Below are 57,671 nucleotides of genomic sequence, written 5' to 3'. Positions count from 1 at the left end.
GAACTCCAATCCCATAGAATTAAAAGTAAAGAGGAGAGCAACATTAATCCAGTAATTACTGGCGTATAATTAAAATCGTATGAAATAGTAACTACAAAAATGTTAGCTATGATAGTGAAAAATAAAACAGCTCCTAATTTGGAATAACGTTGTGTCATTAATAAAAAACCAGCTAAAAATTGCCCAATACCTATAAATCTCCAATAAATTCCAGATTGGTACATGGTTTCAAAATAATGCCAAGCTGAATTTATAGGGTTTTCAGCACCGCTTTCTGAAGTAAAACGTAATCCTTGGATTTTAACAATGGCAGCAAAAATAAAGGCAAAACCAAGTATATACCTAAGATAGATGATAAAAAGCTGAGGTAAAATCTTATTTTTCATTAAAGTACATTTACTAAAACATTATAATGACGATTATAAGTATTATTTGTTACCAATGGTGTACAAAACACAACTTTCAATACTAGGGAAATTAGTTAATAAAGGGTGTTTAAACTCTGTTTTTTTTTGCATTCCAATTCTTTCCATAACAGTAATAGAAGGAATATTTATGGTAGGAGCAACGGATACTATTTCAGACATATTTAGAGTTTTAAAAGCGTATTTTAAACAAGCTTTAGCTCCTTCTGTAGCATAACCTTTGTTCCAAAAATTAGGATGTAATCGCCAACCAATATCAATTGAGGGGTTAAAATCGGCTTCATAAGTTTGTTTTGAAAGTCCTATAAAACCAATTAGTTGTTGGGTTTCAATAATTTCTACAGGAAAATAACAGTACCCAATATTCTCATATTGTTTTTGCATTCGTTTAATGAATTCTAAACATTGTTCTTTGGTTTGTGTGTTAGGAAAATAGCGCATGACTTCTTCATTAGAGTTCATTTCAGATAAAAATTCAAGATCCGTTGTTTTCCAGTTTCTAAATCCCAAACGTTCAGAAGTAAAAATATAATTACTCATGGTAATATGCAGTAGTTTTTGGTAAGTAAAATTTTAGATTAGTTTTTAGTACGTGAATTTTGAAGAAACTGATTTTTAATGAACTCTTTAGATTTTCCTTTAGCAATTGAGGCAGTTTGCCATTTGCTATTTAAAATCATTTTACCAACATAGGTTATTTGTCCTATATGATATGGATAATGTGCTATTTGCCTAGTTATACTTTCTATAAGTTTATGTTCTTTATTCCTAATATAAATAGGTTGGTTAAAATTGGTTTCATTAATACTATTTAAAGCATCAAATAAACAGTTCCAGCCCTTTTCCCATTTTTCTATTAGTTGATGTTTAGAGAGTGTTTGTGGTTCAAATTCAGCATCTCTATCTCTCCATTCTTTTTCTCCATCTGAAGTAAAAAAATCAGTCCATCTTGATAGCATATTTTCAGAAAGGTGAATAATAATAGAAGCAATACTATTACTTTCTTCATTAAAGCACCAATGAAAATCATCTTCTTGTAGTTGTGAGAATGTTTTGTCAGCTACTTCTTTATATGATTTAAATTGTTTGGTAATATTATGTAAGTATTCATTAATCATAACGAAGTTATTATAGGCTAAAAAAAGGAGCTCTTAGAGCTCCTTTAAATAAATTATCTTAAAATTGTTTGTTTTCTATCTGGACCTACCGATACAATAGTAATTGGAACTTCAGTTTCTTTTTCAATAAAAGCAATGTAGTTCAATAAACTTTGTGGCATTTCGTCTTTATCAGTCATTTTAGTTAAGTCAGATTCCCAACCACTAAACTCCGTATAAATAGGTGTTACATTTTCAGGTTCAATGTTAAAAGGTAAGTGAGAAATCTCTTCTCCTTTATACTTATAACCAGTACATACTTTTAACGTATCAAACCCAGAAAGTACATCACCTTTCATCATCATTAATTGTGTAACTCCATTTACTTGCACAGCATATTTAAGTGCAACTAAGTCTAACCATCCGCAACGTCTAGGTCTTCCTGTAGTTGCCCCAAACTCATGACCAACACGTGCCATAGTAGCACCATCTTCATCAAATAATTCAGTTGGGAAAGGTCCAGAACCTACACGAGTTGTATATGCTTTGAAAATACCAAATACATCCCCAATTTTATTAGGAGCAATTCCTAAACCTGTACAAGCACCAGCAGCTGTAGTGTTCGATGAAGTAACAAATGGATAAGTTCCAAAGTCAATATCTAATAATGATCCTTGAGCTCCTTCAGCTAAAATAGTTTTACCTTCTTTAACAGCTTTATTTAAATACTCTTCAGAATCAATAAACTGCAATGTTTTTAATTTATCAATACCAGCACAAAACTCCGCTTCTAATTCCTTTAAGTCATATTGAATGTCAACATCAAAGAAGTTTAACATTTTAATATGCTTTTCAGTTAAAGCGTCGTATTTTTCTTTCCAGTTATCAAGCTCTAGATCACCAACACGCATACCGTTTCTACCAGTTTTGTCCATATATGTTGGACCAATTCCTTTTAAGGTAGAACCAATTTTAGCCTTTCCTTTTGAAGTTTCAGAAGCAGCATCTAATAAGCGATGCGTAGGTAAAATTAAATGTGCTTTTCTAGAAATTAATAATTTAGAAGTATAATCAATGTTATGAACATCTAAATTTTCTAATTCTTTTTTAAATATAACAGGATCAATAACTACCCCATTACCAACTACATTTAAAGCAGTTTTATGAAAGATTCCAGAAGGAATAGTATGTAAAACATGCTTATTTCCATCAAAAATTAGTGTATGTCCAGCATTTGGACCTCCTTGAAAGCGTGCAATTATATCGTAGTTTTTTGTAAGTACGTCTACAATCTTACCTTTTCCCTCGTCTCCCCATTGTAGTCCGAGTAATAAATCTACAGCCATTTAGTTGTGTATTGTTAAGTGTTTTGTTTATGTTGTTGTTTAATCTTGTTTTTTTGTAGTTCCGTAGAAGTATAAAGAATGGTTATGAATATCTATATCAAAAACCTCTTCAATTGTTTTTTTGATAATTTGAATTCTAGGATCACAAAACTCTTTTACTTCACCTGTATCAGTTAAAATTACGTGGTCATGATTCTTATCAAAATAACTTTTTTCATACCTAGCCATAGCTTGTCCATCAAATTGGTGTTTTCTAACCAAACCACAATCCAATAGTAAATCAATGGTATTATACAAAGTAGCTCTACTAACTCGGTAGTTTTTATTTTTCATTTTGATATATAATGACTCTATATCAAAATGCTCTTGAGCCTCATATATTTCTTGTAAAATAGCGTAACGTTCAGGCGTTTTACGATGTTTGTTTTCTTCTAAATAAGAAGTAAATACTTTTTTTACAATTTCTTGATTTTCGGCAGCGTTATTCATGCTAATAGAATTAATACTAAAAGGCAAATTTACGGTTATTTATTTATAAAAAAAGAGTGTTATAAAAATGATATTTACAAAGTATTAACACGTTCTACTTTTTGTACACCATCTACCTTTTTTAAGTTATTGATTAGTTTATTAAGTTGTGCTCTATTTTTTATACCAAGAATTAAACTTCCTTCAAAAACACCATCATCACCATTAATATTTATACCATAAATATAAACATCCATGTTATTAGATATTATTTTAGTAATATGATTGGCTATTCCTTTTTTGTCAATACCTGATAATTCTAAAGTAGCTTTAAACTCTTGTTGTGTAGAGTCTATCCACTTAGCTGGCATTATTCGGTATGCATAATTGGATTGTAAAGAAATAGCATTCGGGCAATCATTCTTATGTACTTTTATACCTTCATTAATAGTAACAAAACCAAAAACTTTATCACCAGGAATTGGAGTACAGCATTTAGCTAAGGTATAATCAAGTACTTGTTCATCTTTCCCAAATACTAAAACATCATAATTAGTAGTAATTTCTTCTTTATCGGTTACATTTTTACCAGGAGTTCTTTTAAATGTACTTTTAATAAAGTTCATTAAAGGGCCACTTCTTTGGGCAACAAATTCTTTTAATTTGGTATTGTCAATAGCGCCATTACCAACTCTAAAAAATAAATCGAAGCTAGTTTTTAAGCCAAAATAACTTGCTATTTCATGGATTGTTTTTTCATTAGTATTGATTTTTAAATGGCGTAGTTTACGCATTAAAATAGCTTTCCCTTCCTCTGCAATTTTCTTTTCTTCAGCTTTTAAAGCAGATTTTATTTTAGTTCTTGCTCTGGCAGTAAGTACAAAGTCAAGCCACCTAACATTAGGTTTATTATTTGCAGCTGTAAGAACCTCAACTTGATCTCCACTTTTTAACGGATGACTTAAAGGAACTAATTTACCGTTTACTTTTGCACCACGACATTTTAAACCTACATCTGTATGTACAGAGAAGGCAAAGTCCAAAGCAGAAGCTCCTTTAGGTAATGATTTTAAATCTCCTCTAGGAGTAAATACATATATCTCTTTAGCATATAGGTTTAACTTAAAATCTTCAACAAAATCAACCGCATTGATGCTCTGATTTTCTAAGGTTTCCTTAAGTCTATTTAACCAACCTTCTAAACCATTTTCTGTAACATTTCCTTGTTTATATTTAAAGTGAGCAGCGTAACCTTTCTCAGCTATTTCATCCATTCTTTCTGAACGAATTTGTACTTCTACCCATTTGGCTTCAGGGCCAATAACAGTTATATGTAAGGCTTCATAACCTGTTGATTTAGGTTGAGAAATCCAATCACGAAGACGAGAAGGGTTAGGTTTAAAAAAGTCAGTTACAATAGAATATATTTTCCAAGCATCAAACTTTTCATCATCTGTTTTTGGTTTGTAAACTATACGAATAGCAAACTTGTCATAAACCTCATCAAACGTAACATTTTGCTTACGCATTTTACGTCTAATAGAAAAAATAGATTTAAAACGTCCTTTAATATCGTATTGAAAAGCTTCTTTATCTAAGGCTTCTTTTAGAACGCCTGTAAAACTATCAATATATTTTTGTTGCTCTTCTTTGTTCTCTGTTATTTTGTGTAAAATATCATTGTAAACATCAGGTTCAGTGTACTTAAGTCCTAAGTCTTCAAGTTCAGTTTTTATATTATAAAGTCCTAGTCTATGAGCTAAAGGGGCATAAATATATAAGGTTTCAGAAGCAATTTTTACCTGCTTATGTGGTGGCATAGCATCCATAGTTTGCATGTTATGCAATCTATCTGCTATTTTAATTAGTATTACACGAACATCATCATGTAATGTTAAGAGCATTTTTCTAAAATTTTCTGCCTGAATAGAGTAGTCTTGCTCTTTTCTTAAATTAGATATTTTAGTTAAACCACTAACAATTCTAGCAATACTCTCGCCAAATAGGCGTTCCATATCTTCAACAGTGTAATGTGTGTCTTCTACAACATCATGTAGTAACGCTGCAGCAATTGATGTAGCCCCTAATCCAATTTCATAAGCAACTATTTTGGCTACTGCTATTGGGTGAAAAATATAAGGCTCTCCAGTTTTTCTGCGTTGCTCTGAATGAGCTTCAACAGCTATTTCAAAAGCTTTTCTAATTAATTTTTTATCATCCTCAGAAAGCGTTTGATAAGTTCCTTTTAGTAAATCCTTATATCTATTGGCTATCTCCTTATTTTCCTCTTCTATCGTTGCATTATAACTCATATCACTCAACTTTATCATTTGGGGTTTCAACATGAAAAGTAGTATAAAGAATTTTATTGAGCAAGGATTAATTGAAAATGTTATATTAAATTAAAGGCTACTAAAAGATTATCTATAACAATCTGTATTTGAGTATCGTATTTTTCTTAGAAATTATGATTAAGTAAGAAATTTCAAAAAATACCTTTGCTAAAAAATATTTAATATGAAACTATCAGGAGTAATATGGGGGATTATAGGGATTGTTATGTTTTCTTCAAAAGCAGTAATGGTAAAAATGGCGTATCAATATAATGTAAGTTCAATACATTTATTAATGTTTAGAATGTTGTTTTCTTTACCTTTTTACATTCTCATTTTGTTGTTAAGTAAAAAAAATGAAACTAAAGTCAATGTTAAAGATTATTGGTGGTTGTTGTTTTTTGGTTTTATAGGGTATTATTTGGCAAGTTATTTTGATTTTTTAGGATTACAATATATAAAAGCTAGTTTGGAACGTATTATATTATTTATCTATCCTACGTTGGTACTTTTAATAAACAGGGTGTTTTTTAAAGAGAAAATAACTAAATATCAGGTGTTAGCAATATTATTGACTTACGCAGGTGTGATATTAGCATTTGGAGGAGAGCAACAGGCGTTAGATTCTAAATTATTATTAGGTGGTTTTTTGGTGTTTTTAAGTGCGTTAACATACGCGTCTTATTTAGTTGGAAGTGGATGGTTAATCCCTAAGTTTGGTGTAAAAACATTTACATCTTACGCTATGATTATAGCTACGGTTTGTGTGGTAATTCATTATTTAATTGTAGATAGAACTTCCTTTTTAGTGTATCCTAAAGAAGTATATATACTAGGCTTTTTAATGGCAATTATAGCTACATTGATTCCTTCTTTTTTAGTTTCATATGCAATTCAGAAATTAGGAGCTTCTAATTTTTCAATTTTAGGAAGTATTGGGCCTTTTTCTACCATTGTATTGGCATTTATTTTATTAGGTGAGCGTATGAATGTATGGCAATGTATAGGGGCAATTATAGTGGTAGTTGGAGTCAGGGTAGTGGCTAAACAGAAAGAGAAAATTTAAAACATAAAAAAAGCGATACTTTATATTTAGTATCGCTTTTAAGTTATTCTTTACCAATTAAGTCAATGGCTGTATCGTTACCTATTCCTTTTGGGTTATCACCCCATTTGTTTTTTCCAGGGTGGCTGTCAGTACACATCCATACTAAAAGAATAATAGCACCAACTATTGGAATTAATGCCCAAAGTAAATTCCATCCGCTTTTATTCACATCGTGTAGTCTTCTAACAGCAACAGCTACTCCAGGTAGAAGAACAGCAATAGAATATAAGTTAGCTAGAATACTAAGCGTACCAGATTCTGTTGCAAAAGAAATACCTAAAATACTCCATGATATTACTAAATTAACAAGAGTGAACATCCAATATTCTGTTCTTCTTGCTCTTCCATTAAAATCTGCGTATTGTTTCAATACTTTTACATACCAATTCATAATTTATTATTTAATAGTTAAAGTGAGCAAATATAATTAATTAAAACAAACCTCTCGATTTTAGTTCTAAGTATTTATTGATGGTATCTCCAGTTAAATTTTCGGGTTTAGTGAGTACTGATTGGATACCGTACTTTTTTAATTCATTAGCAATTTGTTTCTTTTCATACATAAACTTTTCAGCAATTATTTTATCGTAAACATCTTCTACAGAAGTTGCTTTTTGATTTACAACGCTATTTAGCTCTGTATTCTTAAAGAAAACCACTAGAAGTAAATGATTCTTAGCAATAGCACGTAAATAGGGGAGTTGTCTATGAAGTGCATCTAATGTTTCAAAATTTGTATAAAGGATTAATAAACTTCTACTTGTTATTTTTCTTTTAACAGTAGCGTATAGTAAACTATAATCCGCTTCAAGAAAATCAGTAGAAACATTGTATAGAGCTTCGGAGATTAAGTTCATTTGCGAACTTCGTTGTTCTGCAACAACAATACTCTCAATTTTTTTAGCAAAGGTTAGCATACCAGCTTTATCATGTTTTCGTAAAATAGTATTACTAACCGCTAAGGTTGCATTAATAGCATAATCTAATAAAGAAAGATTGTTAAAATGCATTTGCATAGCTCGTCCTTTATCAATGATAGAATAAACAGGTTGTGATTTTTCTTCTACATACTGATTAATCATTAACTGATTTCGTTTAGCGGTAGCTTTCCAGTTTAAAGTTCTTATATCATCACCAGAAACATATTCTTTTATCTGCTCAAACTCTAAAGAATGTCCTATTCTTCTAATTTTTTTACTACCATAGGTATTTAAATTATTAGAAACTGCTTTTATATCAAAATCTCTTAAGCGTAAAAAAGAAGGGTAGCATTTAAGCTGTTTTTCTTTCCCTAAGATGTACTTTTTGGTAGCTAGTTGTATAGGTGAACTTACATATACATTAACATGACCAAAGTCATAAACACCTCTTTTTACAGGGTGTAAATCATAATGTATTCCTTTTTCTTGGTTGGGTTTCAAAATTTGTTTAAAGGTAAAATTATGTTTTTGAAATTGGTAGGGGAGTTCTTCTATTAAAATAGAATGCGTGTTAAATTTATAATTACTTTTTAAAACAAGAGATATTTTATTGTCGTCACCATTTGATAATCTTTCAGGTAAAAATCGTTCTATTTCAAATCCATTTTTTGTACCATATAGTAAAGTAATATCTACTAAAGTTAAGATAGCTATAATAAACAATACTATTTTAGCAATTGAAAAAAGCATAGGAATAAAGAACCCAGCTACAAATAACATAGCAATAAGTGCTAGCCCATAAAAAAGCCGATTGTTTAAGAATAATGAATTATAAAATTTATTCATTGTACTACCTTGGAATTTCTACTGATTCTATAATCTGTTCAATAATTTGCTTACTCGTTAAGCCTTCCATTTCTCTTTCTGGAGTTACAATAACCCTATGTTGAAGCACAGGAATAGCCGCATTTTTAATATCTTCAGGAGTTACAAAGTCACGTCCATTTATACCTGCAAAAGCTTTTGAAGCTTTTAAAATAGCAATACTTGCTCTTGGCGAAGCTCCTAAAAATAAAAATGAATTACTTCTTGTATTTACTACAATGTTTGATATGTATTTTAGTAAATGTTCTTCTACTTTAATTTGTGTAACTAGATTTCTATATTTTGAAATATTCTCAGAAGATATAACCGTTTCTATTTTATCTATTTTATTTCCATTTATTAAAGCTTGTTCTCTAGTAACTATTTCAAATTCTTCTTCCGGTGTAGGATAATCTACATTTATTTTAAATAAAAAACGATCTAATTGTGCCTCAGGTAACCTATAAGTTCCTTCTTGTTCAACTGGGTTTTGAGTAGCTAACACAATAAAAGGCTCGCTCATTTTATAAGTACTACCGTCTATGGTAATTTGCTTTTCTTCCATAACTTCAAATAGAGCGGCTTGTGTTTTAGCAGGAGCTCTATTAATTTCATCAATCAAAATCATATTGGAAAAAATAGGGCCTTTTTTAAATTCAAATTCAGAAGTCTTTACATTAAAAACAGAAGTTCCTAATATATCAGAAGGCATTAAGTCTGGCGTAAATTGAATTCTACTAAAATCTACAGACATGGTTCTAGATAATAGTTTGGCGGTGATAGTTTTAGCAACGCCAGGAACTCCTTCAATTAAGGCATGGCCATCAGAAAGAATAGCAACAACAAGTAGGTCAATCATGTTTTTCTGACCAACAATTATTTTTCCTAATTGTGATTTAATTTGATAAACACTTTCTTGTAATTCAGATAAGTCAATTCTGTTTTCAAATTCTAAATTATCAGTATTGTTAGTTGTATCTTCCATAATTATTTATTTTCAAAAAAGTTTTCAATAAGAGTATTTAAACGCATTAATTCATCTTGAGTACATTCAGATTTTTTGTCAATCGCAATAATGGTATTGATTAAGTATTTTGTTGTACTTAACTTATTTCCAGATTTAGAAGCAAGCTTTTCAATAAAGTCTGAATTCAATTGTTGCGTATTTAATAAATATTTAGTTCTAATGCGTTCTAAAAAATACATTATTTTTTTAGTAGCTAGGTTTTTATGATTATCTTCTTTTAGGTAGAGGTTAGCAATAGTATGTGTAAAATCTACTGTAGAGTTTTTTAGTTTTTCAATAGGAGGAATGGTTCTTTGTTTTCTTTTTGCGTTAAAAATTAGGAATAAAAGTAATCCTAAAAAGGCAACATATAAAGACCATTTTAGTGAGTTATGTTTCCAAAAGAATTTAAAAACAGATTTATTTTCCTTTTGATTTGAGTTTTTTCTTTTTCGTATTTGAGGATCCCAAATAATGGTATTGTCAGGTAAAAAAGAAAATACGTTTTCTGTATAGGTCTTATTATTTTTTAATAAAAAATAGTTTGTAAAAGTTATGGGTTGTGTATGTAAGTATACAGTACCATTACCATGTTTTATTTTTATAAAATTAGGATATTTAATACCATTTACATTTTGAGAACCTAAAACGGTGGTGTTTTTTGAATTGAATTTTGAAAAATAGTTTTTTCTAATATTTCTATCAAAAGAGTATTCTTGTGATTTAAATTTGTTATTCTTTTGGTATAAGAATAAATCTCCTTTTAAAGCTTTTAAACTTTTAATAGAAAGCGAATCAGTATCTAGGTTTTCTGTTTCAAAATCCAAAATACTTCTTAAATCATCATTAAAATAATTTAAAGATAAAAAGGCTTGGTTACCTGCATCAACAAATTCTAATAAACGATTAATAGATACTTTATCAAGTTTATTTGCGTATGCTTTAATACATATATAATTAGCATAGTCAGCTTCATTATCATAGTATGTATCGTCAAAATAGTCAAAAATATTTTTCTTTAAATATATAACCTCATTGTTATTAAATAAACCTGAGACTTCATTACGTATTATATAAGTTCCAAAAGGTTCTTTTGAACTTTCACGATAGTTTTCATACCAATTTGTTTTTTTACATCCAGTAAGTAAAAAGGAAGTAAGTATATAAGTTATTAGTAATATGTGATTAAAAGTCTTCAATTATATTTTTTTGATAAAATCTTTATAGCTATTTTCAATAGTATTAAACTGTAATTCATTAATAGGGAACTCTCCATACCAAACATAATCATAGATGTATAGTAAATATGAAAACTGTTTTCTTATTTCACTATCTTTCAATTCAAAAAGGTATTGAGAATTAGTTTTATCTTTGTGAAAATCAATAAGTTCTTTGTGATTCATTTTTTTCAAAACTGAAAGATAGTAATACCGTGTAGCCAATCTATACTCTTTGTTTTTAATAGCTCTTAGTAATAATTTTTCGTAATCATTTTCATCAATATTATCTTCTTCCTCACTATAAATAATCTTTTTAGAAACTTTCTTTTTTAGTTTAGAAAACTTCCAGAAGTCTTTATCGTTATAAACAAACGTTTTTACAAGAATAAAAATGACAATTAATGCTAACAAGTATGGAAAGATAGTTCCCATAAAACTTGCTAATCCTTTAAGAAACCCAAGGCTATTATTATTTATTTTTGGAGTATTTCTCTTTTTTACCTTTTCTTCTTTATAAATAAAATCCCTAGAATTGTATTTAGTTTTTAAATCTTCTTTAAACTCCCGTTGTTTTGAAAAATCACTACTCTTAGCATAAGATAAACTGTCTTGTTCTATTTGAGCTAAGAATTTATGAGTACTTTCTAGTGGAAATAGATTAAAACTATTGATTAACAGTATAAGTACAAGTATCTTTTTCATTAACGTAATTGGTGTTTAGAAGCTACTTTGTATGGTAGGATTAAGTAATAATAAGATATAGATACCAAGCAAAGGAGTATAATGAAAAAACAAAAAATAGTAGGCATTTCATTATAATAGCGCGTAACGTACCCTTCTAAAAATGCAGCAATAAAAGTAAAAGGAATAGTGCTTAAAAAAATCAAAAAAGCTTCACGTAATCCTTTTTTAAAAGATTCTAATCTACTTAAAGAGCCTGGAAATAAAATACTAGCACCAATAATATAACCAGCAGCAGCTTCAATAATCATAGCAAAAATCTCATAAGTTCCATGTATCCAAATACCTTTTAAGCTATCTAAAAAAGTATTGTTTTGAAAAAAGAAAGCTTGGAAAACAGCCACCATAATACCATTATAAACAATATAATAACCAGTACCTAAGCCAATAAATAAACCAGATAAAAACATATTAAGCCCAACTCGTAGGTTGTTATCAAAAATACCAATAAAACTTCCCCAATTACTTCCATTTTTATAAATAGCTAAAGCATCTCCACTTTCAATATTTTCTAACGTTTCATCAATATAAGAATCACCTAATATTTCTCTAGCAAATCCGTTATCATTAAAAGTTGATAATAGACCAATAAAGAAACAAATAAAGAAGAAAATAAAAGAAATGTATATATACTTTCTATGTTTATAGGCTAATAGAGGTATCTTTTCAAAAAAGAACTGTAAAATTGTGTTCTTATCTTGTTTTTTAGTGTGGTAAATTTTTTCATAACTTTTTTTAGCTAATTTGTTCAAATATAAAACCACATTACTTTTTGGGTAAAACGACTGTGCGTAAGACAAATCGTTCATGATTTTAATATGTAAATCAGCAATTTCGTCTGGGCTTTTTTTGTAATTATTTGAAATTACTTGTTCAAATTCAAGCCATTTTTCTTTATTTTGCTTAATAAAAGCTACCTCTCTCATTAGAGCAAAAATAAATAATGTATGAAAAGACTGCAAGTAAATACCACACAAAATGTTAAAATAAATTTTGAATTAGCTAATATAGGTTTAAGAATACTAGCTTTTTTTATAGATAACATAGTAAAGTTTGCGTATTTGTACTTGATTATATCACTATTTAATTTTACGTTAATTAAAGCGGCTGTAGATGGAGATGCATGGTCTGTTAAAGCTATTGATATCATGTTGTTTTTACCTATAACTTTTTATTCTTTATACACAGAAATTCTTTTAAACGGACAAACCATAGGTAAAAAATTATTAAAGCTAAGGGTTGTTAATATTGAAGGATTTAAACCTTCTGTAACGGATTATATGATGAGATGGTTTATGAGGGTAGTTGACTTTAATTTTTTTATTTTAATACTGATTTATGTTTTTTCTTTAGGGTTAGATCGATATTTAGGACTTATTTGGGTGATATTTTTAATAGGTAAAATGATAGGTTTTATAGCTATCATAATCACAAAAAACAATCAAAGAGTAGGAGATATCTCGGCCAATACAGTAGTTGTAAATTTAAAAGATGACGCAGCTTTTTCGCAAACTATTCTTGAAGAGATTACAGAAAAGTACAAGCCAAAGTATGCAGCAGTAATAAAGTTGTCAGATAATGATGCACGTATTATAAAAGACACTTTTTCTGGGGCAAAAGAATCAAGAGATTATAAAACAATTAAAAAATTAAGAAAAAAAATAGAAGAGGTTACTCAAATAAAATCACAAGAAAATGATATGGAGTTTATAGAAACTGTTTTAAAGGATTATAATTACTACACACAAAATATGTAGAGTATTTATTGTAAGATTTTGTAATTATCAATAAGGAGTTAGTATTTTTAATTTTATCAATTGTAAATATATTTTATATCTATTAAGCTATTAATAAAAAAGTTTTAATCACTTCATAATATAAAAGTGTTTTATACTTAAAAAGCGGTTGCCTATATTTAGACAACCGCTTTTTGATTCTTAATAAAGGAAAGTTATTGGTTAATTGATTTTTGGTAAGCATCTTTATTAGAAATGAATGCTATAAATTTAAGTCAGAAAAATAGTATTATACTGATGGATTGTTATTGGGTTGAATAAGTCTAAAAAACTCATTTCGGTAAACTTCATTATTAAACACGCCACCATATTCTAAAGTAGTAGTGTAACTACTTTTATCTTTAATCCCTCTAGAAGAAACACAAAGATGTTTTGCTTGTATCATAATAATAATATCCTCAGTAGCCAGCGCCTCTTTAAGGTCTTTATGAATTTGTTGACATAATCGTTCCTGCACTTGAGGCCTATGCGCATAATAATCAACAAGTCTATTAATTTTAGAAAGCCCTACAACTCTTTTGCTAGGAATATACCCAATATGAGCTTGTCCTATAATAGGTAAAAAATGATGCTCACAAGAAGAATCAATAGTAATATTCTGCTCTATAAGTATTTTTTGATACCCATATTTATTTTCAAAAGTGGTAAGCTTAGGTTTATATTTAGGATTTAAACCATAAAACAACTCTTTTACATACATTTTAGCTACTCTATAAGGAGTTCCAGACAAACTATCGTCGGATAAATCCAAACCTAATTCTTCCATTATTTTCGAAAAATAACCTTGTATAGAAGCTATTTTCTCATCCTCACTTTTAGCAAAAGCATCCGTTCTAAGAGGCGTATCAGTATTTGTTGAAATATGGTTGTCACCAATAAAATCTTTAGTATCGTTAGGCATTTCTTGTGTTTTAATAATAAAGGTTTAACATTCACTTTCTTTACAACTAAAATGCTTTCTATTATATAAATGCAAGAAAGCTAAAAGTAAAGAAGGAAAATAAATAGTAATTTCAGGTAATGAAAGCAGCTGTGTTTTCTCCATGAAAATAACCGTAGCACAAAGTATCCAGCTAACCCATAGCAAATATTTAATCCAATTTGAAGAAGTAGACTTAGAAGAAGCATATACAGCCAATAAGGAAACACCTATAAAAATATAATCAATAAAACCCCACCAACTAGGAGTAGAAGAACCATGACTACATGCTGCAGAGCAAGTTTGTACAGCAAAAAGTATAGGAGTAACAAAACAGTGAAAAGCACACAAGCTACTAGCAACAGCACCTAAGGCATCCGATTGTCGTGTAAGTATCATTTAATTTATTTAATTGCGACTAGGTTGCAAATATAGATAAATATTTGTTATTGCAACTAGGTAGTTTTATATTTGACATATGAAATTACATGTTTAAAACAATTATTTTTAAACAAAGAAGGCTACATGTAATCGTAAAGGAATAAAAATGAGGGTATGAGTGTTATTAGAAAAACCAAATCAGTAAATACAATAGTAAACTACTTTGATAAAAGTAAACAAGCAATTTCTGTAGTTGATTTAGTAGATATGCTAAAAAAAGAAATGAACAAATCAACAGTATATAGAATTTTAGATAGATTAGAGCATGATGGAATCATCCATAGTTTTTTAGGAAAATCAGGAATCAAGTGGTATGCAAAATGTACAGGCTGTTCCTCAGAAAAACATATAGATGTACATCCACATTTTCAATGTCAAGAGTGTGGAGCTGTAGAATGTATTTCTATTGATGTAACAATACCAACCATAGCCAATTATCAAATAAACTCAGCGCAGTTGTTATTGTTAGGGAGCTGTAGAAATTGTATTTAGTTTTTTAAGAAGTAGAACTAAATAACTATTCATATAAACAGTTAATTATTTCATTAACAAAAATAGGTTTACGAATAAGTTTTTTGAACATGTCAGTTCGAGTGTTTTTTATGAAGTGTTAACGTAGTAAAAAAATTATCGAGAACAGTTTAGTTTACGTGAAGTAGAAACCTTTAAAAAGTATTAGTAGCTTTTCATTTGGTATTCATAACAATCAAAAGCATCTTCTCTTACATATTCGTTATAATTGGTGTTGTTAGATATAGACTTTAGTAATTTTAAACACTTCTCCCGATTATTTCCCTTTTCTAAAGAGTTTATATATCTGTTCAGTAAATGAACTGAAGTAATTGTTCCATTTTCAGAATTGAACTTTAACAACATTTCATCATAAATATTAAACTCAGGGTTATCAATACTTTCAATTAAATGAATAAAAGAAAAGTTAACCTCCATTTCAGGACTTTGTACTTTTAAAAAATCAAAAAGCCCATTTATTAGTTGCTCTTTTTGTGACTCTTTCAAAAGGGTAGGATCAGTTATTTCTTCTCCAATTTTGTCGAAAAAAAGATTAATTTCATAATCTTCTGTTTCATCAGTAACCTTGAAACTTTTTATTGATAGAAGTATTTTTTCTAATGAATAGGAGTTTTAAACTATAGTAAAGAGTTAAAAACTAAAAATTAACTAATTGAATAGCCAATTTCTAAGAGCCAAAATAAACTAAAAATTAATAAAATACGGTAATTGCTAGGATTCGAAGCAACCTTTTCACATACAGTTAGCCAATGGCCCAAAGCTCAAAGCTAAAGGCTAAGAGCTAATAGCCTTTAACCCCGAACCCCATACCTCAAACCGGCTCACAGCCAACAACTCAAAACAATTGTTAAAAAGAAGCTAAAAATTTGTAAATCAACAAAGGAAAAAGTAAGTTTACAGAGTAAGAAAAAGAATTGCTATAAACAATTCACCAAATACATAACAAATTTAACAGTCTAGCCAGTAAAATGGCGGTAAGCAACGCAAAAAGGACGTTAAGCAATGGCAAAAGGACGTTAAGCAATGCTAAAAAGAATCTAAGCAGTACAAAAAGGACATTAGATAATACAATAAAGACATTAAATAACGTAAAAAGTATAATAAGCAAAGTAAAAAGAGGAGGGAAGTAGAGAAAAGAAACTAGCAATACCAGTTATTTTATAAACAGAAGAAGAATTAATAATTAAAATCATAATAATCATGGCGAAAAGACCTGTGAAATCAGAAACAGCATTATTAGAAAAGTGGAGAATAGCACTACAAAATGCACAAGAACAACAAGAAATAGCACAACAAATAGCCAAATACGGCTTTGATGCAGCTAAAATAGAAGAAGGTATAAACCTTTACAGTTAAACCAAACAAATATGGGATGCAAAACAACAAGAAGACATAGAAACCTTAGAAGCATCTGTAAACTTTCAAGAAAAGAAAGACCAACTCATGCAATTATATGCAGCACACCGTCGTAGAGCAAAAGCAGAAAGTCAAGACGCAACTAAATTAAAAAATGCTGCACTAGAAAAAATGGCAGACTGGATGCAAGCTTTCTATGCCATGGCAAATGATGCTTTAACAGAAAACCCACAACTCTTAGAAGCCATAGGAATCCGTAGAAAATCTTAAATCAATTTACTAAAAACAAAACTCGGAGTCATTAAAACTTCGAGTTTTATTTTAATAGCTGTGTCATCAGACTAAAAACTAATAAAAGCCGTAATTGCGAGGCATCGAAGCAATCTTTTCATATACAACCAGCCAACAGCGAAAAGTTATGATTTATGAGTTCAGAGAGTGAACTAAAAACTAAGCACTAAACATTAAAAATTAGAAAAAGCCAACAGCTAACCGCCAAAAGCCAATGGCTCAAAGCTAACCAAAACAATATAAAACGAGAAATCATCAACAATATGATTAGTATTGTTGATGACTTCCTGATAGCCTACTAACGTAATAACTTACGTTTTATACCAATTGAATTTTAGAATGTCGTATAAATAAATTGAATTATTTTTAGAATTGTTTTAGGCTAAAAAAGCAAGCATAGCCATAGTTACGGTTGTCTTTTTAAACGACAAACAAACTAAAAAGAAAGAATTTATATGCGTCATTTTAACGTTTAATTAGTATTATACAGTTTCTAACTGTTTAGATTTAATATAATTCTCCACTTCATCGTGAGGAATTTCTTTCACAGGAACTGTAAAATTCCCGTTAGATCCAGAAATAATAATTTCATTAGAAAAAGCCCCTTGAAAAGTCCCATGAACTTTATAAGGAGATTTCCCTGGCCCTAAAGGTCCAGTCCATCCCATAACATCAACTTTTAAGCCACCAACAAAATGTGGGTCTCTTACTAAGTCAAATCCATACGAGTAATTCGGAGCATCTCCTTCAACGTAAACACTAAAAAAACCAGGAGTACCCAATCCTGTCCATACATAAACAACAGTACATTGATCAGCATTAACTGGTTCTTTACCATAAAATCCCATAATAGTTAAGTTTTTGTTTTCCTACTCTCTTAAATAAAGGCTTTTCGGATTTTCGCCTTGATAAGAAAATAATTAATAGCGCTAGTAATTATTACATCTCTATCAAAGTTCTATAAATCAATAACTAAAAAGAAATAAAAAGTTGTAAGTGTCTTGTTTTTAGTTCTTAAAGGAAATATTTAAGGTATAAGAGTATAAAGTTTAGAAAGAAGAGTTGTAGAAATAGAAGTTAATAGAAGTTAATAGAAGTTAAGTAGTAGAAGTAGTTAAGATTTTTAAATAGAACAATTCGTAATTCCTAATTCAACTATCCCGTACCTCAAACCAGCTAAGAGCTAACATGCTAAAAGCTAATCAAGTTCAGAGTGAAACTAAGAACTAAAAACTAAACATTAAAAATTAGAAATAGCCAACAGCCGAAGGCTAACAGTCAATAGCTAATTACTTCCACCTCGAACCCCGTACCTCAAACCAGCTAATAGCTAACAGCCAAAAACTAATTGCCAACTGCCACTTTTTTAACACGCTTTAAATGCAATAAATCAATAGGATTAATACCCAAACCATGAACATTTTTTTGAGAAAAACGAATTACTTCATCATAATACAAAGGAACAACAGGTGCTTCATCAATAATAATACGATCCATTTGTTGATACAGTAGTTGCCTTTTAACCAAATCCACCTCTTTAATAGACTGTTCATACAAACTATCAAACAAACTATTTTTAAAATGTGTGTAGTTAGGGCCATTAGGCGTAAAATTTTTACTATAAAATAACGACAGATAATTTTCAGCATCCGGATAATCCGCAATCCAACTAGCTCTAAAAATAGGAAGTTTACCGCTAGCTTTACCTTGTCTAAGAGCAGAAGGCGGAATAACATCTACTTTAGTATCTAAACCAATCTTTTGAAGTTCACGCTGAATAAACTCACATAAATCCAAATAATTACTATTGGTGGTAATACGAATAGTAACGGAAGTTTTACCCGTTGTTTTTTTATATGCTTCAACCAAAGCCTTCGCTTTTTCAGGTTGATACGTATATCCTTTCTGATAATTAAAAGAAGGAAGCCCTTTAGGAATAAAACCATGAATAGCAGGCGTACCAATACCATTACGTAAAAAAGTAATCATTTTCTCTCTATCAAAACCGTAATTAATAGCCTGTCTAATTAATTTTGATAGGGTAGGAGTTTCAGTTTCACCTTCTAAATAAATACCCAAATATTCAGTATTTAAATACGCACCAGTTTGCATTTGAATTCTATTCGCATACTTATCCTTTAACGTTCCATCAGTATTTAAAATATCATCCTTGTAAGAAGCATCCAAACTTTTCATAAAATCAATATTCCCTTGAATAAACTGTAAAAACTCACTCTGTTTATCGGGTAAAAAAGTAACTGCTACAGCCTCTAAGTAAGGTAAAGAAGTTCCACTACTATCTTTTTCAAAATAATGAATGTTTTTACGTAAAACCAATTTGGTATTTTCAACCCATAACTTAAAATAAAAAGGCCCCGTACCAATAGGATTAGCTCTAAAAGTAGATTTAAAATAATCAACAGCTTCCTTAGGCACAACAGAACAATATTTCATAGAGAGCAAACCTAAAAAAGGAGGGAAGGCTTGCTTTAAATTAATCACAAAAGTAGAATCATTTTCAGCAGTATAATTAGCCACATTTTGTAAAACCCATCCACCTGGAGAAGCCACATTTTTGTCTAATAAACGATGAAAAGAATACACAAAATCACTGGCAATAACCTTTCTAGTTTTTTGAGAACCAAATAATTCATGTTTATGAAAAAACACATCATTTCTAAGTAAAAAACGATAGGTTTTACCATCTTCAGAAATAGACCAATGCTTAGCAATATCAGGTTGAACGTGTAAACTATCATCCAACTGAACCAAACCATTATACAACTGATTAATTGCCCAGATATTACGTTGATCTTTCGCAAAAGCCGGATCTAAAGAAGTAATATTAGAATGCTCGTTATATCTAAAAACTTGATTGTCAGAAAAGCGTTTGCTTCTTTTTGAGCAAGAAATAATACATAAACTAGCGAGAACAAGAAGTAATAACGATTTATTTTTTTGCGCGCTTATTCTTATAATAGGTTTTATCTGCAATGTAAATAGTTTTTGATACTTCAGCAAAGGTAATTGAAGCATCTTGATTCGTAATTTGTATATGCTTAACTAAATCATACTCTTTTTCGGAGGCCACTTTATTTTTAATGTCTTCAATCTCCTCATGGGTAAAAATAAAATCTACATAACCACTAGCTTTCGCGGGGCGCTTAAATTTAATAGAAGCATCTTTATCCCATACTACATAATCATTTCCTAAAATTTGCATCAACTGAATCATAAACACGGGATCAGTAGCAGAAAACAAACTTCCCCCAAAAATAGACCCCACATAGTTTTTATTTTTAAAACTAATAGGAATTTTTACCTTCACATGATATAAATCTTCTGAAACATAGGTTAAACGTCCAGTAGACCTTCTATACATAGGAGAAATATTAAAACCATATCTAAAAATAGTAGCAGGTTTTAAAAACTTTTTTAAAATAGTACTAATAGCAGCGTACATTTAATCTTTATTTTTTAAATCCGTATTCACGTTCCACTTTACAAATGCGTAATTGGTATTGTTGGTACCACTTTTCTCTTCCCATTTGTCTAGCCTCTGTATGTTCTATATTGTTTTTCCAAGCAGTGATAGCTTCCAAGCTTTCCCAGTAAGATACTGTAATACCTATTTCGCTTCTAGCATACTCAATTCCTAAGTAGCCTGGTTGTTTTTTAGCTAATAGTTCCATTCTGTCAGCCATTTCACTGTAGCCTTCTGTATTGTCAGATAATAAGGAAGAAAATATTACCGCATAATAAGGCGGAGTTAACGTACTTTCAATCATAATATAAGCTCGTACTTAGATTCAGGTAAACCAATATCTTCGCTAACAAACCTTTTAACAAGGGTAAAGTTATAACGCTCTAATATTTTAGCAGAAGCTATATTTTTATCTACCACATAACCAATTAATTTTTTCATACCTATAGATTTACAATAAGAAATCAATCCTTTACAAATCTCAGTAGCATAACCATTACCCCAATACGTTTCTAAAAAACGATAACCAATTTCATCATCCGTACCATCTTTAACCAAAGCTACTGTACCCACAAAGGTAACATCACTTTTTCTAACAATAGCATAAATCCAAAAATCATTATCAGGAATTGTGTATTTATCTATAAGTGAAATTAGCTCAGATTTGTGTTCTAAATAACTCTTAACCTCACCATCTGCATATTGCATAACTTTAGGATTGCTTTGCATTTCATGAAAACCATCTAAATCCTCTAAAATGAGTTTTCTAACTATTAATCTTTCCGTTTCAAAAATCACCATAAATTAAGTACTTTTGCATTTTTAAAATCTGTCGTAGACAGAAAAGCAGTAATAGGTACGAACTTCTAAAAAAATAAAGACTTATCCAAAAGCTTTTATTTTTTTGAAGTGATTTAAACTTTTTCGGTTGAAACTAAAAAATTTAAACCACTTCTTTATTTAAGGATATTAGGAAAGAATGATTGCAGATAAAAAAGTAGCTTTTTACACCTTAGGATGTAAATTAAATTTCTCAGAAACATCAACCATTGCCAGAAACTTTGTAAATGAAGGTTTTGAACGTGTTGAATTTGAAGAAAAAGCAGATGTGTATGTAATAAACACGTGTTCCGTAACAGAAAATGCAGATAAACGTTTTAAAACCATTGTAAAATCGGCTTTAAAACAAAATGAAGAAGCATTTGTGATTGGAGTGGGTTGTTATGCACAGTTAAAACCTGAAGAATTAGCGAATGTTGATGGGGTAGATTTAGTATTAGGAGCTACAGAAAAGTTCAATGTTACCAGTTATATTAACGATTTAACAAAAAATGAAATAGGAGAAGTACACTCTTGTGAAATTGAAGAAGCTGATTTTTATGTAGGTTCCTATTCAATAGGAGACAGAACAAGAGCTTTTTTAAAAGTACAAGATGGTTGCGATTATAAATGTACCTACTGTACCATTCCTTTAGCTAGAGGAATTTCTAGAAGTGATACTTTAGAAAATGTTTTAAAAAATGCGAAAGAAATTGCAGAAAAAGGAATTAAAGAAATTGTATTAACAGGCGTTAATATTGGAGACTATGGAAAAGGAGAGTTTGGAAATAAAAAACATGAGCATACATTCTTAGAGTTAGTTCAGGCTTTAGATAAAGTTGAAGGAATTCACCGATTACGAATTTCATCTATAGAGCCTAATTTATTAAAGGACGAAACCATTGACTTTGTATCAAAATCTAACACCTTTGTTCCGCATTTTCATATCCCATTACAATCTGGAAGTGATACCTTATTAAAAAGAATGAAAAGACGTTACTTGCGTAGAGTTTATACAGATCGAGTAACAAAAATTAAGCAGGTAATGCCTAATGCCTGTATTGGAGTAGATGTAATCGTAGGGTTTCCAGGTGAAACAGATGAGTTGTTTTTAGAAACTTATAACTACTTAAGTGAATTAAATATTTCTTACCTACATGTATTTACCTATTCAGAAAGAGCAAATACTGAAGCGGTAGAGATGGATGGAGTAGTTCCTAAAAACGTACGAGCAAAACGAAGCAAAATGCTAAGAGGCTTATCAGTTAAGAAAAGAAGAGCTTTTTATGAAAGTCAATTAGGAAATACTTTAACAGTATTATTTGAAGGAGAGAATAAAGAAGGTTACATTCACGGATTTACAGAAAACTATCTAAAAGTAAAAACACCTTGGAATCCTGAGTTAGTAAACACATTACACCAAGTAACTTTAACTACTATTGATGAAGACGGTTTGGTAAGGTTTGATTTTTGTTAATTTTTTAAGTAATATTTTGAGTTTAGAAAATATAGAAACTATTTTCCAATGTCTAATAGGTATTGGAGTGATAGTTTTTCTATATATTTTAATTAAAGATCGAATAGATGTTATTAGGAGTATAAAACCTAAGTCCGTAGCTCATTTTTTTGGAGTAAATGAAGTGAGTAAAAATAGAAGTTTAAAAGACATCTTATATTGTTTATGCATACGAAGAGTAGTTATTACTACTATAATCAATAGTTTTACCTTGTTTGTTTGGGGACCAATTTGGTTAATCGATAAAAAATTTAACTTATCTATTTTTAACGATAAAAAATAATGTACTTTTAATGTTGTTATTATATCAACAACAAAAAATTAAAAACACATTATGAAATACCTTCTATCCTCTATGTTAATTTTAGCATTAAATTGTAGTTCTCCTAAAAAAACTACAGAAGCAACTCCTGAAGCAGCGTCAAAAGCGACAACTGAAAAAGTAGCAGAACCTAAAGACCCAAAGGACGAATTAATAGTAGTGTTAAAAAATGCCAAGAGTAGTAATGATGTAAAGGCACTAATCAAAAATAGTGGATTAACTTGGAGTAAAACAGCTTATGATACTAAAGCAACTCAAATAGGTGTTGTAAAAGTGCCAGAAGATAAAAGAGATTTTTGGGAAAAAAGATTACAAGAAACAGGTGAATTCCGTTTAGTAAGTAAAAACAGTAAAAAACAATTAAATGAAATTATAGAAAAAGAAAAAAACAGATTGATTAGCATTCGTAAAACAAACTGTTTTGGTGAATGTCCAGTATATGAGATAACTATAGATAAAAATGGAAATGTAGCTTACAATGGAGAGCAGTTTGTTATGGAAAAAGGGAAACGTGCTTTTAAGTTGTCAAAAGAAGAACTTGAAAAATTAAATAAAAAACTATCAAGCAAAGACTTTGAAAGTTTTAATGATGTATATGATAATCCAAGAGTAATGGATTTACCAAGTACCTATATAACTTATAAAGAAAAACAAATACAAATTCGTTTATGGAATAATATTCCAGCAGAATTAGTAGACGTACATGAGTATGTTGAAGGACTGTTATTAGAAAGAAAATACATAGAATAAGAAGAATGCCTAAAATACCTATTTATTTTGTACCAGGCTTAGCAGCCAATACAAAAATATTTGAATACCTTACTTTACCAGAAGAAACCTTTGAATTGCATTTTTTAGAATGGATTTTACCAAAATCTATAAATGAATCCATTCAAGAATACGCAAAAAGAATGTGTAGTTTCATAAAACATGAAAATCCAATATTAGTAGGAGTTTCATTTGGAGGAGTTATGGTACAAGAAATGAGCAAGCACATCACTTACAGAAAAGTAATTATCATTTCTAGTATAAAAAGTAATAAAGAATTACCTAAACGATTAAAATTAGCACAGGTAACTAAAGCGTACAAATTATTTCCAGCTAACATAGTTTCTAATATAGAAAAGTATGAACAGTACTTTTTTAACGACTATTTAAAAAAGAGAGCCGAGCTGTATAAAATTTATTTATCTGTAAGAGATAAAGATTATTTACATTGGGCTATTTATAATGTGTTACATTGGTACCAAGAAGAAAACTTACCTAATGTAGTTCATATTCATGGAGATAAGGATGAGATATTTCCAATAAAGAATATAAAGGATACCATTTTAGTAGAAAACGGAACACATATAATGATACTTAATAAAGCAAAAAGCATTTCTAAAATTTTAGAAACGGAATGTTTTTTGCTAACTTAGTAGGATAACCGTAAAGAAGGAAGGATATGAATAAAGCAGTACGATTTTTATCAATAACAACCATTATAACATTAGCAACTTTATTAATGAATACCATTAGTAAAGATAAAGAACCTGTAGTAAAAAACGTAGCAGAGCATTACGAAATAAAAGCAGTAAAACTTCCTGAGAAAATGGAGTTAGCAGGAGAACCAGTTCCGTTAGATAGAGCGGATATTAGAGAAAGAATGGATAGAGAGTTGTTAGTTAACACTTACTGGCAATCTAATGGATTGTTATTAATTAAAAGAGCACATAAATTCTTTCCTATTATCGAACCAATATTAGAATCTTATGGAGTTCCTGATGATTTTAAGTATTTAGCTTTAGCCGAAAGTGGTTTTATGAATGTAAAATCATATGCTGGAGCTGCAGGGTTTTGGCAATTTATGAAAGGAACAGCTCGTGAATACGGTTTAGAAGTAAATGGTAACGTAGATGAACGATATCATTTAGAAAAAGCAACTAAAATGGCAGCAAGGTATTTAACAAAGTCAAAAGAAAAATTTGGTTCTTGGACCTTAGCTACAGCTGCATATAATGCGGGTAATGGTAGAATTTCAAAAAGAATGAAAGAGCAAAAAGCAGAAACGTATTATGATTTATTGTTAAATATGGAAACGTCTCGTTATGTTTTTAGAATATTAGCCTTAAAGGAAATTATAGCCAATCCGAGCAAGTATGGATTTATTTTTTCGGAAGAAGACTTATACAAGCCAACAAAAACATACAATGTAGCTGTAGATACTGCCATTACTAGTATTCCAAATTTTGCAAAAAGCTTTGGAGTATCTTATAAAGAGTTAAAACTAGTAAATCCTTGGTTAAGAGAAACACGTTTACATAACAAATCAAGAAAAGAATACTTAATAAAAATACCTACTTCAAAGTAATGAACAAAATCCTTCCTTACCTATATATATTTATTGGAATTGTAATTATAATAGGCACCATAAGTGCGATATCACAAGAAAGAGAATCTTATCGATTATTACTTAGCTTTCAAACAGAAAGTAAATTAGTGTTTTTATTAGTTAGAGCGTTATTTGCGAGTTGGTTTTTATTTGATGGTATTAAAAAATTAAAAGCTCAACGGGAATCTTAAAAGCTTTTAAAGTTGAATACTCATCACGTAATGAGGACCTACTTTATCCACCATAAATAAATCGCCCATAATATTAAATCCTGATTTCTCATAAAAAGGAACCGCAATTTCACGTGCATTGCACCATAATGTAGTAATGTTCTTCTCTTTTAGAACTGTAAAAGCAAACTCAAGTATTTTTTTACCAATACCTAAGCCACGAGCATTGGTAGATGTAGCCATGCCTCTTAATTGGTATTGAGAGTCCTCAAATAAGCTATTGGTACTAGGCATTAAGGTAGTAATTCCAACAAGTTTATCGTTAACATAAGCCCCTATATGAATGGTTTCTTCATCAAAATCACCCTGAAAAGTATGAGGTAAGTCAATATTTTTCCTTAGAATTTCTTTTCTTAAAGGATACGTTAGCTCCGTTTCAATTATTTTAACAATACTTTTCATTTTTTAATCAAGGATAATAAAGTAATTTCACGCAAAATTAAGCAAAATACTATTGTTAACTATTATTAGTTCTAGCTAATATGATTTATTGATGAATATGAACTTAACCTACAAACCCATTCCTAACAAAGAAATTAAACAAATACTTCCATTATTAAAAGTAATAAATACTATAACGCCGCATGATATTTTAGAAAAGCGGGTAGAGGAGATGATTACTTACCCAAACTATGAATGTGTTGGTGTATATGATGAGGAGAAATTAATAGGTATTTCTGGGCTTTGGTATAGCACAAGGCACTATGTTGGTAAAAGTGTAGAGCCAGATCACGTAATAATTGACGAAAGCTATCGAGGAAAAAATATTGGGAAACAGTTTTTTAACTGGATTTATGAATATACAAAGTCAAAAGGATGTGAAGCAATGGAGCTAAACACTTATACAGGCAACAGAAAATCGCATAAATTTTATTACAATGAAGGATTTGAAATTTATGGCTTTCATTTTGTGAAGGTTATGCGTGAGGGCGAAAAATTTTATTAAAAAACCCTTGTAGATTCTAGAAACTGTATTATATTTGCAACCGCTTTATCGCGGGAGTAGCTCAGTTGGTAGAGCGTCAGCCTTCCAAGCTGAATGTCGCCGGTTCGAACCCGGTCTCCCGCTCAAATTTTTAATAAAAAGCAAACATTTGCAAAAGTCTTTACCCGCGGGAGTAGCTCAGTTGGTAGAGCGTCAGCCTTCCAAGCTGAATGTCGCCGGTTCGAACCCGGTCTCCCGCTCAATTTTTAATAAAAAATAAACATTTGCAAAAGTCTTTACCCGCGAGAGTAGCTCAGTTGGTAGAGCGTCAGCCTTCCAAGCTGAATGTCGCCGGTTCGAACCCGGTCTCTCGCTCAAAAACCGAAACATTACGTTTCGGTTTTTTTTATTATATCCAATCTAGTTTTACTTATTAAATAAGCTATGTAAACTAATTAAAAGGTATAGTTCCCTAATTCTTCATTTTTTTAAGTAATCCGCCACGCTACATTTACTGCAATCTAAAAACTATTAAAAATGAAAAAAATTATTACTTTTTACTGTTTGTGGATAAGTATACAAACATTTACACAAAACATACCAAAATTAAGTATAAAAGAAGGAGGTGAGTTCGTAAAACTATCTAAGGTGGCTATAAAAGCTAAAATAGTAGGTAATACATTAACTACAGAATACAAATTAACTTTTTTTAATAATAGTGATAGGCTTTTAGAGGGAGAATTACAGTTTCCTTTAGGGGAAGGACAGGCTGTTTCAGGTTTTGCAATGAGTTTAAACGGAAAGCTTAGAGATGCGGTTGTTGTAGAGAAAGAGCTAGCCAGAGTAGCTTATGAAAATACGATTAGACAAAAAATAGATCCCGCATTATTAGAAAAAACAAATGGGAATAATTATAAAGCTAGAGTATATCCAATTTTACCAAATAAAGAGAAAGTAATTGTAGTAACCTGTGAAGAAAAACTATCGTATTTAAATGGTGATTTAATACATAACTTCCCAATAAAATTTAGTGAAAAGTTAAACAAATTCGATTTTTGTCTCACTATTGAAGGGAATCTAACTAATAAATTGAAACTGACAAATAAAAAGTTTGAAAACATAATTTTTACAGAAAAAGAAACCAAACAAATAGCAGTAATAAAAAACACTAATAAAAGAATAGATGATCTTTTGAAGCTAGTAATTTCTGGAAAAGAAAATAAAGAAAAAGTAACAACGTATAAAGACTATTTTAATGTGTATATTCCTTTTAAAGGAAAGCTTAGAAGCAAGGAAAAGCCTAAAAAAATAACTATTTTATGGGATGTTTCTGGCTCTATGAGGCTTAAAAACTTAGAAAAGGAGATAGCACTTTTAGAAGCGTATTTAAAATATTTAGAGAATGTAACAATTGAGTTTATTACGTTTAGTTCAACAGTTCATACTAAAGAAAATTTCCTTATAAAAAATGGAAACTGGATAGCGTTAAAAAGTAAGATTAAAAAGCAGGAGTATGATGGAGGAACAAATTTAAATGAGGTGCTAAAAAATATAAAAACTGATGCTAAAGAAATACTCTTATTTTCTGATGGGTTACATAATTTAAGACAACAAAATACTGAAGGAACTAAAAAAACTATTTATGTAGTAAATTCTCTTTTATCAGCAAATCATGAATACTTAAAAACAATTTCAGAAACTTCTGGAGGAACATATATAAACCTGAATAAGTTACCAATTAATAAGGCTACAGAATTATTGACTAAAGAATGTTTACAGTTATTGGGTATTAAGGAAAACAATAAAACTTTTGAGATTTATCCTAAAGAAAAAGTAACTATTAATAACGGTATTGAAGTTGCAGGAAGGTTTAAAAGACCAACATCTATAAAACTATTGCTAGGGTATCAAGATAAAGTAATAGAGGAAAAAGAAGTTTTAATAAAAAAAACATCTAATTCATCAATTGTAAAAAGACTATGGGCTAAACAAAGATTAGTACATTTAAATAAATCAAAACAACAGAATAAAAAAGAGATTATTGAATTAGCTAAACAGTATCATCTAATTACGGATTATACATCGATGTTAGTTTTAGATAGGGTTGAAGATTATGTAACGTATGAAATCACACCACCAGAAGAGTTAAAAGAAGCTTATAAAAGACTTTTAAAAGAAAAAAAGGAAAGAGAGAATGATTTAGATATCCAAGACAGAAAAGAAGAACTAATTGATAATTACAAAGATATTTTAAAATGGTATGATGCGTCTTATGTTATAAAAGAGGCAAAAGAGAATAGAAGACAAACTACAGTGGAGAATTCAATTGAAGAAATACAACCACAAGTTTTAGAGCAAAATGAAAATGTAGAAGAGGAAATAAAAGATCAAGAAGTAGAAATAATAAAACAAGAAGAAGAAACTCAGCTTGTAGAAAAAGTAGAAGTGTTAAATGAAAGTGATTTGCCTAAAAAAACAATACATGGGCTGGTAAAAGATGAAAATGGCCCTTTGCCAGGAGTAGCTGTAATTGTAAAAGGAACAATGAATGGTACTGAAACAGATTTTGATGGGAACTTTTCTATAAATGTAGCTGAAGGAAGTGAGTTGGTTTTTAGTTTTGTAGGAATGGAAACAAAAGAAGTACTTGTAGGAAACACTACCAATAACCTAGATATTGAATTAAAAAATGATGAAAGCGTATTACAAGAAGTAGTAGTGACTGCTTATGCATCAACAGTGAAAAGACATAGTGTTTCGTACGCTTTAAGTAGTGTAACTTCTGGAGTTAAAGTTGATAGTAAAAAACTTACTAAAGAAGAGACTGCAAGTAATGCCAATGTTAGTGTTGTGAAGATGGAAACGAATCCCATGTATATTTTAGATGGAGAAAGAACAGATAAGAATCCTTTAAGTGTTTTAAAATCAAATGAAGTTTTTGAGGTTGAGGTATTAAAAGCACAAGATGGAATAAAACTTTTTGGAGCGGAAGCTAAAAATGGGGTGGTAATAGTGGTAACTAAAGAGGGAATAAAAAATAATAAAAATAAAATAGAAGATTTAAATGAAAAAATAGAAGAAGTAATAGAGTTAAAATCTTGGGATGCAACCATGCCTTACTTAACTATTTTAAACAATGAAAAAACAATTAAAGAGGCTTATAAAAAGTATTTAAGAATTAAAAAGAATTTTTCAAACAGTCCTATGTTCTTTATCGATGTAGCTGATTTTTTTATAGGTAAAGGAGAAAAAGAAATTGGAGTAAGGGTGCTCACTAATCTAGTTGAAATAGAGTTGGATAATTATGAGTTACTAAAAGCATTGGCATACAAACTAGAAGCGTTAAAAAAATATAATTTGGCAGTAAGTGTTTACGAAAAAATTTTAGAATTAAGACCTGAAGAACCACAGTCATATAGAGATTTAGCTTTGGCATATGAATTTGTAGGAGACTATTCTAAAAGTTTCAATTTATTATTTTCTATTTATAATGGAGATTTATTACACAAAGACATAGATGAGCGTTTTTTTGGAATTGAAGCTATAGCTTTTGTAGAATTAACACGATTGGTAAATACCTATTCCGATAAACTAAAACTAAATAAATATCAGAAAGGCCTTTTTAAAAGAGTAACGCCAGATATACGTGTGGTAGTAGATTGGAATCATAATGATACAGATTTAGATTTATGGGTTATTGATCCTAATGGAGAAAAGGCATACTATGGAAATAAAAATACAAAAACAGGAGGTAGAATGTCTGAAGATTTAACAGAAGGTTACGGTCCTGAATCATTTATGATTAAAAACGCTATAAAAGGAACTTATCAAATAAAAGTGGATTATTACGCGGATACTATGCAAAAAATATCTGGACCAACGATATTAAAAGTTACTACTTTTGAAAACTATGGAAAGAAAAATGAAAAAAGAAAAGTGAAGCTTTTTAAGTTAGATAAAGAAGAAGATGTTTTGCATATAGGAAACATAGTTGTTAACTAGTAAATAAAAACAAAACCACCTTTTTGGGTGGTTTTGTTTTTTATAAAAAACCTTTATCTCTAGCTACTAAAATAAGTTCTCGGTCATCATTACTGTCTACTCCAAAAATTTTAGCTATTTGACGTTTTCTTTTTTGAATTCCAGCAAAAGAAAGTGGAATTACCTCTGGAAGCTTCTTCATTTTATTACCAATGGAAAGCTCGTATAAAATCTTACGATCAATATCGTCCAAAATATAATCACTAGACATTTGGTTACGAACCAATTTCATTACTGTTTTACTATAATACGGAGGAGCAGTTAACACTTCTTTTATAGCGGTTACCAATTCATGTGGCGTAATATCATTTTTTACTAAAAAACCATCTGGATCTATACTTCTAATAATACTATGCACTCTGTAATTATCATTAAAAGTAGTAGAAACAATAATTTTACTGTCAGGTAACATGTCGTTTATCTTATGACCTAAATCTTCACCAGACAAAATAGTACCGTCTTCAGAAGCAGGCAAACGCATGTCTAAAAAGATAATGTCAATAGTTTTATTAGCCTCAGAAAACTCATGAATAATTTCACGCGCATCATCACAATTATGTTTCACGTGAATGTCAAAGAAAAATGTGTTTTCTTGCATTTCTAAATAACGAAAAGCACTTTTATAAGCTTCAGAAATTAAAGGGTGGTCGTCAATGATTAAAGCTGTTAACTTGTTATTTTCTTCCATCTTTTTTGATGTAGGGAGTATTAATGTGTAGGATAGTACCTACGTTTATTTTTGATTCTATTGTTAAACTTCCTTTTAATTTTTCAACTCTTGATTTTATATTTTTAATACCAATTCCTTTTTTACCTTTTTTACTATTAAAACCAACACCATCATCTGTTATTTTTGCAACCAAATTCTCATTTTGCAAATAAAAATCTAAAGTAACATTTTTTGCGTTAGCATGCTTAATAATATTCTGTAAAGCTTCCTGAATTATTCTATAAATATTAGCTTTGGTTATTTCATTCATAGCATTCCAAGAAATATCTGAGGATACACTAATCTGATACTTAAAATTACCAATAACGCTTTTATCTTCTAGCAATTGTTTAATAATTGAAGAAAAGTTAATATCAGAACTATTAAAATTATCACTTAACTTATGAGATACATCTCTAATTTCTTTTTCAATATCTTGTAATTCATCCAGTAAGTCTTTGTGTTTTTCTAAAGTAGCAACATCTCCTTGCAAGGGTAAAAAGCCTAAGCCAAAGCGCGTACCAAATAGTTTTCCTAAAATACCATCGTGTAGTTCTTCTGAAATACGGTTACGCTCTTTAATACGTTCCTCTTCCAATTTGGCTTGTTGTTGTAAGGTAAGGATGTATACTTCTTCATTAGCTTTTTGTTGTTCCGCTTCAATACTTAGCTTTTCATTTTGTATTTTTTGCATACGTAAAAAATACAACAGACTCAAAATTAGTAAACCACCCAAACTGGTGACTAAAATCCAAATACGTTGTTGGGTTAAACGCTCTGTTTCTTCTATATACTCATCCGTTTCAAACTCAATACGCGCAAACTTATTTTGTATTCTGCGTTCCGCATTTATTAAGCTGTCATTAAAGGTAATATAACGGTCTAAATATTTTTTGGTATTTTGAGTATCTAAATTGGCTAGTTGCTGTAAAGAAGTTAAATAATCACCCCCATTTTTAACCCTTTTAGCTAGTTTGTTTGCTTCTTTAGCGTATTTTATTGCCTTAATGGTGTCTTTTACATATTTGTAATAATCCGATAAACGTATTTTAGAGGTTATAATGTCAGTTTTGTTCTGTAAACTATCACGAATTTCTAAAGCTTTTAAAAAATCAGATTTAACACTTATAGTATCATGCATTGCTAGTTTACAAAAGGCTCGATTATCTATGATACGGGCATATTGCTCTTTTCTTAGTAGATTGTTATTAAGTTCTTTATTATAGTAAAAAAGAGCAGTATTGTATTTTCCTTTTTTGAAATAAGCGTTAGCAATATTATTATAGATCTCTATGTAGTTTTTCTTTTTAGTTTTTGGTTTTAATTTATTGTAAAACTCTAAAGCCTTTTCATAATAAAAAATAGCTTTGTTATATTCTTTAATATCATATTGTAAGAGTCCCAAATGATTATAACTTTGATAAATGTCAAAGTTTTTCTTTAATAGCTTGAATTTTTCTAAAGCCTTTACATTAAGAATTTCACTACTCATATAGCTTCTGTAACGGCCTTTTATATAGGACATGGCATATAGCATTTTAGCAGACTCAAAATCTTTATTTATGTTATTAAAGTGGTTGTATGCTTTGTTGTAATAAGAATATGATTTTTCATAAACTTGCTTTTTGTTGTAAAAATTTGCATAGTTCCAATAGACATCTGCAATGGCAAAAGTATCTTTAATTTTAATGGCCAAATTTTTTGCTTCTTTGTTTAATTTTAAAAAGTGAATGGTATCACCATTTTTAAAATATTGATAGGCAAGAGTACTATATTGTTTGGCTTTTAAACTTGAATTTTGTTTATTCTTAATTTTAGAGTAAACTTTATTTAAAATTTTAACTCTAGAGTTTTTATGTAATAAGTTTTTTTTTGATTTATTTAGAAAGTAAGTGATACTATCTAATTCAGTTTGTGCTTTTTTTTGAGGAAGGTCTTTCTTAACTTCTTTACAAGAGAGAAAAAGCAAAGAAAAAGTAAAATAAAAAAAAATAAAAAAAATCTTTTCTTGCATAAATGCAAATCTAAAAAAAAGCCTTTAGTAATTACTAAAGACTTTTGTATATTTGACAAAGATATTTATTCTTTATCAGTTCCATCACCACTACCATCTCCACCACCAGTATAAAAAGGGGACTCTCCTTTAACTCCTATAGTAATAGTAGGAGGCTCGTTATCAATTTTATCTTTTAGTTTTAAATCTTCACTTAAATCAGTACAAGAAGTAGTTAAGGTTAATAAAACAAGTAGACCAAAAATAGTTTTTAAAGTTTTCATAATTTTCAATTTTTAATAGTTGACATTAGTTTTCTAGGCCGCATATGCAGCAATAGTTATCTCGAAATACATTCGATGGTTCATAGCATGCTTATCTTTCGATAAGATGTATAGCCATACACCCCAATGAATTGGGTGTTTGTAGAATTTAATTGACTATGAATGTCAAAATTTTTGAAGATGCTTTACTGCCAAGGCCTATTGAGTACAACAGACTTCAGGTAAATTCTACCTTTTCATAAATTTAGGAAGCGTTTGCAATTTAATGTGCTTCGCTAGCTGATTGATTTCATACAACTAAAATAGTTGTGTTATCCGTTACGGTGTATGAAATTTTAGGAAGCGTAGCAATTGGATGAGTAAACGTCCTTTTTCAATTAGTATGTGCAATTTAAATGTTTTCATAGTGTTTTAATTTTCATATACTCAAATATAAGAATTTATTGCGATATTTCCAAAAAATTCACTGATTTTAACATTTTAGCAATGAAATAATGAGTATTTATCACGTTTTTCTAATTATAGTATAATAAAAAAGGCATCTTATAAACTAAGATGCCTTTATATATATGTGAATGAATCGTTTATCTCATTACTTACAATACATCTTATAAATTACATCTTTACTAACTACTAACTCAATACCAAATTCGGCTATCATTTTCCCCTTACTATTGATTGTTGTGCTGTGTAAATACATTGTTACTTATTTTAAATAGTTATTATTCGATTATTTGTTGTTTTTGATGAGGCAAAGATGTAGCGTTTTTTTTTACTGTGCAAATAATTTTTACAGGTAATTACTTGTTTGTTAGTGGTTTATGTTTGTTTTGAGGCAAAGAGGTATTTGTCCAGAAGTTCTCTAGTTGTGTGTATAACTAACAATGTTTTGCTAATCAGTTGTTTAATAGTTAAAATCAAATTCTATATGTTGTATTAATGTACGATGCTCATATTGTAAAAAAAATATAAAAAAAGCGCCCAATATAGTATTGGACGCTTATGTATTATTCATTTATATAGTTATATCATGTTTGTAAAACTTTAAAATGTATACATAGAGCGTCACTTTTTTCAAGAAACTCTCCAAGTAATTTTTCAATTACACCACTAATAAGTGTTATAAATTGAATGTTATGTGTTTTAATTTTTGTCATTGATGGGACAAAGATATGGCTTTTCTAGAATCCTAAAAAAACGATTTTAACATTTCTTTAACAAAAAACAGCAAAAAAAGGCCAAAATCGGCCAAAAAGTAAGTCAGTGACTTACTAAAAGTAAGTCACTGACTTACCACATTTAAAAATTGACAAAATATATTTGTATCAGAAATAAGCAATAAAAAATAATACTTAGAGTCGTCGGGGAAAATTTTTATGAAAAAGCATTTATAGGGAATCGGATAGATCTCATTGTTTATTGAAGCAGTTTTTTGGTTTTAACTGCATTAAGTATTAGTTGAAGATTCTTTGTAGTTATTCATATTTTTAAAGTAAATATGAAGGGGTGTAAAACGTCATTTATATGGCGTTTTTTCTTTTTATATAGTTATCTAGAAATAATACTAATGTTTCTTTAATGTTAAGCGTCCTTTTTGTAAAATTATCAATGTTTTATTTATTATTAGTTAAATAGCAAATGTTTGTCTAGTTTAATACTATATTATCTTTATTTAGAATAAATCTAGTTATTTAAAGTTTGATAAAATAGCTAACATTTATCTTATATCAATTTAAAATTAGGATAAGGTTAAGCTTAATTTCAAAACGTTTTTTTGTGCTGAAATATTAACTAAATAAAGAAAACAATGAAACGATTAAAACTAAGCTTAGTTGCTTTAATGGCAATATCAATAGCTTTTACTTCTGTAACCTCTTGTCAAGATGGTGTAGACGGAATTGATGGGATAGATGGTAAGGACGGTAAAGATGGAAATGACGGAAACGATGGAAATGATGGTTCAGATGCTAGTGTATATTTAACAGCATCAAAAACACCAAATTTTTTAAAAGTTACCGGAGAATTTTCAGATTTAAAAATTACTCCAATTTTATCATCGGAAGATGTGATACCTAATTCACCTGATTTTGTATATGGTTCAATGGCAGATGGTGCAGGGTTGATTGCAGAAGCTGATGGAAGTTTTACTTTAATTAATAATATAGAAGCAGATTATTCTATAGCACGTATTAAATTAAATAAAAACTTAAGACCTGTTTCTGGAGATTATATTTTAAATGCTGCTGCTACTGCAAATACAGCGCAGTGTTCAGGTTCATTAATTTCACCTCAAGAACACGGATTTGGGCCGTTATATTTATCAGGAGGAGAATGGGGTGGAGCTTCTAAAGGAGTTTTTGCTACTGAACCAACAAAAAGTGCAGATCAAGCTGGTACAGCAAAAATGTTAACAGCTTTAGGACAATGGTCTACTGAAAATGCTGTGGCTATAGGTAAAGATGCATATGCTGGAAAAACGGTTGTGTTTATAGGAGATGACCATAGTAATAATGATATGCCTTCTGGACAATTAGGAATGTATGTTGGTAATCAAGGAGATTTAGAAGGTGGTAAGTTATATGGTTTAAAAGTAACAACTGCTGGTGTTGATTATGAAATGGATATGGAAGAAGGAAAATCATATGATATTGAGTTTGTTGAATTACAGGAAAAAGAAATCAATGCGTTAGATACGGAGTGTAAAAATAAAGACGTAATGGGATTCTCTAGATTAGAGGATATTGATTGGAGAAGAGGTTCTGCAGCAAATAATAGAGAACTTTATTTTTGTGTTACAGGTAGAAGAAAAGATGGATTAAAAGATAAAGGAACTTTTTATGGACGTATATATAAAGTAGTTTTAAATCCTAGTGATCCTTCAGGTAAAGGAACAATTACTTGTGTATTAGATGGAGACAAGTTAAGTGGTAAAGCAAAAGAATTCCATAGTCCTGATAACATTTTAGTAACTGAAAATTATGCTTACATTCAAGAAGATCCAAACGGATACTTTGATGTTGCTGAAAAAAATCATTATGCTAGGTTATACCAATACAATTTAAATACAGGTGAATTAAAAGTGGTATTAGAATGTAATCAAGATTTAGCAGCAACTAAAGGTTATGGTAATACAGGAAAAGCATGGGAAATTACGGGTATGATAGATGTAACTGATATTGTAAATAACGGTAAGAATACATTTATGGTAATTACACAGAACCATGGTTGGGACCCAGCAGATGGAACAGCTTTTACAGATCCTTTAGCTAATTCTGATGTAGCTAATAGTAGAAAAGAAGGTTCTGTTTTACATATACTTACTGGATTAGACAGATAAGAAATATGAAAAACATATTAAGCAAGCTTAAGGCATACCTTTGTGTATGTCTTTTGCTATTAATAGTATCGTGTCATAAAAAAGAGGCAACGTATTATTCTTTAGAAGCAGCCAATAAAGGGTTAAAAGTAATATATACTCAGTATTTAGATACAGTTATCTCAAGTATTGATAGTCTAGCAAAAACAAACCAGTTGTCGCAACAAAAAGAGTATTATAAAAAGGCAAGAAAGTATTTTAAACTTTTAGAACCTGTTTTAGCGTATTCTGATAAAAATAATTACAAGTCATTAAACGCTCCTAATATTTTAAAAGTAGAAGAGGAGGATTTAACGAATATAAAAGTAATAAAGCCTTTTGGTTTTCAAGTAATAGAAGAAACACTTTATGAAGAAATTATTGATACAGTAGCGCTTAAAAAGAGTGTTGATTTAACGAATAACAGGTTAAAACTAATTAGGAATAATATACATATTGATCTAAAAGAGTACCATGTTATTTGGTTATTACGAGAACAATTAGTTAGAATTGCTACAACGGGGATTACAGGCTTTGATTCACCAGTATTAAATCAATCCTTAGAAGAAACTATACTCACTTATCAAACAATTTTAACAGTAGTGAACTTGCACAAGGATAAGTTTGCGTCAAAAGAATTATTAAAAACATTTACCAGTCAAATTGAAAAGGCACAAAAAGCTTTGAAACATGAATTTGATACTTTTGATAGGTTTGATTTTATTAAGAGTTATATAAATCCGCAGTTGGAAACATTGGTTAAGGTGCAGGAAGATTGGAAAGTAACGTTTCCTTTTACAATGGCATTGTCAAACAATATGACTTCATTATTTTCTGAAGATGCATTGAATATTGGGTATTTCTCAGACTATAAAAACGATACAGTTAGGTTAACTAGTAAAGTAGCATTAGGTAAAGCGTTATTTAATGATGTGTCATTATCAAAAGATAATACGATGGCTTGTGCAACCTGTCATGTTAAAGATTTTGCATTTACAGATGGTAAACGAGTTTTTGACAACAGGCAAACAAGAAACACACCAACGGTAACTTATGCAGCTTTTCAAAGAGGTTTTTTTATGGATGCTAGATCAGGAAGTTTAGAAGGTCAAGTAGTAGGTGTGGTAGAAAACCATAACGAATTTAATATGACCATGGATTCAGTAGTAAATCGAGTTATAAAAAATGAAGGTTATCAGCAAAAATTAAAAGAATTATATGGTAACAAACGAATAGATTATAACATACGAAATGCAATAGCTTCTTATATAAGAACATTAAATCCGTTTAATTCTAAATTTGATAAAAACATTAGAGGAGAAGAAACTACTTTAACTCAAGAGGAAAAAGATGGATTTAACTTGTTTACAGGGAAAGCTTTATGTGCAACCTGTCATTTTTCACCTGTATTTAATGGAACTGTACCTCCTAATTATAATGATACAGAGTTAGAAGCTATTGGTGTTCCAAATATAGGTTTAACAGGATTAAGTGAAGATTTAGGAAGGTATAATCTTTTTAAAACAAATGAAAGAAAACACTTTTTTAAAACCCCTAGTATTAGAAATATAGCAAAAACGGCACCATATATGCATAATGGAGTGTATAAAACCTTAGAAGAAGTTGTTGAGTTTTATAATAATGGAGGAGGAGAAGGTTTAGGGTTTTCTTATGAATATCAAACATTACCAGCTGATAGTCTAGGTTTGACTAAAAAAGAAATAAAGTCTATTGTAGTGTTTATGAAAACGCTTACAGATGAAGATTATTAAATAGTATTTTTTACTGTAATTTTGATGTTTCATTACGACCAAAACAAATAAATAAACCACCATGAGATATTTTATATTCCTATTACTAATAGCTTTTACTGGATGTAAACCAGAATACACCGCACAACAAATAGTAGATTTATCAATAAATAAGTCTGGGTTAGAAAAATTGAATACAGCAGAAATTTCTTTTGATTTTAGAGGGAAAAACTATAAAGCTAATAGAAATAATGGAAGTTATGAGTATACAAAAGTATGGAAACAAGACAGTATAGTAATTAAAGATGTGCTTTCTAATTTGGGTTTTAAAAGGTTTATAAATGACAGTTTAGTTAATTTATCTGATAAGGATGTCAAAAGATATGCTAATTCAGTAAATTCAGTACATTATTTTTCAATTTTACCATTAGGCTTAAATGATAAAGCTGTAAATAAAAAGTTACTACCTTCTATTGTAATTAAAGGAAAAACATATTATAAAGTTCAGGTAACTTTTAATCAAGAAGGAGGAGGAGATGATTTTGATGATGTATTTCTTTATTGGTTTAATACAGAAACGTTCAAGTTAGAATATTTAGCCTACAAATACCATACAAACGGAGGTGGAGTTCGTTTTAGAGATGTTAAAAAAGAACATTTAATAAGCGGAGTACGTTTAGTGGATTACAATAACTATAAACCAAAAGAAAATACGATTAACTTTTTGGATATAGATAAGATTTATGAAGAAGGAAATCTGAAGAAAGTATCAGAAATAGTATTAGAGAATATTAACATTAAATAAATTTAACAAGGAAACTAAAGGAGGCAAATTACTTCTTTGGTATTTATTGTATATAATAAAGTTAAAGAGGCTATCTAAATGCATTAGATAGCCTCTTTATGATGTATTTGGGTTAATTTACTCTTTAATAAGTTTTTTGGTAATAGTTTTATTACCATCGTTTATGTTTATTATGTAAATACCTTTTGCTAAGCTTGAAAGATTAATAGCTCTAGAAGATTTTCCTTTAGAAACAACTTGTCCTATTGAATTATAAATCTCAAAACTAGAAGTTCTACCGTCTATTAACTGTAAAGAAACAAAGTCTTTAGCAGGATTAGGGTAAATGTTAGCATCAAAAGAGGCTGGCTCATTACCTAGTTTTCCATCAATTTTTACAGTTTTAATGTTTTTAGAATCTAACCTATTAGAGGCTCCAATAATGACAGAATAATCTTCAACTTCACCATAGGAAAATGTTTCACAAGGAGCAGGAGTACCGTTCCATTTCATAGAAACTCGCATTCTGGTTTTTCCAGATTTAGCAGTTGATGGTATATTAAAGTTATAAGATAAGTTACCAGCACTAGAGGAAGAACCATTTACCACTAGTTCATTACTATCAAAAGTTCCATTTTGATTGAAGTCTATCCATACTCTCCAATTTTCGGTATAAGAAGAATCAGAGAAACCAGCACTAACTACAATTGTATTACTACCATATGGTAGTGTTCCTGTTAAAGAAGTAAAATCAGCATAACCACCATTACTATTTGTGCTATTTGAAATACCACCAAGTACAATATTATCAATAAACTCAAAGTTAGCATTATTGCCTTTAGAAGAACAATAACTTAGATTGTTCGCTAAAGTGGTAGCAGATTTAACAGTACTAGCAGATGAACTATTACCAGCAGCGTCTTTAGCTTTAATGTAAAAGTTATAATTTGTACTAGCATTTAATCCAGTAACTGAAAAATTAGTAGAAGTAGAGGTAGCTACTTTTACAGAATTCCTATATACATCATATCCAGTAACAGCAATATTATCAGAAGAAGCATTCCAGTTTAATTGCATAGAATTTTGAGTAATGTTAGAAATTGTTAAGTTACTTGGAGTTGTTGGAGCAGAAGTGTCAGGAGTACTACCTCCATCTATAGTGTGGTTTCCCAAACCAGAAAAAGTATCTTTAGATAAAATATTCCATTCAGAAGTAACATAAGTAATGTTAGGTGAATTAACAGTACTTTTTCTTTGTAATGTTTTGTCCTTAGCAAAGGTGTTAGAACTATTAGGGTTTCCAATTAAGTCAATAAGTACATTGTTTTTAAATAAACCAATAGCATCATTCCCATTAAAAGAAAGTACTCCTGAATCAGTTTTTTGTGCTTTGTTCTTTACAGTAGAAGACGCACTTGTATGAGCAATCACGTAAGTTTTTCCATTAGTCAATTGTCCGTTAAGAGCTAAAGTGCTTGACCAGCCTCCACCATTAGTCGCTTTTTTTAGACTGTAGTTAGACAAATTAATAGTATTTCCTGTAAAATTTGCTAATTCAATGGCTTTGTTATTAGATGATCCCTCAATATATTCTGAGATTAATAAATCTGTAGCTGTGCCAGTAGAACCTCCTGAAGAAGTTGTAACACTAACTGTATTACTAGCAGTTGAAATATTGTTGGCAGCATCTTTAGCTTTTATATAAAAAGAATAGTTAGTAGCTGGAGTTAATCCATTAACTTGATAATTAGTGTTTGAAACAGTAGTTATTTTCGTATTATTCCTGTATACATCATATCCAGTTACACTAACATTATCAGAAGAAGCATTCCAGGTTAAGTTCACTGATGTAGCTGTAGTATTTGAAACTGTTAAATTACTTGGTGCAGTTGGTGCTTGTGTATCACCAGATCCGGTACCAAATAAATCTTCAGCCTGAGGACCACCCCAAATTTTTGTAGCAAAAGCAGGATTATCAATAAAAGGATTTCTATTGCCTTGTAAATTTTCTACAATTGGGTTTCTTTGTTTTTCAAGATTAGAAACAGGATCTTGAGCGTTCCACTCTAAAAGCATTGAAACCATGTTGTTATCAGAAGAAGGTGAACTACCTACCGCAACATTCTTAGGTAAACATTGATTACCATAACGCAAGTACATGTATAACATCATTCTAGCAACATCACCTTTCCATTCGTCACCAGGATACCATCCGCCAGAAACACTACCGGCATTTCCAGAACCTTGAGCAAATTTTTGACTACCTCTTTGTGAATTAAAAGAAATATCTGCAGGTCGTAAATGATGTACATCTGCACCAGGACCAGAGGTTCCTAAATTTGGATTTCCTAATGATTTAGGGTAAACATGTTCTCTATTCCATTCAGAGCCTGCGTTTCCACCATTATCATCTTTGCCTCTAGTTCTATCTGTAACGTGGTTTCCGTCTGTATCATTATACCCATAAATAAGTAAAACTTTTGAGTTGTTATTAGGATCTAAATCAGTTTGTTTTAAAGCATTCCATACACCAGGTGTATAGGATAAATTAGTAGTATGCGTACTAATAATTTTAGTAGCTAAAGCGTTTCTTAAAGAGCTTCCTGTAAGATTTATATTTACATCATTATAATAAGTAGGAACTTGTGCAAATACAGTTGCTGATATAAATAAAAGTAAGAAGGGATAAATTTTTTTCATAAATATTTGTTAACTTTTAAAAATTCGCACAAATAAACACTTTTTTATAAATTCTAATGTTACCAAATTGTTAACTATCAGTAAGATATAAACATGTTTAGATACGGTTAAATTTTTGGTTTAATTTGTTTAAATTTGCAGGCTAAATCAGATATTAAAAAATGAAGATATCATACAATTGGTTAAGACAATTTTTACAAATTGATTGGGAAGTAGAAAAAACAGGAGAGTTATTAACTGACCTTGGACTTGAAGTAGAAGGAATTGAAAAGGTGGAAAGTATTAAAGGAAGCCTTAGTGGAGTTGTAGTTGGGGAAGTTTTGACATGTGTAAAGCACCCTAATGCTGATAAGTTAAAAGTAACTACTGTTAATTTAGGAGGTGAGGCTCCAGTTCAAATAGTTTGTGGAGCTCCTAATGTAGATGCTGGTCAAAAAGTTCCTGTGGCTACTATTGGTACTATGTTGTATGATGAAAAAGGTGAAGGCTTTAAGATAAAAAAAGGTAAGATAAGAGGAGAAGAAAGTCATGGAATGATATGTGCTGAGGATGAACTAGGTTTAGGTAAGGGACATGATGGAATTATGATTCTTGATGAGAAGTTAACTCCAGGAACTCCATGTGCTGATGTTTTTAATATTGAAATTGATTACGTTTTTGAAATTGGTTTAACACCTAATAGAGCAGATGCCATGAGTCATTTTGGTGTTGCACGTGATTTAAGAGCAGGATTAATTCAGCAAGGAACAAGTTTAGAGTTAATATCTCCTTCAGTGTCTGATTTTCATGTAGATGAAAGAACTTTTAAAGTAGATATAGAGGTCGATAATAAAGAGTTGGTTCCAAGATATTGTGGGATAACAATTACTGATGTAGAAGTAAAAGACTCACCAGAATGGATTCAGAATAGATTAAAAGCAATTGGATTAACCCCTAAAAATAATATTGTAGACATAACAAACTATGTTTTACATGAGTTAGGTCAGCCATTACATGCTTTTGATGCTTTAAAGATAAAAGGAAATAAAGTAGTTGTAAAAAACTTAGCAGAAGGAACGAAGTTTACAACATTAGATGAAGTAGAAAGAGAATTGTCTGCAGAAGATATAATGATTTGTGATGTAGATGACAATCCTTTATGTATTGGAGGTGTATTTGGTGGTTTGAATTCAGGAGTTACGGAACATACAACAACTATCTTTTTAGAGAGTGCTTATTTTAATCCAGTTTCTATTCGTAAAACAGCTAAACGTCATGGTTTAAATACGGACGCTTCTTTCCGTTTTGAAAGAGGTATTGATATAAACATGACAAAGTATGCTTTAAAAAGAGCAGCGTTATTAATAGAGGAGTATGCAGGAGGAAAAATGTCTTCAGATGTTTTAGATTTTTACCCTGAAAAAGTAGATGATTTCCAAGTATTTTTATCTTTTGAAAATACTTACAGGTTAATAGGTCAAGAAATACCTAAAGAAACGATTAAAAATATTTTAGCTTCTTTAGATATTAAAATAAACAGTGCTACCGAAGCAGGTTTAGGATTAACAATACCTTCGTATAGAGTAGATGTTCAAAGAGAAGCTGATATTATAGAGGAAATTTTACGTGTGTATGGTTACAATAATATTGAGTTTTCACATAAGTTAAATACTTCTATATCTTTTGATAATAATAAAGAAATAAAAGTAGAGAATGTTGTTGCTGAGCAACTAACCGCTTTAGGTTTTAATGAAACCATGGCTAATTCACTAACAAAAGCCGATTATATTGCGTTATCAGAAAATTTAAATCCTGATTATAATGTAGAAATGCTTAATCCGTTAAGTAATGATTTAAAAGTAATGCGTCAGTCATTACTATTTAGTGGTTTAGAAAGTGTAGCCTATAATATTAATAGAAAACAAAATTCACTAAAATTTTATGAGTTTGGTAAAACCTATCACAAATATGAAAGCGGTTACCAAGAAGATAAACATTTAACATTGTTTGTTACTGGAAGTAAAGTAAAAGATAGTTGGAAAGTAGCTGCTGGAACTTCAGATTTCTTTTATTTAAAAGGTGTTATTACTTCTATATTAGAAAGATTAGGTGTTTCGTCTTTAAAGTCTTCTCCAGTAAAAACAGATGTGTTTTCAGAAGGCCTAGTGTTTAGCTTAGGTAAAATAAAACTTGTTGAATTTGGAGTTGTTAAAAGAAGTATTTTAAAAGAATTTTCAATTAAGCAAGAAGTGTTATTTGCTGATTTTAATTGGAAAAATATTTTAGAAGTAGTTGGTAAAAAGAAAATAAAAGTGAGTGATTTGCCAAAGTATCCAGCGGTAAAACGTGATTTAGCACTTTTATTAGATAATAAAACAGAGTTTAAAGAACTGTATAACCTAGCATTTCAATCAGAAAGAAAGCTTTTAAAAGAAGTTGATTTGTTTGATGTTTACGAGGGAGATAAATTACCAGAAGGGAAAAAATCATATGCTGTGAGTTTTGTATTACAAGATGAAAACAAAACATTAGCAGACAAACAAATAGATAAAATAATGCAAAAGCTACAGCAAACTTTTGAAAAGAATTTAGATGCTGTATTAAGATAAGTTAAAAACTCCATTTTTATGGAGTTTTTTTATACCTAATAAATAACACAACTAAAATTATATAAATAACACAAATGTATAAATCAATAATTCGTCCTATATTTTTTCTTTTTGATCCAGAAAAAATTCATTATTTCACATTTTCATTGGTTAAATTTTTATCTAAAATACCTTTGTTTTCTTTTATTTTTAGAAATTTATATCATGTGAATGATAAAAAATTAGAAAGAAATTTATTTGGATTAACTTTTAAAAATCCAGTAGGTTTAGCAGCAGGATTTGACAAAAATGCGGTTTTGTACAATGAATTAGCAGATTTTGGTTTTGGATTTGTAGAAATAGGAACAGTAACCCCAAAAGGTCAAGTTGGTAATCCAAAGCAACGTCTTTTTAGATTAAAAGATGATAAAGGCATAATAAACCGAATGGGATTTAATAATGAAGGTTTAGAAGCAGCAATAACGCAACTAAAAAAGAATAAAGGTAAAATTATAATAGGAGGGAATATTGGTAAAAATACAAACACTTCTCCAGAAGGTTATACCCAAGATTATTTGACCTGTTTTAAAGGGTTACATCCTTATGTAGATTACTTTGTTTTAAATGTAAGTTGCCCAAATGTAAGTAGTCATGCAAAGTTGGAAGATGCAGATTATTTAAAAGAATTAATAACTGAAGTACAAAAGATAAATAACCAAGAACAAAATCCGAAACCAATATTGTTAAAGATAGCTCCAGATTTAAACAATCAGCAATTGGATGAAATTATAGGTTTGGTTGCCGAAACAAAGATTGATGGTGTAATAGCCTCTAATACTTCTGTGAATAGAGAAGGTTTAAAAGCGAGTAAGGATACACTTGAAAATATAGGGAATGGAGGATTAAGTGGTCAGCCAATTAAAGATAGAAGCACTCGCATTATAAAGTATTTAGCGGATAATTCACAAAAAGCTTTTCCAATTATAGGGGTTGGAGGTATTCATTCTGAAAAAGATGCTATTGAAAAAATAGAGGCAGGAGCAGATTTAGTTCAGATATATACTGGTTTCATTTATGAAGGACCAAGTTTAGTAAAGAGAATAAATAAAGCTATATTAGCTAGGCAATAATCGCTTTTAAAAAAGTCTAGTATGAGTAATTTTAAAAAAGAATACGATTTAATTTGTGTTGGAGGAGGTATTATGAGTGCTAATCTGGCTTTATTGGTGAAATTACTCAACCCTAAATTAGATATTTTAATTTTAGAAAAATTAGAATCAGTTGCAAGTGAAAGTTCTAAAGCATGGAACAATGCTGGTACAGGACATTCAGCATTGTGTGAATTAAACTATTGCCCCGAAAATAAAGATGGAGCTATAAATATTGACAAAGCAATTAAAATATGCCAGCAATTTGAAGTATCTAAACAATTTTGGGCTTATTTGGTGAAAAATGGTTTAATAGAAGAGCCAAAAAATTTTGTAATGCCAGTAAAACATCATAGTTGGGTGTTTGGAAAAGAAAATTCTGAGTATCTAGAAAAGAGATATAAAGCTTTTAAAGAGCACTTTATGTTTGATACTATTGAGTTTACTACTGATGTGCAAAAAATGAAGGAATGGTTTCCTTTAATAGCTCAAAATAGAGAAGAAAATGAAGTGATGGCAGCTTCCAGAATCGATAGAGGTACTGAGGTGAATTTTGGAGCTTTAACAGAAAAACTATTTAAGATTTTAGCAGAGGAGTTTGATACGCCTGTTCATTGTAATTATGAGGTCTTGGATGTAGATCCAGATCCAGAGTTAGATTGGACTGTTGAATTTAAAAATAAAAAAACAGGAAAAAAGGAAAATGTAGAAGCGAAGCATGTGTTTATAGGTGCAGGTGGAGGGAGTTTACTTTTGTTACAAAAGGTAGAAATAGAAGAAAAAGAAGGTTATGGAGGTTTCCCTGTAAGTGGTGAATGGCTAGTATGTACTAATAAAGAAATTATTTCAAAACATAATGCCAAAGTATATAGTAAAGCTGGAATAGGTGATCCTCCAATGTCAACACCACATTTAGATACTCGTTATATTGATGGAGAACAACAATTAATGTTTGGTCCTTTTGCAGGTTTTAGCCCTAAGTTTTTAAAAGAAGGTTCTAATTTAGATTTATTAAAATCAATTAACTTTGATAATATTCCTTCAATGTTAGGTGCTTTTTGGCATAATTTACCCTTAACCCAATATTTGATAGAACAAGTGCTAATGGGGAAAGAAGAAAGAATGAATTCGTTACGAAAGTTTATGAAAAACGCTAAAGATGAAGATTGGAAAGTGGTGAAAGCTGGACAAAGAGTTCAAATTATTAAAAATAATGAATTTGAAGGAGGAAAACTACAGTTTGGAACAGAGGTTATTAGTAGTAAAGATGGAAGTATTACTTGTTTATTAGGCGCTTCACCAGGTGCGTCAACAGCTACTTCTATAATGTTGTCAGTTATAGAAAAAGCTTTTCCAGAACTCATAGAGGCTAAAGGAGGGAAAGAAAAATTAAAGGAAATGGTTCCTTTTTATAATATAACTCTAACGGAAAAACTATTTAAAGATAAATTAAAAGAGGTAAAAACTATATTAAAATTATAAAACTAAATGATAGAAACTCTAGCTTCCTTTGTATTAGCCACATTAACATTGTCAATTTCACCAGGACCAGATAATATTTTTGTACTTACTCAAAGCATAGTAAATGGTAAAAAATATGGGTTAGCAACTGTTGCCGGTTTAATGACAGGGTGTATTATTCATACAACTCTAGTCGCTTTTGGAGTTTCTGAAATAATTAATAGAAATGAAAATTTATTTTTTACTATCAAGTTATTAGGGGCTGCATATTTATTGTATTTGGCATATAAAGTATATCAAAGTAATCCAGAAATTGCTTTTTCTACTGAAGATATAGAACAAAAAACTCCTATACAGTTATTTAAAACTGGTTTTTGGATGAATGTACTAAACCCTAAGGTAACAATATTTTTTCTAGCTTTTTTCCCTCAATTTCTATTTTCAAAAACGATAAACACTATTATACAATTTTATGTTTTAGGAGGCTTGTTTATAGTTGTATCTTTTATAGTCTTTTCTTCTATTGCTATTTTAGCAGGAAGTATTTCTACATATCTAAAGCAGAATAAAAAAATAGGGATTTACCTTAAATGGGCGCAAATAATAGTCTTTATTGGTATTGCAGCTTTAATATTAATGTAGTAGTTTTTTTCTTTAAATAGGAAAACTTTTACAAGTATAAAAGGTAAAATGCTTGGTAGGTTTATTTACTTATTTCTTTTAAGCTTTTTCTTTTTGTTTTCTAAGTTTCTTTTTTCTAGCTTCCTCTAACTTCTTTTTTCTTAACGCTTTTTTCTCTTTAATTAACTTTTTCTTTAAAGCTATTCTTTTTCTTTTTTGTTCAGTTCTCTCTTTTCTAATTTTCATTAGCTCTTCATTCCTCTTCTTTTTTGCAGCTATTTTATCACTAACAATTTTTCTTCTTATACTTTTATAGTCTTTTTTTCTATGCTCTCTTTCAGGTTGAAGAGTAGTAGGTTTTTCTTTTTTTAGAACTTTTCTAATAGATATGGAATCTACTTCATTTTGTGCAATACATTTGATAGAGTTTATAAAAGTAAAACTAATTATAAAGACTATCACCTTTAAAAAATTATTACTCATACTTCTTTTGATTTTTGTGATAGAGTAATATACTGTTTTTTTAGATTAAAGTCAATTTTATAGTGGGTTTATTGTTTGTTTTACAGTTGTTTATGTTCTTTTTTTATTTTAGTGAGTTTGTTAAACTTTCTTTTTGAACTTCTATTTTCTGGATTAATGGATAGTGCCTTTTTGAAACATTCAATAGCTTTTGTAGTGTCTTTTACGGCTAAATAGCTATCACCTAAGCTATCATAAGTATTGGAGCTTTTTGGATATAAAACAGTATTTATTTTAAAAATTTCAATAGCTTTATTATAGTTTTTATTCTTGATACATTTATATCCTAAGCTGTTAAGATTTCTTTCTTCAATTATAGGACTTAAGCTATCATTTTTTTTAATTTTGAGATACCCGTTTAATGCCAATTCGTAGTTACCCTCTGAAAGATGTTCGCTAGGGGTTTTTTCTCCTTTCATTAATTTGTTAAAAATATATTCCTTACCCTCATGTTCCTTTTTGTTAGCCAGAATAATTTTATGTTCTTTAGTAAGAAAAATTAATTTTTCATTTATAGCCTTAACATAAAAAGTACTATCGTTAACTTTTAAAGGCTTGGTATCTTGACCTCTCCATTTTAAATGAAGTACTTTTTCTTCAAAATAGACTTCAATAATTTCATCAGCATTGAAATAATATCTTCCAGATGCATCATTTATAAACTCTGTAGAGTTTTGCTTAGAATTACAAGCGTATAATAAATAGAAAAGAAAAAAGAGTAAAGATTGCGCTTTCATAAGTTTTGGTTAAATATCTTTATAGAACTTGATACAGGTTATTTTTTTAGACGATTGATGGTAAAAAATGTTACAACTGTAAATGAATAACATTACCTTGCTTGGCATAAGAATTGAACTATGAGTTGTAAGAAAACAAGTAACCTAGTAATAACTATTTGTTTTGTAGTTGGTTATGTGTTTTTGAGGTGTTTTAAGTCAATAAAGATACAATGTAAAATGCCAATATGACAGATTATATAAGATTATGAGTAAATCAAAAATAATACATTTAGACAGTTTGTCGCTTCAAGATGTCTTTAATGAAAATTCAGAGTTAATTCCTTTATTAACACCTGAAGATGAAGAAAATATGAATAAAGAAGAGATTCCTAGTGAATTACCCATTTTGCCGTTAAGAAATACAGTGTTATTTCCAGGTGTGGTAATTCCAATTACTGCAGGGAGAGATAAATCTATCCAATTAATAAAGGATGCTAATAAAGGAGATAAGGTAGTAGGTGTAGTTGCACAAAAAAATGCTGAAGTAGAAGATCCTACTATAGATGATATTCATACTACAGGAGTTGTAGCGCAAATTTTGCGTGTATTAAAAATGCCTGATGGAAATACAACAGTAATAATTCAAGGTAAGAAACGATTTGAAATAGATGAAGTAACTCAAGAAATTCCTTACTTAAAGGCAAAAGTTTCTGAGGCAAAGGATGAAAGAGATATAGATGATCAGAAGGAATTTGATGCTATAATAGATTCTATAAAAGATTTGGCCTTGGAGGTTATTAAAGAAAATCCAATGCTGCCATCTGAGGCTTCGTTTGCTATCAAAAACATTCAATCAAATTCATTTTTGGTGAACTTTATTTCATCTAATATGGAGTTAAGTGTTTCACAAAAGCAAGTTTTACTAGAGAAAGATAGTTTAAAGGAGCGTGCGCTTTTAACTTTAAAAAATTTAGATAAAGAGCTTCAAAAATTACAATTAAGAAATGATATTCAATCTAAAACACGTTCAGATTTAGATAAACAACAGAGAGAGTATTATTTACATCAACAATTAAAAACCATTCAAGATGAACTTGGAGGAGTTTCCCATGACCAAGAGTTAGAGGAAATGCGATCTAAGTCAAAAAATAAAAAATGGAATAAAGAAGTAGCTGAAACTTTTGAAAAAGAGTTGAGTAGATTGAAGAGAATGAATCCACAAATGGCTGAATATGGAGTGCAGCGTAACTATTTAGAGTTAATGTTGGAGTTGCCATGGGGAGAGTATTCTGAAGATAAATTCGATTTAAAAAAGGCACAAAAAATATTAGATAGAGACCATTTTGGGTTAGAAAAGGTTAAGGAACGTATTATAGAGCACTTAGCTGTATTGAAGCTTCGAGGCGACATGAAGTCACCTATTATATGTTTATATGGACCACCAGGAGTTGGTAAAACATCTTTAGGGAAATCTATAGCAGAAGCTTTAGGTCGTAAGTATGTTCGTATGTCTTTAGGAGGTTTAAGAGATGAAGCAGAAATAAGAGGGCATAGAAAAACGTATATTGGAGCAATGCCTGGGCGTTTGATTCAAAATATTAAAAAATCAGGTACTTCTAATCCTGTGTTTGTATTAGATGAGATAGATAAATTAGGACAAAGCCATCAGGGTGATCCTTCTTCAGCAATGTTAGAAGTGTTAGACCCAGAACAAAATACGGAGTTTTATGATAATTACTTAGAGGTAGGTTATGATTTATCTAAAGTATTATTTATAGCAACTGCAAATAACTTACAACAAATTCCTTGGGCGCTTAGAGATCGTATGGAAATCATTAATGTGACTGGTTATACGATTGAAGAGAAGATAGAAATAGCTAAAAAATATTTGTTGCCAAAACAATTAAAAGAACATGGTTTAAATGAAGAACATTTAAAGTTAGGGAAGGCACAAATTGAAAAAATAGTAGAGGGGTATACGAGAGAATCTGGTGTTAGAGGTTTAGAAAAACAGGTAGCAAAAGTAGTACGCTATGCAGCTAAATCAATAGCTATGGAAGAAGCGTATAATATAGCTCTAACTGAAGATGATATTGAAACTATATTAGGACCTGCTCGCCTAGAACGAGATAAGTATGAAAATAATGATACTGCTGGTGTTGTTACAGGTTTGGCATGGACAAGTGTTGGAGGAGATATTTTGTTTATAGAATCTATTTTATCTAAAGGAAAAGGAGTACTTTCTATAACAGGTAATTTAGGAACTGTAATGAAAGAGTCTTCTACAATTGCTATGAAGTATATTAAAGCAAATGCAGAAGAGTTTGGGATAAAACCTGAAGTTTTGGATAAGCACGATGTTCATATTCATGTACCTGAAGGAGCTACGCCAAAAGATGGTCCAAGTGCAGGAATCACTATGTTAACGTCATTAGTGTCATTGTTTACGCAACGTAAGGTGAAAAATAAAATAGCAATGACAGGTGAAATTACATTAAGAGGTAAGGTGCTACCAGTTGGAGGAATAAAAGAAAAAATATTGGCAGCTAAAAGAGCCAATATTAAGGAAATAATTTTATGTGAAGATAATAGAAAAGATATTGAAGAAATTAAACAAAGTTATTTAAAAGGCTTAAAATTTCATTTTGTAACTGAAATGAGTGAGGTTGTTGAAATAGCCCTTACTAAGCAAAAAGTTAAGAATGCTAGAAAGTTAGTTTAAGGTCTAGTTAAAGATAAACTAATATACATAACAAAAAAGTCTCATTTAATGAGACTTTTTTATTGTGAAATATTATTGCTAATTAATCAAAAGCCTGACAGTCATAATTGGCATAAGTATAATAATTATTGCTAGGAGTATATCTAGCCACAGCACTAGCATAATACTCTACTCCATAAATAGGAGGGGCTTCTGGAGTGCAAGGTTCACTTTTATCTATACTTCCTGATACATTCCTCTGTTTTTGTAGATGTTAGCATTAACTCCAGCAAATACAGGCGGGGTTTGCCAAGATTTCCTTTTACTAGCATAAATTGATTGATTAGAAGTACCAGTTTTAACTTGAGTAAAGTACTGGGTTCCATCAAAAACTTGTGCAACACAGATAATTTCATCTGAAGCTTTTAGCATGCTTTTATTTGTGTTTTTAGGTAAGTTAGCTACTATATGATTGCTTAGGAAATTCATTTTCTCTTTAAGTGTTAGTGAATGAGTAAAAAGGTTAGCTTCTCGTAGTAATGAATTCAGTTCCGAATCATTTGTAATAATTACTTCTTCTGATTGAGTAATTAAAGTTGGGTTTTTAAAAACCTGTTCATTTTTAGAACAATAAGTTAGAAGAAAAATACAACTAAGTAGTGTTAAAAAAAGTTTGATTTTTTTCATAATAGTTTGGTTTAATATTAGTGATCAATGTAATTGAATGTTAAAAAAGAGGTAATAAGTAGATGTTAATTTACTATTATGGAAGCTTTAATAATAATCTCTTTAAAATAAAAAATACTAATAGATTATTATTTTTAAAAGGCTTAAACCGCTTAACAATTTGTAATTTTGCGATCTATGGATTTTTCTTCAAAATTATTAGAGAATGCGGTTAATGAGGTGAGTAGACTGCCTGGTATTGGTAAACGAACTGCATTAAGGTTAGTATTACATTTATTAAAACAGCCTAATGAGCATACAAAATATTTAACAGAAGCACTTTCAACATTAAGAAATGAAGTAAAGTCATGTAGAAAATGCCATAATATTTCTGATACTTTATTGTGTGATATATGTGCAAACCCCAATAGAAATGAAGAAATAGTTTGTGTAGTGGAAGATATTAGAGATGTAATGGCAATAGAAAATACGGCACAATACAAAGGATTGTACCATGTCTTGGGAGGTAAAATATCACCAATTGAAGGGATAGGGCCACAAAACTTACAAATTGAATCTTTAGTGGATAAAGTAAAAAATGGAGAAATAAAAGAATTGATATTTGCTTTGAGCTCAACTATGGAGGGAGATACAACCAACTTTTATATTTATAAACAAGTTGAACAGTATAATGTTAAAACATCTACAATTGCAAGAGGTATTTCTGTAGGAGATGAACTTCAATTTGCAGATGAAGTTACATTAGGCAGAAGTATAATAAACAGAATCCCTTTTATTCAAAGTATTAAAGGGTAAAATAAAAACACTAAATTTTAATAAAAAATAGTGCTTTTAATATCTATAGTTGGTTAGAAAACTATTTCTTTATCCAGGTAAAACGTCCAATGATCATTGTTTCATTATTGTTTTCAAATTTAATAGGGATGTCACCTCCAGAAGTGAAACCATGACGTTTAAAATAATAGGTTCCGTTATTATTGTTTTTCCATTCTCCTTTTTGAAAATTTTTAGTAGATTCTGTACAGTTGCTATTAGTTACAGTAAACTGGTTATAAGTATATGTATTGTCATTTTTAATAGTGTAGGTACTTTTCTTTTCACAATCATTAACTTCAAAGCCGTTATTTTTTTGAAGTGTCCATATACCAACAATGGAATCAGAGTTTTCAGTTTGTTTTTGGGGTTGAGTGTTTTCGTCTTTAGAGCACGAAGTGATAATGGATACTGAGATTAATAAAAAAAATAGTTTTTTCATGAGATTTCGGGGTTAAAATAAATTGTATTTACTAAACTAGTCTCACTAACTATTATTGTTTGTTAGTTGATTTTTTGTCTTCGTCTAACAATTGTTTCTCGTATTTGTCCCAACTTTTTTGTGCACGTATTTTTTTATAAAGTTTTACACTAAACATTAGTAAAAGCGAAACTAGTACAATGCCTATTACGCCCCAAATCCAATTAATAGCATTTTGCAATACCACTAAAAATACAACAGCAAAGAGTATAATAGTAGCTACCTCATTCCATATTCTAAGTTTTAAAGCAGAATATTTAATAATATTATTTTGCAATTGTTTAAATATTTTATGACAAGCGGCGTGATAGAAATACAAAGCTAGAACAAAAGATAGCTTTACGTGCATCCACGGCATTTCTAAATAAATAGGGTTTTTGTAAAGCATCCAAAAAGCAAAGAAACTAGCAAGTATAGCCGAAGGCCAAGTGATAATGTACCATAAACGTTTTTCCATTAACTTGTACTGTGTTTGTAGTATTTCTTTAGCAGGTTCTTCTTTTTTTTCAGCTTCTACATGATAGATAAATAATCTAACAATATAAAATAAACCCGCAAACCAAGTAACTACAAATATAATATGTAGGGCTTTTATGTATAAGAAATCCATGGTTAATTGTTAAATTCATGAATCCAACCACTCAAAACATTGACCCATTCTTCATTGTCATTAATACAAGGAACCGTATAGAAAGCTTCTCCACCAGCTTCTATAAATTCATGTTTGCCTTCCATGGCAATCTCTTCTAAAGTTTCTAAACAGTCAGAAACAAAAGCAGGAGTAACGATTGCCAGTTTTTTGATGCCTTCCTTTTCAGCTTTATTAACTATAGTTCTATCGGTGTAAGGTTGTAACCAAGGATCAACACCTAAACGAGACTGAAAAGAAGTCGATACTTTAGTTTCGTCCAAGCCTAATTCTTTAACCACATTTTTTGTAGTTTGATAACACTGGTGTCTATAGCAGAACTCATGAGCTTTTGAAGGCGTATTACAGCAACTTCCGTCAATTTTACAATGTGATTTGGTAATGTCAGACTTTCTAATATGACGTTCAGGAACACCATGATAGGAGAATAATAAGTGATCATAATCTTTATCACTTAAATAATCCTTTATACTATTTGATAGGGCTTTTATGTATTCTGGTTTGTTGTAAAAAGCAGGTATATCCGTAATTTTCATATCAGGGAAATGTTTTTTACGTAACTCTTCCGCTAAAACTAAAATGGTTTCTGTAGTAGCCATAGCAAACTGAGGGTATAGAGGAACAAGTAAAACATCTTTTACACCTTTAGCGTATAATTCTTGTAAACCAGATTTTATAGAAGGTTTTCCATAACGCATAGCTAAAGCCACTGGTAAATCAGTTTTAGCTTGTACTTTATTCTGCAAGCGTTCAGATAAAACAATTAAAGGAGATCCTTCTTTCCACCATATTTTTTGATAAGCCTCAGCAGATTTTTTAGGACGCGTATTGAGTATAATACCTTTTACAATAAAGGTACGTAGCCATAATGGAACATCAATCACACGTTCATCCATTAAGAATTCTCCTAAATATTTTTTTACATCTTTTGGGTCAGTGCTATCTGGAGACCCAAGGTTTACTAACAAAACTCCTTTCATCTAATGTGTGTATGTTTATTTGTTAATTTCTATTAATTGATTAGTTACTTCGTATAAGGTAATTGCTAGGCTATGAACAACATTCATAGATGAATTCCTTCCATACATAGGTATAGCTATGGTAGTGTCGGCTAAATTTACATCAGAAACCCCATGCCTTTCGCTTCCCAAAAGTAATACAATTTTTTGGTGAGCTTTAAAATCGTAATTATTAATGTTTATGCTTTTATCGGTTATTTCAATACCAATAATTGTATTTCCTTCATTTTTCAATTTCTCAATAATAGCAGGAAAATTATCATAACTTTCTTTTTTAATTTGATTAATTGTATTTCTAGCAGTTTTTTTTACAATCCTGTTATCTAATGAGGGAGAGCTTTCGTGTAAGTATATTTTAGAAACTCCAAAACTTTCTGCTATTCTAAAGCACATACCTATATTTTCAGGTGTCCGTATAGCGTCACAAACAATAGTTATAGGAAATGTTTCTTGCGGATTTTCTATATCATAATGCGTAAGTTGTTTCATATAAGTATAACTACTGATTTAGGTTGATTATGTATTGTTTTGGTGTAGTTCCAAACTTCTTTTTAAAAGCAGCAATAAAATGACTTGATGTACTGTATCCAACTTGAAGCCCAACTTCATTAACATTATATTGATTACTCTCTAGTAATTTACGAGCTTCTTCCATTTTATAATCAAATAAAAAACTATATACAGTATCACCATATATTTGTTTAAAACCTTCTTTAAGCTTTTTCAAATTTAACCCAACTTCATTAGCTAGTTCTTGCAAACTTGGAGGCTCGGTCATTTTAGAAATAATAATATCTTTAGCTTTTCTAATTTTTAAAACTTCTTTATCATCTACTAAAAACGGACAATATTCATCATTTGTGTTTTCGCCACTATCAAAATGTAAGCTTAATAATTCATATGTTTTACCTTTTACATATAAATCACGAATAGAACTATGATTTTTTGCAGCAAAAATTTGTTGTAATACAATCAATACATTATTGTTAATAGGTGTATTGTCATAATACTTTTTATTTTTATTGTTTTCACTTAAAAAAGGAATGTAGCCTGCTTCTTTTGAAAAAAGAGAGTGAAATTTTTCGATAGAAATTATTACTGATATTAACCATGTCTTAGGTAAAATTTCCAAATTAATAGGTAAACTCTGTTGGGGGTTGTATAAAAAAATAGAATGCTTATCTAATACATTAAAAGTATAATTATTGTTGTTAAAATGAAATTTGCAATTTCCTTTTACACAATAATGTAATTGAATATAAGATGTATTAATGTCTCGTTTGTAAACCTCTGTTTTTGAGGAGTTATTTTGGAATTTTAAAACAAAAAAACCTTTCTCAAGTGATACTTCTCTGAATGTACTTTCTGCGACATTTTCTAACATGGATATAAACTTTATAAGAAACATTGTTATTTAGAATCGTTCTATATTAAAACGTCTATAATAGCAGTATTTACTGCAAATTTACAATATTTTGTAAGGTTTGATGATTAAAATGGTCTAAAAAACGTGAAACGACATTAAAAGTTCTTTTAGCGATACTTTTAACGAATCAAACTTTATATTTTTGAACGATTTTTGGAAGCAGATTTTGATGTATACAGATAATAACAGACCTACTAAATTCTATAACATTGGTGTTAGCTATGTTAAAGCAGATGCCAATACAAGAGGAAAATTCTCTCTATCTAAAGAAAACCAATTAGCACTTTTAACAGCTGCAAAAGAAAAAGGTTTAGATGGAGTTTTTGTACTATCTACATGTAACAGGACAGAAATAACTGGTTTTGCTGAACACCCATTTCAATTAATAAGCATGTTATGTGATTATTCTAATGGTTCAGTAGAGGAGTTTGCTAAAGTTTCATATGTAAATAAAGGGCAAGACGCTATTCAACATTTATTTAGAATGGGAACTGGACTAGATAGCCAAATTTTAGGTGATTATGAAATTGTTGGCCAACTTAGACAAGCATTTAAACTAGCAAAAGAAGCAGGAACAACCAATGCGTATTTAGAACGTTTGCTAAATTGCGTTATGCAAGCTAGTAAACGAGTTAAGAACGAAACAAAATTAAGCTCAGGAACAACTTCAGTATCATATGCAGCGGTACAATATTTAATTAAGAATTT

General features: G+C 29.9%; 54 protein-coding genes and 3 tRNA genes (2 of these 57 cut by a window edge). 24 read left to right on the top strand and 33 right to left on the bottom strand.

Translation table 11 applies throughout. From position 1 onward, the window contains the following. From ABNT65_RS05975 to ABNT65_RS05950, 6 genes are all read right to left on the bottom strand, one after another. Nucleotides 1-386, bottom strand: partial view of a hypothetical protein gene (locus tag ABNT65_RS05975; protein ID WP_348747421.1) — the 5' portion only. It extends 220 nt beyond the left edge of the window; 386 of the gene's 606 nt are visible here — the first part of the coding sequence; the start codon lies at nt 384-386; its stop codon lies beyond the left edge, outside the window. A 42-nt stretch (nt 387-428) separates the two neighbouring features. Next, the gene (locus ABNT65_RS05970; RefSeq protein WP_348706069.1) at nt 429-965 is read right to left on the bottom strand and encodes a GNAT family N-acetyltransferase; all 537 of its coding nucleotides are present in this window, start codon (nt 963-965) and stop codon (nt 429-431) included. Between the two features lie 38 nt (nt 966-1,003). Beyond that, on the bottom strand, nt 1,004-1,543 hold the full coding sequence (locus tag ABNT65_RS05965) for a DUF1572 family protein (protein ID WP_348706070.1): 540 nt from the start codon (nt 1,541-1,543) through the stop codon (nt 1,004-1,006). 53 nt (nt 1,544-1,596) lie between these two features. Continuing rightward, nucleotides 1,597-2,868, bottom strand: a complete 1,272-nt coding sequence (locus tag ABNT65_RS05960; RefSeq protein ID WP_348706071.1) for an adenylosuccinate synthase — start codon at nt 2,866-2,868, stop codon at nt 1,597-1,599. 39 nt (nt 2,869-2,907) lie between these two features. Further along, nucleotides 2,908-3,357, bottom strand: coding sequence for a transcriptional repressor (locus ABNT65_RS05955; RefSeq protein ID WP_348706073.1), 450 nt, complete (start codon nt 3,355-3,357; stop codon nt 2,908-2,910). Nucleotides 3,358-3,431: 74 nt separating this feature from the next. Then, entirely contained in the window at nt 3,432-5,648 is a 2,217-nt protein-coding gene (locus ABNT65_RS05950; RefSeq protein ID WP_348706498.1) for a bifunctional (p)ppGpp synthetase/guanosine-3',5'-bis(diphosphate) 3'-pyrophosphohydrolase, read from the bottom strand. A gap of 205 nt (nt 5,649-5,853) precedes the next feature. Here ABNT65_RS05950 and ABNT65_RS05945 point away from each other — a divergent pair, with 205 nt between their 5' ends. Further along, nucleotides 5,854-6,735 (top strand): DMT family transporter, encoded by an 882-nt coding sequence (locus ABNT65_RS05945; protein ID WP_348747420.1) that lies wholly within the window; start codon nt 5,854-5,856, stop codon nt 6,733-6,735. Between the two features lie 43 nt (nt 6,736-6,778). Here ABNT65_RS05945 and ABNT65_RS05940 read toward each other — a convergent pair whose 3' ends face one another. Genes ABNT65_RS05940 through ABNT65_RS05915 form a run of 6 tightly spaced genes read right to left on the bottom strand, consistent with a single transcriptional unit; the run spans nt 6,779 to nt 12,454 of the window. Next, nucleotides 6,779-7,168, bottom strand: coding sequence for a DUF805 domain-containing protein (locus ABNT65_RS05940; protein WP_348706076.1), 390 nt, complete (start codon nt 7,166-7,168; stop codon nt 6,779-6,781). Between the two features lie 40 nt (nt 7,169-7,208). Next, nucleotides 7,209-8,543 carry a DUF58 domain-containing protein gene (locus tag ABNT65_RS05935; RefSeq protein WP_348706078.1) on the bottom strand — a complete coding sequence of 445 codons (1,335 nt, stop codon included), beginning with the start codon at nt 8,541-8,543 and terminating at the stop codon, nt 7,209-7,211. A 4-nt stretch (nt 8,544-8,547) separates the two neighbouring features. Beyond that, complete coding sequence (locus ABNT65_RS05930; protein WP_348706080.1) at nt 8,548-9,546, bottom strand: MoxR family ATPase; 999 nt, start codon at nt 9,544-9,546, stop codon at nt 8,548-8,550. A gap of 2 nt (nt 9,547-9,548) precedes the next feature. Further along, nucleotides 9,549-10,766 (bottom strand): hypothetical protein, encoded by a 1,218-nt coding sequence (locus ABNT65_RS05925; protein ID WP_348747419.1) that lies wholly within the window; start codon nt 10,764-10,766, stop codon nt 9,549-9,551. After that, a complete protein-coding gene (locus ABNT65_RS05920; RefSeq protein ID WP_348747418.1) occupies nt 10,767-11,489 on the bottom strand; it encodes a hypothetical protein in 723 nt (240 codons plus the stop codon). Continuing rightward, nucleotides 11,489-12,454 (bottom strand): stage II sporulation protein M, encoded by a 966-nt coding sequence (locus ABNT65_RS05915; protein WP_348706085.1) that lies wholly within the window; start codon nt 12,452-12,454, stop codon nt 11,489-11,491. Before ABNT65_RS05915 ends, ABNT65_RS05920 begins: the two co-directional genes overlap by 1 nt. A 21-nt stretch (nt 12,455-12,475) precedes the next feature. Here ABNT65_RS05915 and ABNT65_RS05910 point away from each other — a divergent pair, with 21 nt between their 5' ends. Further along, nucleotides 12,476-13,285 (top strand): RDD family protein, encoded by an 810-nt coding sequence (locus ABNT65_RS05910; protein ID WP_348706087.1) that lies wholly within the window; start codon nt 12,476-12,478, stop codon nt 13,283-13,285. 268 nt (nt 13,286-13,553) lie between these two features. Here ABNT65_RS05910 and folE read toward each other — a convergent pair whose 3' ends face one another. Both folE and ABNT65_RS05900 read right to left on the bottom strand, forming a co-directional pair. Beyond that, on the bottom strand, nt 13,554-14,225 hold the full coding sequence (gene folE, locus ABNT65_RS05905; RefSeq protein WP_348747417.1) for a GTP cyclohydrolase I FolE: 672 nt from the start codon (nt 14,223-14,225) through the stop codon (nt 13,554-13,556). Between the two features lie 24 nt (nt 14,226-14,249). After that, the gene (locus ABNT65_RS05900) at nt 14,250-14,642 is read right to left on the bottom strand and encodes a MerC domain-containing protein (protein ID WP_348706091.1); all 393 of its coding nucleotides are present in this window, start codon (nt 14,640-14,642) and stop codon (nt 14,250-14,252) included. A 156-nt stretch (nt 14,643-14,798) separates the two neighbouring features. Here ABNT65_RS05900 and ABNT65_RS05895 point away from each other — a divergent pair, with 156 nt between their 5' ends. Further along, nucleotides 14,799-15,176 (top strand): Fur family transcriptional regulator, encoded by a 378-nt coding sequence (locus ABNT65_RS05895; RefSeq protein ID WP_348739279.1) that lies wholly within the window; start codon nt 14,799-14,801, stop codon nt 15,174-15,176. Between the two features lie 183 nt (nt 15,177-15,359). On the opposite strand, the gene ABNT65_RS05890 is transcribed toward ABNT65_RS05895, so the two are convergent. Further along, on the bottom strand, nt 15,360-15,701 hold the full coding sequence (locus tag ABNT65_RS05890) for a hypothetical protein (protein WP_348747416.1): 342 nt from the start codon (nt 15,699-15,701) through the stop codon (nt 15,360-15,362). A gap of 714 nt (nt 15,702-16,415) precedes the next feature. Here ABNT65_RS05890 and ABNT65_RS05885 point away from each other — a divergent pair. Further along, nucleotides 16,416-16,571: a hypothetical protein gene (locus ABNT65_RS05885; protein WP_348747415.1), complete on the top strand. Its 156-nt coding sequence runs from the start codon at nt 16,416-16,418 to the stop codon at nt 16,569-16,571. Nucleotides 16,572-16,658: 87 nt separating this feature from the next. Then, nucleotides 16,659-16,841, top strand: a complete 183-nt coding sequence (locus ABNT65_RS05880) for a hypothetical protein (protein ID WP_348747414.1) — start codon at nt 16,659-16,661, stop codon at nt 16,839-16,841. A gap of 503 nt (nt 16,842-17,344) precedes the next feature. Here ABNT65_RS05880 and ABNT65_RS05875 read toward each other — a convergent pair. The 5 genes from ABNT65_RS05875 to ABNT65_RS05855 all read right to left on the bottom strand — a co-directional run bounded on the left by ABNT65_RS05875 (nt 17,345) and on the right by ABNT65_RS05855 (nt 21,147). Further along, nucleotides 17,345-17,710, bottom strand: a complete 366-nt coding sequence (locus ABNT65_RS05875) for a hypothetical protein (protein ID WP_348706099.1) — start codon at nt 17,708-17,710, stop codon at nt 17,345-17,347. A 496-nt stretch (nt 17,711-18,206) separates the two neighbouring features. Beyond that, entirely contained in the window at nt 18,207-19,850 is a 1,644-nt protein-coding gene (locus ABNT65_RS05870; protein WP_412766862.1) for an ABC transporter substrate-binding protein, read from the bottom strand. Then, entirely contained in the window at nt 19,813-20,325 is a 513-nt protein-coding gene (locus tag ABNT65_RS05865) for a DUF4442 domain-containing protein (RefSeq protein ID WP_348747413.1), read from the bottom strand. Before ABNT65_RS05865 ends, ABNT65_RS05870 begins: the two co-directional genes overlap by 38 nt. Before the next feature lie 7 nt (nt 20,326-20,332). Then, entirely contained in the window at nt 20,333-20,650 is a 318-nt protein-coding gene (locus ABNT65_RS05860) for an antibiotic biosynthesis monooxygenase (protein WP_348747412.1), read from the bottom strand. Next, nucleotides 20,647-21,147, bottom strand: a complete 501-nt coding sequence (locus ABNT65_RS05855) for a GNAT family N-acetyltransferase (protein ID WP_348706105.1) — start codon at nt 21,145-21,147, stop codon at nt 20,647-20,649. The genes ABNT65_RS05860 and ABNT65_RS05855 overlap by 4 nt, the downstream gene beginning before the upstream one ends. Before the next feature lie 178 nt (nt 21,148-21,325). Between ABNT65_RS05855 and mtaB the strand changes: the two genes are divergently transcribed. The 4 genes from mtaB (at nt 21,326) to ABNT65_RS05835 (ending at nt 25,356) form a co-directional block, all read left to right on the top strand. Further along, nucleotides 21,326-22,642 (top strand): tRNA (N(6)-L-threonylcarbamoyladenosine(37)-C(2))-methylthiotransferase MtaB, encoded by a 1,317-nt coding sequence (mtaB, locus tag ABNT65_RS05850; RefSeq protein ID WP_348747411.1) that lies wholly within the window; start codon nt 21,326-21,328, stop codon nt 22,640-22,642. A 373-nt stretch (nt 22,643-23,015) separates the two neighbouring features. Next, a complete protein-coding gene (locus ABNT65_RS05845; RefSeq protein WP_348706109.1) occupies nt 23,016-23,753 on the top strand; it encodes a DUF6438 domain-containing protein in 738 nt (245 codons plus the stop codon). A gap of 5 nt (nt 23,754-23,758) precedes the next feature. Then, nucleotides 23,759-24,424, top strand: a complete 666-nt coding sequence (locus ABNT65_RS05840; RefSeq protein ID WP_348706111.1) for an alpha/beta hydrolase — start codon at nt 23,759-23,761, stop codon at nt 24,422-24,424. A 26-nt stretch (nt 24,425-24,450) separates the two neighbouring features. After that, on the top strand, nt 24,451-25,356 hold the full coding sequence (locus ABNT65_RS05835) for a lytic transglycosylase domain-containing protein (RefSeq protein ID WP_348706113.1): 906 nt from the start codon (nt 24,451-24,453) through the stop codon (nt 25,354-25,356). Between the two features lie 218 nt (nt 25,357-25,574). On the opposite strand, the gene ABNT65_RS05830 is transcribed toward ABNT65_RS05835, so the two are convergent. Then, nucleotides 25,575-26,009, bottom strand: a complete 435-nt coding sequence (locus ABNT65_RS05830) for a GNAT family N-acetyltransferase (RefSeq protein WP_348706115.1) — start codon at nt 26,007-26,009, stop codon at nt 25,575-25,577. A 91-nt stretch (nt 26,010-26,100) separates the two neighbouring features. Here ABNT65_RS05830 and ABNT65_RS05825 point away from each other — a divergent pair, with 91 nt between their 5' ends. From ABNT65_RS05825 to ABNT65_RS05805, 5 genes are all read left to right on the top strand, one after another. After that, complete coding sequence (locus ABNT65_RS05825) at nt 26,101-26,553, top strand: GNAT family N-acetyltransferase (RefSeq protein ID WP_348706117.1); 453 nt, start codon at nt 26,101-26,103, stop codon at nt 26,551-26,553. A gap of 50 nt (nt 26,554-26,603) precedes the next feature. Further along, nucleotides 26,604-26,676, top strand: a tRNA-Gly gene (locus ABNT65_RS05820). Nucleotides 26,677-26,719: 43 nt separating this feature from the next. Next, nucleotides 26,720-26,792 (top strand) — tRNA-Gly (locus tag ABNT65_RS05815). Nucleotides 26,793-26,834: 42 nt separating this feature from the next. Beyond that, nucleotides 26,835-26,907, top strand: a tRNA-Gly gene (locus tag ABNT65_RS05810). Nucleotides 26,908-27,069: 162 nt separating this feature from the next. Then, the gene (locus ABNT65_RS05805) at nt 27,070-30,534 is read left to right on the top strand and encodes a VIT domain-containing protein (RefSeq protein WP_348747410.1); all 3,465 of its coding nucleotides are present in this window, start codon (nt 27,070-27,072) and stop codon (nt 30,532-30,534) included. A 40-nt stretch (nt 30,535-30,574) separates the two neighbouring features. Here the strand turns inward: ABNT65_RS05805 and ABNT65_RS05800 are convergent, their stop codons facing one another. The 3 genes from ABNT65_RS05800 to ABNT65_RS05790 form a co-directional block, all read right to left on the bottom strand. Further along, nucleotides 30,575-31,261: a response regulator gene (locus ABNT65_RS05800; protein ID WP_348706121.1), complete on the bottom strand. Its 687-nt coding sequence runs from the start codon at nt 31,259-31,261 to the stop codon at nt 30,575-30,577. Beyond that, entirely contained in the window at nt 31,248-33,296 is a 2,049-nt protein-coding gene (locus tag ABNT65_RS05795) for a tetratricopeptide repeat protein (RefSeq protein WP_348747409.1), read from the bottom strand. Before ABNT65_RS05795 ends, ABNT65_RS05800 begins: the two co-directional genes overlap by 14 nt. Before the next feature lie 65 nt (nt 33,297-33,361). Then, nucleotides 33,362-33,559: a hypothetical protein gene (locus ABNT65_RS05790; protein WP_348747408.1), complete on the bottom strand. Its 198-nt coding sequence runs from the start codon at nt 33,557-33,559 to the stop codon at nt 33,362-33,364. A 1,807-nt stretch (nt 33,560-35,366) separates the two neighbouring features. On the opposite strand from ABNT65_RS05790, the gene ABNT65_RS05785 reads away from it, so the two are divergent. The 3 genes from ABNT65_RS05785 to ABNT65_RS05775 all read left to right on the top strand — a co-directional run bounded on the left by ABNT65_RS05785 (nt 35,367) and on the right by ABNT65_RS05775 (nt 39,470). Beyond that, complete coding sequence (locus tag ABNT65_RS05785) at nt 35,367-36,896, top strand: phosphatase (RefSeq protein WP_348747407.1); 1,530 nt, start codon at nt 35,367-35,369, stop codon at nt 36,894-36,896. A gap of 5 nt (nt 36,897-36,901) precedes the next feature. Then, a complete protein-coding gene (locus ABNT65_RS05780; RefSeq protein WP_348747406.1) occupies nt 36,902-38,686 on the top strand; it encodes a cytochrome-c peroxidase in 1,785 nt (594 codons plus the stop codon). A gap of 61 nt (nt 38,687-38,747) precedes the next feature. Further along, the gene (locus ABNT65_RS05775) at nt 38,748-39,470 is read left to right on the top strand and encodes a DUF6503 family protein (RefSeq protein ID WP_348747405.1); all 723 of its coding nucleotides are present in this window, start codon (nt 38,748-38,750) and stop codon (nt 39,468-39,470) included. 117 nt (nt 39,471-39,587) lie between these two features. On the opposite strand, the gene ABNT65_RS05770 is transcribed toward ABNT65_RS05775, so the two are convergent. Continuing rightward, nucleotides 39,588-42,149 (bottom strand): endonuclease, encoded by a 2,562-nt coding sequence (locus ABNT65_RS05770; RefSeq protein WP_348747404.1) that lies wholly within the window; start codon nt 42,147-42,149, stop codon nt 39,588-39,590. A gap of 161 nt (nt 42,150-42,310) precedes the next feature. Here ABNT65_RS05770 and pheT point away from each other — a divergent pair, with 161 nt between their 5' ends. The 4 genes from pheT to ABNT65_RS05750 all read left to right on the top strand — a co-directional run bounded on the left by pheT (nt 42,311) and on the right by ABNT65_RS05750 (nt 47,967). Continuing rightward, nucleotides 42,311-44,737 (top strand): phenylalanine--tRNA ligase subunit beta, encoded by a 2,427-nt coding sequence (pheT, locus tag ABNT65_RS05765; RefSeq protein WP_348706135.1) that lies wholly within the window; start codon nt 42,311-42,313, stop codon nt 44,735-44,737. A 74-nt stretch (nt 44,738-44,811) separates the two neighbouring features. Further along, complete coding sequence (locus tag ABNT65_RS05760) at nt 44,812-45,846, top strand: quinone-dependent dihydroorotate dehydrogenase (protein WP_348747403.1); 1,035 nt, start codon at nt 44,812-44,814, stop codon at nt 45,844-45,846. A gap of 21 nt (nt 45,847-45,867) precedes the next feature. Then, complete coding sequence (mqo, locus tag ABNT65_RS05755) at nt 45,868-47,346, top strand: malate dehydrogenase (quinone) (RefSeq protein ID WP_348747402.1); 1,479 nt, start codon at nt 45,868-45,870, stop codon at nt 47,344-47,346. Between the two features lie 6 nt (nt 47,347-47,352). Further along, nucleotides 47,353-47,967 carry a LysE family translocator gene (locus ABNT65_RS05750; RefSeq protein WP_348706140.1) on the top strand — a complete coding sequence of 205 codons (615 nt, stop codon included), beginning with the start codon at nt 47,353-47,355 and terminating at the stop codon, nt 47,965-47,967. 78 nt (nt 47,968-48,045) lie between these two features. Here the strand turns inward: ABNT65_RS05750 and ABNT65_RS05745 are convergent, their stop codons facing one another. Continuing rightward, the gene (locus ABNT65_RS05745; protein WP_348747401.1) at nt 48,046-48,429 is read right to left on the bottom strand and encodes a hypothetical protein; all 384 of its coding nucleotides are present in this window, start codon (nt 48,427-48,429) and stop codon (nt 48,046-48,048) included. 80 nt (nt 48,430-48,509) lie between these two features. Then, nucleotides 48,510-49,205, bottom strand: coding sequence for a tetratricopeptide repeat protein (locus tag ABNT65_RS05740; protein WP_348747400.1), 696 nt, complete (start codon nt 49,203-49,205; stop codon nt 48,510-48,512). A gap of 247 nt (nt 49,206-49,452) precedes the next feature. Here ABNT65_RS05740 and lon point away from each other — a divergent pair, with 247 nt between their 5' ends. Next, nucleotides 49,453-51,909, top strand: a complete 2,457-nt coding sequence (lon, locus tag ABNT65_RS05735; protein WP_348706146.1) for an endopeptidase La — start codon at nt 49,453-49,455, stop codon at nt 51,907-51,909. A gap of 216 nt (nt 51,910-52,125) precedes the next feature. Here the strand turns inward: lon and ABNT65_RS05730 are convergent, their stop codons facing one another. Further along, a complete protein-coding gene (locus ABNT65_RS05730) occupies nt 52,126-52,575 on the bottom strand; it encodes a hypothetical protein (RefSeq protein WP_348747399.1) in 450 nt (149 codons plus the stop codon). Between the two features lie 177 nt (nt 52,576-52,752). Here ABNT65_RS05730 and recR point away from each other — a divergent pair, with 177 nt between their 5' ends. Then, a complete protein-coding gene (recR, locus tag ABNT65_RS05725; RefSeq protein WP_348706150.1) occupies nt 52,753-53,370 on the top strand; it encodes a recombination mediator RecR in 618 nt (205 codons plus the stop codon). 61 nt (nt 53,371-53,431) lie between these two features. On the opposite strand, the gene ABNT65_RS05720 is transcribed toward recR, so the two are convergent. Genes ABNT65_RS05720 through ABNT65_RS05700 form a run of 5 tightly spaced genes read right to left on the bottom strand, consistent with a single transcriptional unit; the run spans nt 53,432 to nt 56,921 of the window. Next, complete coding sequence (locus tag ABNT65_RS05720) at nt 53,432-53,830, bottom strand: lipocalin family protein (RefSeq protein WP_348747398.1); 399 nt, start codon at nt 53,828-53,830, stop codon at nt 53,432-53,434. A gap of 52 nt (nt 53,831-53,882) precedes the next feature. After that, nucleotides 53,883-54,479 (bottom strand): CopD family protein, encoded by a 597-nt coding sequence (locus ABNT65_RS05715; protein ID WP_348739241.1) that lies wholly within the window; start codon nt 54,477-54,479, stop codon nt 53,883-53,885. Between the two features lie 2 nt (nt 54,480-54,481). Further along, the gene (gene hemH / locus ABNT65_RS05710; protein ID WP_348747397.1) at nt 54,482-55,498 is read right to left on the bottom strand and encodes a ferrochelatase; all 1,017 of its coding nucleotides are present in this window, start codon (nt 55,496-55,498) and stop codon (nt 54,482-54,484) included. A gap of 15 nt (nt 55,499-55,513) precedes the next feature. Beyond that, on the bottom strand, nt 55,514-56,026 hold the full coding sequence (locus tag ABNT65_RS05705) for a TrmH family RNA methyltransferase (protein ID WP_348747396.1): 513 nt from the start codon (nt 56,024-56,026) through the stop codon (nt 55,514-55,516). Between the two features lie 10 nt (nt 56,027-56,036). Beyond that, on the bottom strand, nt 56,037-56,921 hold the full coding sequence (locus ABNT65_RS05700) for an AraC family transcriptional regulator (RefSeq protein WP_348739238.1): 885 nt from the start codon (nt 56,919-56,921) through the stop codon (nt 56,037-56,039). 211 nt (nt 56,922-57,132) lie between these two features. Between ABNT65_RS05700 and hemA the strand changes: the two genes are divergently transcribed. Next, a protein-coding gene (hemA, locus tag ABNT65_RS05695; protein ID WP_348706505.1) for a glutamyl-tRNA reductase crosses the window boundary here: on the top strand, nt 57,133-57,671 show its beginning. Its footprint extends 730 nt past the window's final position; only the first 539 of its 1,269 coding nucleotides appear in the window; its start codon is at nt 57,133-57,135; its stop codon lies beyond the right edge, outside the window.

The organism is Tenacibaculum sp. 190524A02b (genome assembly GCF_964036645.1).
GTDB classification, from domain to species: domain Bacteria; phylum Bacteroidota; class Bacteroidia; order Flavobacteriales; family Flavobacteriaceae; genus Polaribacter; species Polaribacter vairaonense.
The sequence above is the reverse complement of the archived record's forward strand: the minus strand, read 5'-3'. Positions and strand labels throughout refer to the sequence as shown.

Excerpts from the sequence above, each read along its gene's own strand:
- ABNT65_RS05920 (WP_348747418.1), bottom strand. The coding sequence starts at position 11,489 with ATGAAAAAGATACTTGTACTTATACTGTTAATCAATAGTTTTAATCTA.
- ABNT65_RS05700 (WP_348739238.1), bottom strand. The coding sequence starts at position 56,921 with ATGTTAGAAAATGTCGCAGAAAGTACATTCAGAGAAGTATCACTTGAG.
- ABNT65_RS05705 (WP_348747396.1), bottom strand. The coding sequence starts at position 56,026 with ATGAAACAACTTACGCATTATGATATAGAAAATCCGCAAGAAACATTT.
- ABNT65_RS05790 (WP_348747408.1), bottom strand. The coding sequence starts at position 33,559 with ATGAAAACTTTAAAAACTATTTTTGGTCTACTTGTTTTATTAACCTTA.
- ABNT65_RS05780 (WP_348747406.1), top strand. The coding sequence starts at position 36,902 with ATGAAAAACATATTAAGCAAGCTTAAGGCATACCTTTGTGTATGTCTT.
- ABNT65_RS05915 (WP_348706085.1), bottom strand. The coding sequence starts at position 12,454 with ATGAGAGAGGTAGCTTTTATTAAGCAAAATAAAGAAAAATGGCTTGAA.
- ABNT65_RS05970 (WP_348706069.1), bottom strand. The coding sequence starts at position 965 with ATGAGTAATTATATTTTTACTTCTGAACGTTTGGGATTTAGAAACTGG.
- ABNT65_RS05865 (WP_348747413.1), bottom strand. The coding sequence starts at position 20,325 with ATGTACGCTGCTATTAGTACTATTTTAAAAAAGTTTTTAAAACCTGCT.
- ABNT65_RS05805 (WP_348747410.1), top strand. The coding sequence starts at position 27,070 with ATGAAAAAAATTATTACTTTTTACTGTTTGTGGATAAGTATACAAACA.
- ABNT65_RS05895 (WP_348739279.1), top strand. The coding sequence starts at position 14,799 with ATGAGTGTTATTAGAAAAACCAAATCAGTAAATACAATAGTAAACTAC.
- ABNT65_RS05860 (WP_348747412.1), bottom strand. The coding sequence starts at position 20,650 with ATGATTGAAAGTACGTTAACTCCGCCTTATTATGCGGTAATATTTTCT.
- ABNT65_RS05930 (WP_348706080.1), bottom strand. The coding sequence starts at position 9,546 with ATGGAAGATACAACTAACAATACTGATAATTTAGAATTTGAAAACAGA.
- ABNT65_RS05775 (WP_348747405.1), top strand. The coding sequence starts at position 38,748 with ATGAGATATTTTATATTCCTATTACTAATAGCTTTTACTGGATGTAAA.
- ABNT65_RS05855 (WP_348706105.1), bottom strand. The coding sequence starts at position 21,147 with ATGGTGATTTTTGAAACGGAAAGATTAATAGTTAGAAAACTCATTTTA.
- ABNT65_RS05900 (WP_348706091.1), bottom strand. The coding sequence starts at position 14,642 with ATGATACTTACACGACAATCGGATGCCTTAGGTGCTGTTGCTAGTAGC.
- ABNT65_RS05830 (WP_348706115.1), bottom strand. The coding sequence starts at position 26,009 with ATGAAAAGTATTGTTAAAATAATTGAAACGGAGCTAACGTATCCTTTA.
- ABNT65_RS05910 (WP_348706087.1), top strand. The coding sequence starts at position 12,476 with ATGAAAAGACTGCAAGTAAATACCACACAAAATGTTAAAATAAATTTT.
- ABNT65_RS05960 (WP_348706071.1), bottom strand. The coding sequence starts at position 2,868 with ATGGCTGTAGATTTATTACTCGGACTACAATGGGGAGACGAGGGAAAA.
- ABNT65_RS05745 (WP_348747401.1), bottom strand. The coding sequence starts at position 48,429 with ATGAGTAATAATTTTTTAAAGGTGATAGTCTTTATAATTAGTTTTACT.
- ABNT65_RS05955 (WP_348706073.1), bottom strand. The coding sequence starts at position 3,357 with ATGAATAACGCTGCCGAAAATCAAGAAATTGTAAAAAAAGTATTTACT.
- ABNT65_RS05845 (WP_348706109.1), top strand. The coding sequence starts at position 23,016 with ATGAAATACCTTCTATCCTCTATGTTAATTTTAGCATTAAATTGTAGT.
- ABNT65_RS05935 (WP_348706078.1), bottom strand. The coding sequence starts at position 8,543 with ATGAATAAATTTTATAATTCATTATTCTTAAACAATCGGCTTTTTTAT.
- hemH (WP_348747397.1), bottom strand. The coding sequence starts at position 55,498 with ATGAAAGGAGTTTTGTTAGTAAACCTTGGGTCTCCAGATAGCACTGAC.
- mqo (WP_348747402.1), top strand. The coding sequence starts at position 45,868 with ATGAGTAATTTTAAAAAAGAATACGATTTAATTTGTGTTGGAGGAGGT.
- ABNT65_RS05720 (WP_348747398.1), bottom strand. The coding sequence starts at position 53,830 with ATGAAAAAACTATTTTTTTTATTAATCTCAGTATCCATTATCACTTCG.
- ABNT65_RS05740 (WP_348747400.1), bottom strand. The coding sequence starts at position 49,205 with ATGAAAGCGCAATCTTTACTCTTTTTTCTTTTCTATTTATTATACGCT.
- ABNT65_RS05785 (WP_348747407.1), top strand. The coding sequence starts at position 35,367 with ATGAAACGATTAAAACTAAGCTTAGTTGCTTTAATGGCAATATCAATA.
- ABNT65_RS05770 (WP_348747404.1), bottom strand. The coding sequence starts at position 42,149 with ATGAAAAAAATTTATCCCTTCTTACTTTTATTTATATCAGCAACTGTA.
- ABNT65_RS05800 (WP_348706121.1), bottom strand. The coding sequence starts at position 31,261 with ATGGAAGAAAATAACAAGTTAACAGCTTTAATCATTGACGACCACCCT.
- recR (WP_348706150.1), top strand. The coding sequence starts at position 52,753 with ATGGATTTTTCTTCAAAATTATTAGAGAATGCGGTTAATGAGGTGAGT.
- ABNT65_RS05965 (WP_348706070.1), bottom strand. The coding sequence starts at position 1,543 with ATGATTAATGAATACTTACATAATATTACCAAACAATTTAAATCATAT.
- ABNT65_RS05795 (WP_348747409.1), bottom strand. The coding sequence starts at position 33,296 with ATGCAAGAAAAGATTTTTTTTATTTTTTTTTATTTTACTTTTTCTTTG.
- ABNT65_RS05840 (WP_348706111.1), top strand. The coding sequence starts at position 23,759 with ATGCCTAAAATACCTATTTATTTTGTACCAGGCTTAGCAGCCAATACA.
- ABNT65_RS05945 (WP_348747420.1), top strand. The coding sequence starts at position 5,854 with ATGAAACTATCAGGAGTAATATGGGGGATTATAGGGATTGTTATGTTT.
- pheT (WP_348706135.1), top strand. The coding sequence starts at position 42,311 with ATGAAGATATCATACAATTGGTTAAGACAATTTTTACAAATTGATTGG.
- lon (WP_348706146.1), top strand. The coding sequence starts at position 49,453 with ATGAGTAAATCAAAAATAATACATTTAGACAGTTTGTCGCTTCAAGAT.
- folE (WP_348747417.1), bottom strand. The coding sequence starts at position 14,225 with ATGCCTAACGATACTAAAGATTTTATTGGTGACAACCATATTTCAACA.
- ABNT65_RS05760 (WP_348747403.1), top strand. The coding sequence starts at position 44,812 with ATGTATAAATCAATAATTCGTCCTATATTTTTTCTTTTTGATCCAGAA.
- ABNT65_RS05715 (WP_348739241.1), bottom strand. The coding sequence starts at position 54,479 with ATGGATTTCTTATACATAAAAGCCCTACATATTATATTTGTAGTTACT.
- ABNT65_RS05730 (WP_348747399.1), bottom strand. The coding sequence starts at position 52,575 with ATGAAAAAAATCAAACTTTTTTTAACACTACTTAGTTGTATTTTTCTT.
- mtaB (WP_348747411.1), top strand. The coding sequence starts at position 21,326 with ATGATTGCAGATAAAAAAGTAGCTTTTTACACCTTAGGATGTAAATTA.
- ABNT65_RS05885 (WP_348747415.1), top strand. The coding sequence starts at position 16,416 with ATGGCGAAAAGACCTGTGAAATCAGAAACAGCATTATTAGAAAAGTGG.
- ABNT65_RS05875 (WP_348706099.1), bottom strand. The coding sequence starts at position 17,710 with ATGGGATTTTATGGTAAAGAACCAGTTAATGCTGATCAATGTACTGTT.
- ABNT65_RS05940 (WP_348706076.1), bottom strand. The coding sequence starts at position 7,168 with ATGAATTGGTATGTAAAAGTATTGAAACAATACGCAGATTTTAATGGA.
- ABNT65_RS05825 (WP_348706117.1), top strand. The coding sequence starts at position 26,101 with ATGAATATGAACTTAACCTACAAACCCATTCCTAACAAAGAAATTAAA.
- ABNT65_RS05950 (WP_348706498.1), bottom strand. The coding sequence starts at position 5,648 with ATGAGTTATAATGCAACGATAGAAGAGGAAAATAAGGAGATAGCCAAT.
- ABNT65_RS05880 (WP_348747414.1), top strand. The coding sequence starts at position 16,659 with ATGCAATTATATGCAGCACACCGTCGTAGAGCAAAAGCAGAAAGTCAA.
- ABNT65_RS05835 (WP_348706113.1), top strand. The coding sequence starts at position 24,451 with ATGAATAAAGCAGTACGATTTTTATCAATAACAACCATTATAACATTA.
- ABNT65_RS05750 (WP_348706140.1), top strand. The coding sequence starts at position 47,353 with ATGATAGAAACTCTAGCTTCCTTTGTATTAGCCACATTAACATTGTCA.